Source organism: Tatumella ptyseos ATCC 33301 (assembly GCF_000735525.1).
GTDB classification, from domain to species: Bacteria; Pseudomonadota; Gammaproteobacteria; order Enterobacterales; family Enterobacteriaceae; genus Tatumella; species Tatumella ptyseos.
In genome coordinates this window covers 1-51296 of sequence record NZ_JMPR01000034.1, presented here as the reverse complement: position 1 = coordinate 51296, position 51296 = coordinate 1, and the positions used below count along the sequence as shown (strand labels likewise).

The following is a 51296-nucleotide window of genomic DNA, read 5'->3' as shown; positions in this document are numbered from 1 at the left end:
TGCTGAGCAGGAGCGAATCATGACCGGTCCGTAAAGGACACATGAATAAGTGAAGGTACCGCGCAGCGGCGGGCAGGCTTGTCGCAAGGCAGGGAGTGCAGAGGGCGCGGCCAGGCGCCCTTTGCCCGGTCGCCCACGGCGGATTACAGGCAGCAAGCCTTATTACAAAGCGAACGGAATATTCACCGTGCTGATAATAAAATCCTCCTCCCTCCCCTTTAACTTACAGCACGTTGCCATGCCGTCAGCCAATTCGCATAATGCGCTGGCCACCTCACCGTCGGTGTGCCGGGTTTTCCCATACCGAAACCATGTCCGCCGCGGGAATAACGAAATAACTCAACCGGCACATGTTCCCGCTGACAGGCAGCCTGCAGAATCAGGGTATTTTCAGGGTCAGACACCGGATCATCTTTCGCCTGCACCAGGAAAAATGGAGGTGACTGCGCTGTCACAAAATTCTGTACTGACCACTGTGCATCCTGCTGCAGAGAAGCCCCTGTACCGGCCAGGATACGGTGTGTTGAAGTATGCGTATAGGGAGGTTCAAGTGTGATCACCGGGTAAATTAATGCTGCCCGGTCAGCCTTTGCGGGCAGAGTATCAAGAGCATCTGTCGGAGGGTAACTGACAAAATTACTGCGGGTCACGGCTAATCCCAGTAAATGAGCACCGGCAGAAAACCCCAGTACACTCAGGTGCTTCTCCCGTTGCCTGATAATACGTAATGCCCGTTGCGCATCCTGCAAGGCCACCAGAGTACCCTCCCTCCAATTTTCATCAGGCAGGCGATACGTCAGTACATAGGCCCTAAAACCGCGGGCGGTAAGCCATGCCGCTGCGGGTAAAGCTTCTTTACGCATTTCTATCCGTTTATAACCCCCCCCGGCAGCAATCAGTACCGCATAACCATTGGGATTAGCCGGTAAATAAACACTCAGTACGGGGCGGGCAATATGGCTCAGCGCACCATCCCCGGAAACTTTTACCGGCCCGCCTGGGCCTCCTCCTCCCGGAGGTATCCCCGCCCACAGCGGTATCACTTCCGCTGGGGGTGACTGCACGGGGGCCGCCTCAGCCACTACACTCAGGCTTTGTCGGCCGCTGAACACTCCGGCGGCGACACACGCCAGGAAAGTACGACGATGCATCAATGGCCTCCTACAGTCAGAGAATTTTACCGGCAACAGACCGCGATATCCCCCCGAAGCACAACAGACAAATGACAGACGGTGTCCTGATGCCATGAACCATTACCGTTCCTCAGTCTCTGCCTCTTTTTATGCCCGCGGAAATACCCGGAATACGCTGAATTTCACACACGAAAAAGTTTCCTCCCCCTCTGCTGCAATGGGGTGTAAACCTGCTCCCGCAGCAGGATCGGGTGAAAACATCTGTATGTGCTCCCCCCGGCAGGATGTGAAATTAAGACAACCCCTCACAGACAGCCGACAGTAAAGAAAATATTGTGTCATCAGGTAGTTATGTCTCATTCCTTTGATTTAAATGCCGAAAATTTCACTTTCTGACACTAAAGGCACATTATTATGATGAACTATCTGCTTCCGGGGATCGCCATACTGCTGTTAATCATTGCCGGCGTACTGTTTGTCTCCTATCTGCGGGACAGGCGTAAAACCCGCTTCTCCCGCGGAAACAAACGTCGTTAAACGTTCGGTTATCACATCACTGGCCGTATCCTGCGATTTGCACAGGATACGGTCCTTCCTGTCGCCGGAGATTATTTCCCGTTGGGAGTTTCCGGCTGTAGTTCATAGGCTTTTTGTACCAGCGGATCCCGCTCAGCCTTATCCGTCACTTTACGATCCCATATTTCATCCATCTGGCGACGTGTATCTTCTGTGATCTCTTGCGGAACAACATTCCGGTAATGTGTTTCCTCACCGGTCACCACTTTTACAATCAGTTCAGATACCTGATGTGGCTGATACTGTTCATGCGGGAATGCAATTTGTGAATAGTCGAATACCGTATCTTCTTTATCTTCCGGCCACCAGTGTTGCCACGCTTCAAACATACGGTCATTGAACCCGGTCAGAATCGGGCCCGGGTTTACCGTCGCAACCTGCACACCAAATTCACGCAATTCTTTATGCAACGCTTCGGCAAAAGCTTCCAGCGCATGTTTACTGGCTGAATAAGCCCCGGCAAACGGATCTGTGGTGATCCCTGCGACCGATGAAACGAAAACAATTTTTCCCTCTTTCCGGTCGATAAACTGCCGTGCAAACTGCTGAGTCAGAAGAATGCTCCCGAAAACATTGACTTCAAACTGACGACGAAGCTGTTCTTCAGGCAGATCAACCACCGCCCCGCCTTCCGATATACCGGCATTATTAAGCAGAATATCGACCGGCCAACTGGCCGCGAGCAGACGATCATTCTCGTCAGTAATGTCCAGTTTCTCCACCCGTAAGTCCAGACCCTGCTGACGGGCAGTCTCTTTCAGAGGCTGAATTTGTGCAACAGTTTCAGTGGCAGCAATCACCTGATACCCGGCTTTGGCAAGCAATAATGCGCTTTCTTTACCGAATCCGCTGCCGGCACCGGTGATAAGTACAGTCTTCTGTAGCATGACATTTTCCTCTGCTGAATGTGATGGCTGACTCTTCAGTATAGAACACTCTTGTTTTCCGGCCTGGATAGCACAGTTTAGCTGCACCGTATCAGACGTTACTGCTGCCCGGCCGTGCCCCGGCCCCGGAGTTTATCTGCCTGTGAAATGGCCTGTAGCTGATGGTTTGCGTTATTAATCGCATTCAGCAGAGGGTAGATCCACAATACGGCCTGACAATAGCTCAGATGTCCGGGGGTAAGGGAACCGGCACGGGTTGCAGCAGCGCTGCCGGCAGTGGCTGGCACTGTGCCGGCACGTAAATCTTGCGTGTAACGGTACAACCGCTGAGCAATGTCATCAGGCACAGGAATATCACAGGTTTTCTGGCGACGGAGAACAGTCCGGAATTCATTAATATTTTCCTCACTTTGCGTACTTGCGCGTAAATTCGTTTGCAGAGCTTTTTCAGAAAGTTCGTTCAGTCGCTGCCACTGGTTATTCTGTATTCTGATAACCTGTGCCTGATACTGCTGTTCTTTCTCTGCCTGATGTTGTGCGGTGACAGCGCTTTTATAGCGGTAAGCAGTCACTGCGCTTATGACAACCGTCAGTAACCAGAAAATGCCGATCACAATGGCCAGAATGGATTTCATTTTCATCATTTATGCCTGCTGCAATGCGGTCAGTGCGGTCTGCAGGCGCTCTGCTCTGTCGGTAAGACCATTCCTGCCACCGTTGATGATTTCCGTTACTTTCACCAGATCCCCGGAACAAGCCAGACATCCCTGTGATGCGAAAAACCAGGCGGCGGAAAGTGCGGCGGGCGTATCGGTCGCCAGCAGGTCCGGGTGGCTGAGCAACGGCAAGCCAATACCGGAGGCACAGCGTAAATAATTCTCCCGACCGGTGATCTGAATCAGCCCCCTGCCGCGGTAAATCCAGCCTTCTGCCGGTGTCAGGTTGCCCAGCCGCTGTCCATATAATTGCTCTGCAATTTGTGGTTGCTGAGCAGAATGCGCTGCGGTGCGGCCCAGGGCCATAGCCTGCTGCGGGGTAAAATAAGATGAAAAGAGTTGTTGTAACGCCTCCGGGGTATAGTTAAAACATTCCGTCAGTGTGGTGAATCCTCCGGATTCATGGGCGGTCTGAGCAATAAACATGGCCTGATCGATGGGACGGATAATCGAAAAACGTTCCATCGCCCCGGTCACTGGCTCAAGCCAACGTGATGCCAGGTCCCCACTGATGCCGGCGGCAGCGGCAAATTGTTCTGTTTGCATTATCAAAAGACTCCTGCTTAATCGCGACCCTGAGGGGTCAGAAATAAGGTGAGTCCTGACAGTAAGTCGCCAGCCATCGGGCCACCAGCAGTGAGTGTTGTGCCCCGTGACAGCCAACAAAAGGGTGTGTATAACACGAAAAAACGCAGAGACAGGGCCGGGAACGGGCAGAGGATCAGTGCAGTGCTCAGTCTGTGGCGTAAGCAAGGGAGACAAAAAAGAGGTCGCAGCAATCACGCGGCGACCTCTCTGAAATTAACTTTCTCTGCCGGCAGTCTTCACCGCCGGTAACCTGGCCGGATTAGCTTAGCTATAGGCCTCTAAAGTCCGCTGGCACAGCTCTGAACGGACGCAATCCTGTTTATCGAAACGGATCAAGCCGACCAGCTCATCTTCCTCAAAGCGCTGTAATGCATCCGCCAGGCCGGATGTGACTCCCCGGGGTAAATCACACTGGGTAATATCGCCGTTGACGATAACAGTGACATTTTCGCCCAGGCGGGTCAGAAACATCTTCATCTGAGCCGCGGTGACGTTCTGGGCTTCATCAAGAATCACAAACGCATTCTCGAACGTCCGCCCGCGCATGTACGCAAAAGGTGCAATCTCAACTTTACCGATTTCCGGGCGCAGACAATATTGCATGAAGGACGCGCCCAGGCGTTTTACCAGCACATCATAAACCGGACGAAAATACGGGGCGAATTTCTCAGAAATATCACCAGGCAGGAAGCCCAGATCCTCATCGGCCTGCAGGACCGGCCGTGTAACAATGATCCTCTCGACATCTTTATTAGACAAGGCTTCTGCGGCTTTCGCTGCACTGATCCAGGTTTTACCGCACCCGGCTTCACCGGTGGCGAATATAAGCTGTTTGTGTTCAATGGCTGAAAGATAATTTGCCTGTGCCTCGTTACGTGCTGCAATCACAGAACGGTCACGACTATCACGGGCCATGCCAATCGAATCCATGCCACCCATTTGTACCAGCGAGGTCACCGATTCTTCTTCACGCTGACGATGACTGCGTGAATCATTACGGATCACACGGCGCGCTTCACGACGCGCTTTAATCACTGCTTTCTGTCTTCCCATGTTGGCACCTTACAGTTGGTTTCATTTTCCGGCCTGAATATCAGGCGCGTATACGTGAACGCTTTAGAGGTTTACAGGCTTCCTTCTGAGCCACGAACAGCCATTGAGAACAGTACCTCGTTAAAAAAACGTGTACCGGTAAAAGAGACATGAAGTAATGAAATTAAGCTGAGTAAGAAAAAGGATTTTTGAGTGTGCTGCCTCTTCACGTCTGGCGACGCGAGTGAAATGTTGCTGATGTAATAACGACAGTCACCATTCATACACACACTCCGGAGAAACTTCGTAATACTGAAACTCTCAATGAATAACTTGTACCAGCTCCCCGGGGAATGCAACAATATTTTTACTTAATTTCTGATTAGATATTTTTCATTCTGCCTGAACATCGATGCCATCGGATATCATTATCTTTTTATAACAAACAGATGCATTATTTATGGCTATTTTTCATACAACCCCAAATAGTGCTATGAAAAAAAACAGGGACCGAAGAATAACCGGCAGCTACAGTGGTTCTGTCTAACCGGTATACAAAGAGTGACTGGACCGGCAGAACAGAAAATTTTAAATCAACATGCCGATAACAAGAAAAAATATAGGCTGCCAGAAAGCACACTATATCTGCATGCCGGAGTGGTACTTCATGGGCTTTATCCCCCGGCTGACGTTGATATCACCGCAGATAATCACTCAATCATATTCCCTGCTCAACGTGCCACCGCTGATAAGAATATTCTGCGAGCCTCCCGCAGAGTGATAAACAGATGACAATGAGAAGATGACACCAGGAGCTGCCCCACCCCCTTTCATCACTCAGACACGAGAGTAACCACATAAGGATTTACAGGGGGCCGCTTGCAAAGCAAAGCCTGCGAGTTTTTCTCACAGGGTATCGGGAACGTCCTCTGTCATCGTCCTCCGGATACAGCCCCCGGACGGCTAATCGCGCCTCAGTCGCTAAGGAATTCCTGGCGTGCATTCTCAAAACGCTGTAACGCAGCTTCGGAAGGTTTTTTGCCGATAAAGCTGAATACGACGATAGCCAATAAGCCGGCGATAAAGCCCGGAATAATTTCGTACAGACCAAAGAAGTTATACTGTTTCCAGAAAATGACCGTTGAGGCCCCGACGATCATCCCCGCCAGAGCACCGTTCCGGCTCATTCGCTTCCAGCAAAGGCTCATCAGGATCACCGGGCCAAAGGCTGCACCAAATCCGGCCCAGGCATAACTCACCAGGCCCAGAACTTTATTATCAGGATCACGGGCCAGCAGGATCGCAATGACAGCCACCAGTAATACCATCAGTCGGCCAATCCAGACGCGTTCCTGTTGTCCGGCATTTTTGCGAAAGAATGCGCGATAGAAATCTTCGGTCAGAGCACTTGAGCAAACCAGTAACTGACAACTTAGTGTCGACATCACTGCCGCAAGAATAGCTGACAGCAAAACCCCGGCAATCCAGGGATTGAACAGAATTTTGGTCAGTTCAATAAAGATCCTTTCTCCGTTTTTATTCACCTCGCCCGCGAGTTCAGGATGATTATCAAAATAAGCAATGCCGAAGAAACCTACGGATACGGCGCCCGCCAGACACAGTATCATCCACGTCATGCCGATACGACGGGCGGCCACCATAGAGCGATGTGAATCTGCGGCCATAAACCGTGCCAGAATATGTGGCTGCCCGAAATAACCCAGTCCCCAGCCCAGCATAGATACAATGGCAATCACATCCATCCGGTTAACAATATCGGTAAAACCAGGGCCATGATGCTCAATTACCGTCATCGCTTGCGGAATACCGCCAACGGCAAAAATAACGATCAGCGGGGTCAGAAGAAGCGCGAAGATCATCAGGCTGGCCTGAACCGTATCGGTCCAGCTGACCGCCAGAAACCCACCCAGGAAGGTATAAATAATGGTCGCAGCAGCTCCGGCCCAGAGCGCGGTTTCATAGCTCATACCAAAGGTACTTTCAAAAAGCCGCGCACCCGCCACAATTCCGGAAGCACAATAGATAGTGAAAAAGACCAGAATGATCACCGCAGAGATAACCCGTAAGAGTTTACTGCGGTCTTCAAAGCGACTGGTGAAATAGTCGGGCAGAGTCAGCGCATTATTATGATGCTCGGTATGTACCCGAAGTCTGCCGGCAATAATTTTCCAGTTCAGCCAGGCACCGATGATAAGCCCGATGGCAATCCAGCTTTCCGAAATACCGGAAAGAAAAATCGCACCCGGTAGCCCCATCAGCAACCAGCCGCTCATATCCGAAGCACCTGCAGAAAGTGCCGTGACGAGGCTCCCTAAACTACGACCACCAAGGATATAGTCATCAAAGTTTTTCGTTGAACGCCAGGCAAAAAAGCCGATCAAAAGCATACCAAAGATATAAATAATAAATGTTACTAACAAAGGGGTACTGACTGTCATGTTTATCTCCATTTTCTATTATTATCAGGCTAATTCCTGCTGAATAGCACGTAAAAGTCATATGCAGGTCCATTACACGCACAGAAACCGTTCATTACGCCTGTTTTTTCTTCGCCCTGATTTTAACAGTGAAGTAACATTTAAAATCCCTTGATGCATCCTCTTTTTTTCAACAACCTGCGACGGATCATGTTTTCCACCCGTATTTTATGCATCCGGCATGCCACAGGGTGAATAATTATGGGGAAATATGTCGCAAATAATTCAAAATCTCTTTCCGGAGCTATGCCAGAGTTGCGCCGGGTAACACTTTTTAGTTTCATAAGTTTTTCATAGTTGCAACAGGTTGCAACATGGGTGATATTGAGGTGCAACCTTGCCTGTTAATCACTGACGGAGAACTGTATGGCAACGACCACCACGATGGGTGTTAAACTGGATGAAGAAACACGGGAACGTCTGAAAAAAGCCGCGAGTAAAATAGACCGGACGCCACACTGGCTGATCCGTCAGGCCATATTCAACCTGCTGGAAGCGATAGAATCCGGCCAGACCCCGTTCTTTTCTGAACTCTCCGGCACCGGTAATGAACCGGATAAAACCACGGAGAAAAACGAACCGGTGCAACCTTTCCTGGATTTTGCCGAACAGGTACTCCCTCAGTCAGTGATCCGTGCAGCGATCACTGCTGCATGGCGCAGGCCGGAAACCGATGCAGTCCCGATGATCCTGGAACAGGCACGCCTGACACCAGCGCTGTCAGAAAAAACCCATCAGCTGGCACATAAGCTCGCCGAAAACCTTCGCCAGCAAAAATCCAGCGGCGGCCGTGCCGGGATGGTTCAGGGGCTGTTGCAGGAGTTCTCTTTGTCTTCTCAGGAGGGTGTCGCACTGATGTGTCTCGCTGAGGCGCTATTAAGGATCCCCGATAAACCCACCCGGGATGCACTGATCCGCGACAAAATCAGCCACGGTAACTGGCAATCACATCTCGGGCGCAGCGCCTCGTTATTTGTCAATGCCGCTACCTGGGGGCTACTGGTCACCGGAAAACTGGTCGCTACCCATAACGAAGCCAGCCTGTCACGATCACTAAACCGTATTATCAGTAAAAGCGGTGAACCGGTGATCCGCAAAGGGGTGGATATGGCAATGCGTCTGATGGGTGAACAGTTCGTCACCGGTGAGACTATCTCTGAAGCTCTGGCTAATGCACGGCGTCTTGAAGATAAAGGCTTCCGTTACTCTTATGACATGCTGGGTGAAGCGGCTCTGACCCGTAAAGACGCCGAGGCTTATCTGCTTTCTTATCAGCAGGCGATCCATGCCATCGGTAAAGCCTCAAATGGCCGCGGGATTTATGAAGGTCCGGGAATTTCTATCAAGCTTTCAGCCCTGCACCCGCGTTACCAGCGCGCACAGTATGACCGTGTCATGGATGAGCTGTATCCGGTGCTGAAATCACTGACGTTGCTGGCCCGTGAATACGATATCGGTATTAATATTGATGCAGAAGAAGCTGACCGGCTGGAACTGTCACTCGATTTGCTGGAAAAACTCTGTTTCGAGCCCGCACTGGAAGGATGGAATGGCATTGGTTTCGTTATCCAGGCCTATCAGAAACGTTGCCCGTTTGTGGTGGATTCACTGATTGATCTTGCCCGTCGCAGCCACCGCCGACTGATGATCCGTCTGGTCAAAGGGGCATATTGGGATAGCGAAATTAAACGTGCTCAGACTGAGGGGCTGGAAGGTTATCCGGTCTATACCCGTAAAGTCTATACCGATGTCTCCTACCTGGCCTGTGCCCGCAAATTGCTGTCTGTCCCGAATCTGATTTACCCGCAATTCGCGACCCATAATGCCCAGAGTCTGGCGGCTATCTATCAGTTAGCCGGGAATAACTATTATCCCGGTCAGTATGAATTCCAGTGTTTGCATGGGATGGGCGAGCCGTTATACGAACAGGTCGTCGGTCCGTTGTCAGAAGGCAAACTGAATCGCCCCTGCCGTATTTATGCCCCGGTCGGAACACATGAAACACTGCTGGCCTATCTGGTACGCCGGTTACTGGAAAACGGGGCAAACACTTCGTTTGTTAACCGTATTGCCGATAAGAGCCTGTCGCTGGAGGATTTGATTATTGACCCGGTACTTGCTACCGATACGCTGGCCGCAGAAGAAGGTGTCGCAGGTCTGCCTCATCCGAAAATCCCGTTACCCCGGGATTTATACGGTGACACACGTAAGAACTCAGAAGGTCTGGATCTGGCGAACGAACACCGGCTGGCCTCGTTATCCAGTGCCTTACTCAACAGCGCCTCCCGCCACTGGCTGGCTGAGCCACTGATCGATGCGCCGCCGGGCTCCGGAGAACACCCTGTGCTGCCGGTCGTCAACCCGGCTGCCCCCCGGGATGTCGTAGGTAGCGTACGTGAGGCAACCTCACAGGAAGTTACTGCAGCGATTGCGGCCAGTACCCGGGCCTCCTCTATCTGGTTTGCCACTCCGCCGCAGGAAAGAGCGGCGATCCTGGAGGATGCTGCCGTCCGTATGGAAGGACAGATGCAAATCCTGATGGGACTGCTGATCCGTGAAGCCGGAAAGTCTTACCCGAACGCGATTGCCGAAATTCGCGAAGCGGTGGACTTCCTGCGCTATTACGCTGCTGCTGTACGCGAGAATTTTGATAATGAAACGCACCGCCCGCTGGGTACGGTGGTCTGTATCAGTCCGTGGAACTTCCCGCTGGCCATTTTTACCGGGCAGATCGCCGCCGCGCTCGCCGCCGGTAATGCTGTACTGGCAAAACCTGCCGAACAGACGCCATTGATTGCCATGGAGGCTGTGCGGATCCTGCACGAGGCCGGGGTTCCGCGCGGTGTACTGCAGTTATTACCGGGGGCCGGAGAGAGTGTCGGCGCACAACTGGTTGCAGATCAAGCGATCCGTGGGGTGATCTTCACCGGCTCTACTGCTGTGGCAGCATTGTTGCAACGTAATCTTGCCGGGCGTCTTGACCCGTCAGGTCAGCCGGTGCCACTGATTGCTGAAACCGGCGGAATGAATGCTATGGTAGTCGACTCTTCGGCACTGACAGAACAGGTGGTGCTTGATGTGGTAGCTTCCGCCTTCGACAGTGCCGGCCAGCGTTGCTCCGCACTGCGACTGCTGTGTCTTCAGGAGGATGTGGCTGACCATACCCTGACGATGCTGCGTGGCGCGATGGCAGAGTACCGGATCGGGAATCCGGAATATCTGTCCACGGATATCGGCCCGGTGATCGACGATGATGCCCGCAGGATGATTGAGGAGCACATCTCCGCGATGGCGGAGAAAGGCTTTAGCGTTTCGCGTATTACCCACCCGGAGGGCGAGAAAGCGGCCCGCCTGAGCCAGGGACATTTCGTTATCCCGGCCTTAATAGAAATCGATTCGCCTGCTGACCTGAAGCAGGAGATTTTCGGCCCGGTATTACATGTGGTGCGCTATCCCCGTAACGGCCTGGCGAAAGTGCTGGAAAGCATTAACAGTTCCGGCTACGGACTGACCTTTGGGGTTCACACCCGTATTGACGAGACTATCCACCAGGTCACTGGCGGGATCCATGCCGGTAACCTCTATGTTAACCGTAATATGGTGGGTGCCGTCGTTGGTGTGCAACCGTTCGGCGGTGAAGGCCTCTCCGGTACCGGTCCGAAAGCCGGCGGCCCTCTGTACCTGTACCGGTTACTATCCTCACGACCGAATGACGCCATAAAAGTGACGCTGTCACAGATACCCTCGCTGCTGCCTGATTCGGATATGACTCTGCCGGAACCGTTTGTCGCACTGAGCTCATACGCTCAGACCCTGGAAAACACACGTCTGACGGAACAGTGTCGCCGTTTTGCGGAAGAGAATCAGAGCCAGCGCGTCAAAATATTAACCGGTCCGACCGGAGAACGTAACAGCTATACCCTGCTCCCCCGGGAGCGGGTCTTGTGTCTGGCGGATACCTCTGAAGATGCACTGTGTCAGCTGGCTCTGGCCCTCTGTACCGGCTGCCGGGTTCTTTGGCCTGACGATGAAAATCACCGTCAGTGGCTTGGTTCTTTACCGGCAGAGGTACAGCGACAGGTGGACCTCAGTTCATCAGCAATCGATGATAATTATGACGCGGTCATTTTCCATGGAGATGCTGACCAGTTGAGTCTGCTATGTCGTCAGGTCGCGTTACGTAACGGCCCTATCGTATCAGTGCAGGGGTTTGCACGCGGAGAGACTTCTCTGTTAAGCGAACGGTTGCTGATTGAACGTTCGGTGAGCGTTAATACGGCGGCGGCCGGAGGTAACGCCAGCCTGATGACCATCGGCTGATGCCTGTCTGTGGCCCGGCAGATCGGGCCGCAGAACGGTAGTGGTTCTCCCGGCCAATCGTTTCAGGCGGCGTCACACGGTCATCCCTGCAAGGCTTATGTCTATTCGGCCCGCAGTGTTCATCTTGCCGTGGTGATGCCTGCAGAGAGATATCCGGACATAGCATGGGAACCCGGGATCTGCGCGGGGGTGTCACCGCGAAGCGTGAGAGGGGTGTCCGGGTGAACGTATTGGTTTAACTGACCTGCCATTGGGATCAGGCAGGTCACATCATTCAACCCGCCGTACTGCCATCCGCAAAGTGATTTTGCATGAGGGCTGGCTGAATATCCTGAATAACCTGTTGCTGCGGGTGATCCCTGGACTCGGACAAGGCTTTGCGGCACTCTTCGGTCGGCTGACTGACTTTTTTCAGCGTCAGGCCATCGTAGTGCATTACCCCGTTTTCCACCGTGACTGACATGACCCGTAACTGGCGATTAATATTCACCAGTTCATCATCAATCTGAGACAACTTTCCTGGCTTGGCAATGACCCGCTGCCACTGGCGGCAATCCAGGGTATCCCCTTGCGGACTGATGAGTAAAGAAGCCATCGCCTGAGGGCTGACCAGCGCTGATTGTGGTCCGTCACTCTGCCAGACTCCAGCCATCCCGGCCGGAGCCGGAACTTTAGCGGCCTGCGGGTAATTATCAATCTGCGCACAGCCAGCTAATGCCAGCAAAGGTAATAACATCCATCTTTTCATATACTTTCTCTGTTAACCCGTCACCGGAACCTGTTCCCCGGACATTATATAGAGTCCTCATGCTATTGCAGCCCCTGAGGAGCAAATATCCCGCAGTAAATCCCGCCAGGTTACCACAGTTTGCCCTGACATTAGTCTGCGGAGCAGATACAATTACGCTATGTTGGTTGATAAGAAGAATGCTATGAAAACGCCCGAACAGTATTATGTGATTGCCCGAGATATGTTTTTCTCGGCGCATCCTGATTTTAATCAGGCCCTGAACGAAATAACAGAAGAAGAAGCAAAACAAGCGGGTATGGAGCCTGAAGCTTATCGTGCACTACAGGCCGAACGTATATACGCCGCATTTCTGCGTCAGAAAAAACTGGATGGGATGATTTTTTCGATCCAGCTTGCCGAGCCGGATAAAGAAGTGGCTGCAACGGCGATTGAGAATTATCTGAAAAGTCATGCTGAGGCTCTGGGAATGAGCTGGGAAGAGTTCCTGATCAAAAATGAACTCTGAGTGATCAGCAGTATTAAAACACGGGGGGAATGCATTCCCCCTGTACTCTGTTGATTGTCTGTTAAAGGCGCTTCTGCTACTGTAAATATCAGTATAAAACTGACCGCCGGGGATTGAGCTGCATGGCAAATAACCGAAGTAAAAAATACGGAAAAATGGTACTGGTTTTGGTCTTCATCTGCCTGGGTCTGCTGATGTTGCGCTGGGCTGCCATGATTTGGGGATAACCCTGTGTCGTGCCATCCTGCCACCACCCCTCTGTCTGCTCCCCTTATAGCAACATAAATCGCCTGCGAATTTACAGATACAGGCAGCATGCTCTGCTGTATTTATTGATCCGCAGAATAATACACCCGTTGCTTGCCATCTCTTTGCAGTATTATTCTGCCAGATATTAGTCACCTGGCATAATTCAGCACATTTCAAGGCGTAAGCCTTTCCCCATATAGGTTATTCGCTCCTGACATGCCGGTGATATTTCCCACGCAATGGATAAACTTCAATTCCGGAAAATATGCCAGAAATATCCCCCGAACTGTAATGACACCTATTCCACTACATCCCCCGCCGCTACGCGTTTTCCGGAGAAAATTGCGCCCTGTTTGATGTAAAAATAACAGGATATAGCCCGTATGATATTCAAACGATATTCCTGGCTGCAATACTTTAGCAGGTGACAATAAGCAGAGGAATTTTACACGAAATTATTCATCGTGCCGCAGAGGATTTATATATTCCGTCACGCTGGCGGATATCATGTATTTCCCACAGAAAATAGAATATTTATCGGCATTATAGTCCATCGGTAATTAAATTTGATTTCCGCGCCAGGGATTGTTAGCGTAAAAAAGATCAGAACAACAGGAGCCACATGTGAATAAAAAAATAATTCTCCCTGCATTAATTTTCTCTCTATGCGGAACCGCAACTGCACAGGATCTTCCGGGTAAAGGCATTTCCGTTCAGGCGGTAAAAAGTCCGCTGGCAGAAGAGTCATTCCAGACTGAGTTAGCTAATCGCGCGCTAGCTAAACTAGGCTATGATGTTAAGCCCACTCAGGAAGTGGACTATAGTGTTGCTTATGCCTCTGTGGCCAGAGGTGATGCGACTTTCCTGACCGTCGACTGGGAGCCGTTGCAGTCTGATATGTATAACTCCGCCGGAGGAGACAAAAGCTTTTTCCGTGCAGGTCCTTATATTACCGGCGCAGCCCAGGGATATCTGATTGATAAGAAAACGGCAGAAAAATATCACATCACCGATATCTCGCAATTAAAAGATCCTAAAATTGCCCGCTTGTTTGATGATACCGGTGACGGTAAAGCCTCGCTGACCGGTTGTGAGGCAGGATGGTCTTGCGGCAAAGTGATTGATGCCCAGATCAAAGCCTATGGCCTGAGCAATACGGTAGAACAGGATCAGGGCAGCTATTCGGCGATGATTGCTAACGTTATTTCACGCTATAAAGCCGGGAAACCTATCCTGTATTATACCTGGACGCCATACTGGGTGAGTTATATTCTGAAACCTGGTAAAGATGTCGTCTGGCTGACAGTACCCTTCTCTGCCGCCCCTGCCGGCCAGCCAAATACAGATACCCGTCTGCCGAATGGCAAAAACTACGGATTCAATGTAAACGTTGAAAATATTCTGGTCAATAAAGCCTGGGCAGATAAAAATCCGGCTGCGAAGAAACTCTTCAGCCTGATGAAAATCCCCTTACAGGATATCAGTCAGCAGAATATGAGCATGCATAATGGTGAAAGTTCCAGTGCGGATGTGTCCGCGCAGGTTGATGGATGGATTAAAGCACACCAGACAGAGTTTAACTCCTGGATTGCTGCAGCAGAAAAAGCGGCTGATCATTAATCGGCACAGCTTAATGATGTAATACTGCCACCTCCTGTCGTGTATATTCACGGCAGGAGTTTCCTGAATTACCCCCTGTCTTTATCGTAAATATTAAGATCCGCCTGAATGGTTGAGCTGCTAAATGAACACACTCTATGTACTGATACTCCATGGATTTGTCTTCAGGAGGAACTCATGGGTTGCAGAAAGATAATGCCGGATGATCGCATTTCGACCACCGGAAGGGGCTTTATACTTAATCCGTAGAATAACTACCGGAAGAATTTGATAGTGAATGTTCAGGCAGTCATCCGTTAATACCTGAACAATTGCAGACAGTATTCCTGCTTCAGAAAAAAGAAATATAAGCCGTACACCGGTGTTAACCGGTCAAAGATTTTTCACCCCGTAAACAACAACAGGATTGTGTTAACTCTCTCAGGTGGTGTCTTTTCCACCAGAAAAAATTTAATTAACTCCGCCACTGCTTAACATCATTTCTGAAAGTTCAGTAAAATTATAATTGGTTATCACTGGCAAAGGCTGCCCTTCGATGAAAATTCTGGTTTTATTACCGAAACCTTCAATCTTAATCACTTTTAACTTGTTGATTATAAATGGCTTACCATGAACATCTTTAAGCTGTAACATATCTTCCCCAAAAAAAATAACAAATTTAAGATTCTTCTAATTTCGACATGGATAATAATTAAAAACTTGCTTTTAATAAAGACAGTTTATGCAAAAACCACTAATAAACACATTAGACAGGAAAGTAAGCTAAAAATCCTTCAAAAACAGGTCAATTATTATCTCATTACGGAAAATATCATTCCATCGTGTGATGATTTCTCTCATTTCCTGTATTTTCATCTGCGGGCAGAGAAGAATCGAAATAAAGTTCGACGGAATAATCTCCCGCCCGGCCGGGAAAGTATCATCAGAATCCACGAAATCTCCCTCTTTCTCAACCGCTCTTCTTCCCGCATCTCACCCATACCGTATCATTTAAGACCGCTGATATTTCTCCTTTCTGTCGCCTCATTCATAGCCCGGTGGCCGTGAACCCGATGCTGAAGTCGAAATATCCGGCGCAGTGATCAATTTATCCAGACTTTCAATGGTTTTAAATGTGCATGAACATTCTATATTCCGGCACTGGTAGTAGATTTCTTTTGCCGTTTCTGTCAGATAACGGCTGGTTCGCGTATGCGAATTATGCTGGCAAACGGGACAACGCATCATCATTATCTCCTTATTTATAAAGTAAAAAACCACCGGCATAGCGGTGGTTTCGGGGGTCGGGTTTCGTCTTACGAAGATGGGTGAATGCTGCGGGCTTTAAGTGATCGCCTGATTATCGTGTTACCGGCTTTTATGGCCTCTGTTGACTGTCCGGAATTCATCCCTGCCATCTTCTGTCATATGCCTCACCGCACCCACGGATTATTGCCGGCAGTCAGTCAGCCCCATCGCAAAGGTAATTTCGTCGCTGCCAGGAAGTCAGATCCGCTCTGACGGATCACATCAGGGGTTTGTAAGGGCACAATCAGTTTCATCCCCCGTTATTTCGTCAAGAGGACCCCTCCATCAGGCAGAGGTTAAAGGGGGAAGATTTGCAGAACAGGGAAATGGCAGAGATAAAAAAACCCCGCTGTCGCGGGGTGGATAATATTAGCAAACTGATGCACCCGGTAATTCGCTGAATTTGGGAGACATCCCCCGCTGATCCGCTCAGTATATTCTGGGTGTGATCGCCGGGCCCTTATATCTACCGTCAAATGAAGTTCGGGTCAACCTTAAATAATTCCAACTTATTGATTTGTTGAATTTAAAGACAATCCACGCCGGATAAATAATTCCTCTGATAACAAAGAGCTATAAAAGTATTATGCGACTTACCTTTATCAGCCTAAGCGTCCTCACCTTCAAATAATACCGGCAGACCAGGTATAAGCTTCTGCAACGATACTTGTAAAGCAGGATCAAAAGTCCGATTCAGGGCGTTCAGAAATTCGCTTTTCAGCGACGCAGGCAAAAGCCGTTGTTAAAGAGCAAATTCATCCGGTATGTGATCTTTCCAATCATTCCCGTCCGCAGGATCATCGGGTTCAGTGATGTCAGAGACGGCCGGCCAGGTTACAATGTGTCCGCATTGCATCACTCTGGCTCCCGGATAACTTTTATTTAAGTTTTCTTTAAATGTAAAGATGAAGGAATCTTAAGTCAAGATAATTTAAGATAACTTAATATGAAAAATGAAACCATCGGCATGCGTATCCGTAAGCGCAGAAAAGAGCTCCGACTCACTCAGGCCGCCCTCGGTAGCAAAATCGGGGTGAAAGGCGGTGCTATCTCGCAATGGGAGGATGATAAAACCAGTCCCAAAGGTGAGAACCTGATTGCGCTATCCCAGGCACTGGGCTGTGTGCCTGAATTTCTTCTTTATGGAGAAAATTCCGCCTCTAATGTCGAGCCTGCGCATGCTGATATCAGACATATTCCTGTGATCAGCTACGTACAGGCGGGAGAATGGACGCCTGAGTCGACGATAAGGAACCTGGAGGGTAATATAGAGTACTTGCAGACGAATCTGGACTTATCGTCTTCCGCATTCACCCTGATCATCAAAGGCTGCTCTATGGAGCCTGAATTCAGTGAAGGGGATGCGGTGGTTATTGACCCCAATGTTTTCCCGCTGCCGGGGGATTTTGTTGTCGCAAAAAACGGTGAAGACGAAGCCTTATTTAAAAAGTATCGCCCCCGCGGGATCATCGGTGGCAATGAAGTGTTTGAACTGGTTCCGCTGAATGATGATTATCCGATACTTCGTTCTGATTCCTCGGAAATCCGGATTGTCGGTACCATGATGGAACACCGGAAATACCGGCGACGGAGATAAAAATCCCGCAGTACTGACACGCCCGCCACCTGACGGGCTCTTTCCTTGATCTTAAGATCCCTGAACATCCCGCACACAAAAACCTTCCTTAACTTAAATAAATCATTGCTTTATTATTTAAGAGTACTTAACTTATTACCTGTTACGGGCTTTCGTACCCACTGAATAAACCGGGAACATTACGCCGCCGGGGCTTACTGCAGGCAGTACATCTGTAAGATTGGCGGGCTCAACTGCAATACGCGTCATCAGCTTCAGGAGGTCACAGTGACACGCAAAACTCCCTTCAACGGGTCTGCCGCAGGCAGGCGACGCCAACGCCGTGCGGCACTGCAAAGCGATGCCAGTAAAAGTACAGAGCTTTTGCATCGTCCGCTCCCTTCCCTGTCTATGAACCGGCAGACGCGCCCGCCAACTGAGCGTGCGATAACACCGGCCGGCTCTGCAGAATTGCAGCTATACCGGCAAAAACTGCTGGAGTATGCCAGGGTCTTTGGTCATGAGCGCTGTGCACTACCATCGGCATCAGCAGGAGAGTCAGTTGTCACCTGTCATGCACGACAGAAAAAGCAAAAGGTATCGATTCCTGCTTACTATGACTGAGGCGATGACAGGATCATCCCCTGCTCTCTGCCAGCCGCTGCCGCGTCCGGAGCTGTCCTGTAATACGCCTTAGCACGATACCTGGGTTATGACTTACGGGAAGTTACACCGGCATCAGCCACGGATCTCTGACGCGAGTCTGCTGCGGCTATGTTGCCGGAATGACGGACACACAACGGGTAACAGGCTGGAAAGTAGCAATGTTTTCCTGTTGATACATTTCAACAATCTGTGGATCATCATCAATCGCAAAAAGGATCTCGTATCCCTGCGCAATCAACTTGCGCAGAACATGGCGCTTATACTCTGCCGGGGGGCGGTGGTCATGATCCGCACGATAAATGATTTCAGGATACAATGCCCCGGAAACCCTTCCCTTCAGCCACTGATGGGTCTGCTGACTGAAGTTTTGCTGTCTGCTGGTGATAATAAAAACGGGAGTGCTACTGAGTAATGCGTTCAGCATTTCAAGACCTGCATTAATGGGCGCATCGTTCACACATTCTGCCACAAACGGGTGCCATGCCTCGTTACACTGCCGTCTGTCTGCCGGCGGCACCAGGTGTGCCCGATGGCTGCTATCGCAGATGACCCCATCAAGATCCATAAGAATAATTTTCAAATAAACTCCTGTTTAACATACCCGTACCGGGGGAGCATCATTGTTACATTGAAATAGTCATCAAGGTGGATAAATATAATATTGTTCCGTGACCGATTAAAAGTCTTTTATCAGCAGCGTCCGGGAGAGACTGTCGGGAACGCCCACAGCGTCAGTCACCTGCACTCTTGTAGAGCCATCCCCGACCATAGCGTTTAACCGGGAAAGGGGCCCGACAGACGGCAATTATTATATTCCCGGAACAGCAGGCTGATATTTTCAAAAGACGTTTCCCGGACATACTAAAGTACACACCATAGAGAACACCCCTCAAGGTGATTAATATACAGATATCCGTCCTGAATAAATAAAAAGCTCCTCAGCAGTTAAAAAATAAAATCCATCCCGTGCTGAAACTGACCAGCCAGGCAGACAGGAAGACCAGCCTCTCCGGACTGACTGCATCCGCGGGTCTCTTACTGAGCGAGCACTCCTGAGTCATTGCCCCGTAGAGCCCACGCCAATAGAATGTTGAACAACCTCCCATTCAGTCAGTTGACCTGGTTCTCACTATAATCACTGGTGATCGACTTCAGGGACTGATATCCTCTGTAAAAATAAGGCGTTATCAATATATAAAAGCCGGTGATGTCGCAGATTACCCCCTTATAATCAGATAACTGCCTTGCAGGTGACGTTATTATGACCATCAATTTGCGACAAATCTGGCAATAAATTTTGCGTTTTACATTTTAACACCGGATATTCTGTAACGACCTTCAGCGGAGAAGACAGATAGGATAAATATCAGTAATCTCTTAGCGTGTCATGAAACGATAATTGATCCAGGCAGGAAGAATCAGTATGTCAAGTGTTATCATTGACCCTTGTTACTTTACCCGACAGGGGTTGAGGGAATATCTGGTTTCGCATCGTATCGATAGCCAGTGCTATAGCGGAATAGACACGCCGCAACAATTCAGTGCTCTTTTTGAACAACAGGCACCCTCCTTCGTCTTTATTTCCGGTCAGTGTGTGGATAATTTTTGTCCGGAGAACCGGGAGGTGGAAGAGGTTATCGCCCGCCATCCGGATACCCTGTTCTTTATATTCCTGACGCTACCGAACGGGCACTTTAATGGTTATCTGTACCTGCGGGAAAATATTATTATCACCTCTAAATCGCTGGAGCGCGATAATCTTGATCGTCTGCTTCTCCCCCACCTGAATTGCGTAAAAAACAACCAGCGCAGACTGAGAAAGCAGGAAATTAAACCCGTTGCACTGAGCCGGGCAGAAACCGAGATGTTACGGATGTGGATGTCAGGCTGCGATACGCTGCAGATTTCAGATCGGATGCAGATAAAAGTGAAGACTATCTCGTCACACAAAGGGAATATTAAGAAGAAAATCAATACACGAAATAAGCTGGTGATCCATCAGTTGATAAAAATCAGCGAAACCCTGACAGACGGGCTAAACACCAGCTACTGAATGCAGGCCGGTGCCCGTCCGCAGGCACCGGTAATTAACCTGCAGGAGCCTGTATCGGCTGAACAAAAATACCTTCCTCTGTATTGTTTTCATTAAAAAACCAGATACCTCGCGGATATTCCTCCAGCGCCACCAGATACATTATCCCTTCATTGAACGTTTCTGCCGCCAGGATCTTCCCTGTCCGCGGTGAGCCGCCGGCCGTTTTAACACTGACCCACTCATCAACCTGCATTGTTTTCTCCTCTCTCAGCATAACCCCTGCCTTTTCCGGTGATCGGAAACAAAACAGGACAACCGGAAGGGTGTCCTGTTTGAGAATAGCACAATTATTCAGCGCCTTCCGGCGTCAGATTTTACAGCTTTCACAGTCGCCTTCATCTTCAGAACTGACAGGGATCGCGCTGGCTTTTTCCTGAGCTTTGGCTTCAGCGTCGGCCAGTTGTGCATCAATGTCAAATTCAAAAATATCGTCACTCATCATTATTCTCCTGTACTGATTGCTGAGCGCAGTTATACCTGCTTACCGGTGATTTTTCCAAACAGTTTTACCAGTAAAAGCACAATCGACCCAATGATAGCACCGACAATCAGGGGGGCCAGAATATCGCTCAGGAAAGTCTGCAGGAAGCCATCGGTATGACGGGTTATTCCGCTGATCACATGATGCAGCCGGGAGATACCATGGATAACAATCCCCCCGCCGACCAGAAACATTGCCAGCGTCCCGACGACTGACAGCACCTTCATCAACAGAGGGGCCAGGAACAGTAATCCCGCGCCCGTTTTACGGGCAACCACAGAGTGTTTCTTTTCCAGCCAGTATCCCAGGTCATCAATTTTGACAATCAACGCCACAATACCGTAGACCCCGACCGTCACCAGTATCGCAATCCCTGCCAGTATCAGGACCCGGTTCAGCAGGGGGGCTTCAGCAACAATCCCCAGAGTCAGCGCTACAATCTCAGCAGACAGGATAAAATCCGTCCGGATCGCTCCTTTGATTTTGTCTTTCTCATAACTGACCGCATCCTGCTGGCTCAGCGTTTCTAAACGTTTTTGGCGTTCTTCAGGGCTTTTACGTTGCTTATCTGCGGTGAGCCAGTGCAGGACTTTCTCTACCCCTTCATAACTCAGATAAGCACCTCCCAGCATGAGTAAGGGAGTAATCAGCCAGGCGGCAAATGCGGAGATCACCAGCGCCAGCGGAACCAGGATCACTTTATTAAGAAAGGAGCCTTTCGCAACGCCCCAGACGACCGGGAGCTCGCGGTTCGCTTTCACACCGGCCACCTGCTGAGCATTGAGCGACAGATCGTCCCCCAGTACCCCGGCGGTTTTTTTTGCCGCGACTTTACCCATCACGGAAATATCGTCCAGCAAGGTAGAAATATCATCAAGTAATGCAAGTAAACTGGTTCCGGCCAAGGGATGTTCCTTTATTATCTGCTATCGGTGAGGATCAATAGTGTATCGGTACCGGCCGTCAGGGTTATGTTGTTACTCAGAACTCAGGGCGATCGTGCCGGCAACAGGGACACAAATCGACTTCACTGACTGTCATATCGGCAATGCCTGTTGTCTGCCACTCAACCCTGACCGGCTGACCGGCAGGTAACTTATGATGGATATATTTGCTGACAGCGCTCTCCGTCAGGCCACTGATCTCCTCGGTGGCAATTAACTGTTCACCGACATAGATGCTGGCTGTGGCACGGGTGCTCACCATTCGCTCATCCTGTAATGCATAAAGTCGTCTGACTGTCAGTTTAATACTGGCCATCATTGAAGTCCTGAGAGTGAGTGTAGATTATCGTTCGCCACTTTACTCAATTGTTAAGGGGTCACGCAAACTCCGGCCGGCGATTTTATCGCCGGGTACGCATTTGTGATTTCGCCGGATGGCCGGAACCTGCGAGGATAATCCGCTCACTATAAGATGACCGGCAACGCACATCCGGCGGGCCATCGCTGTCTGAACGTATTGTCCGGTAATAACCGGCTGTCGGCGGCTGAAGCGGGAGGTACCTTGTAGTGCTACGTGAACTGCGGCTGGCTTTATGCCCCGGGCCGTTACCCGGGGCTGACGTGTTTTTCAGGACGGTTTTAAGCGGTCCATAAACTCCCGACGGATTTCCCCGCCCGGCTGTTGGTCGGGAAACAGTTCATCGCTCAGACGGGCCATATACTCCACCAGAAATGAGGCATGGTATTCTGCCAGCGCTTTGCCGGCCTCCGTATGCATGGTCGCCGGTAACCCCAGTAATTTAGTCTGGAAGTGATCCAGTGCCCAGCGGGTATCGTCCAGCGGGCGCTCACGGGCGAACGGATCCTGACTATCGAACAACGGGCGACCCAGAGCACCGGAGGTATAAAAGACCCGGGCCAGCCCGATGGCCCCCAGCGATTCCAGTCTGTCCGCGTCCTGAACAATTTCTGCTTCGAGGGACCGGGCCGGAATGCCGGCACTGAAACTGTGGGCTTCCACCGCATGACTGACGGCAGCATACAAGGACTGCGGGAAATCCGGAAAATCAGCAGCCAGTACTCTCAGGGTCTCACGCGCCGCGTAGCCGGAGGCCAGATGCCGTTCAGGATGATTTTTCGGTAAATTCACCACATCATGGAAATAGCAGGCCGTCAGTACCACCAGCGGGTCAGCGTCAGTGTCCTGCATAATTTTACGGGCACTGGCCCACACCCGTTGTAAATGAGCCAGATCATGGGCTTTGTCTTCATGATCCCAGTTAAGCCGAAACCATTGGTCAAACGCTGATTGCCAGTCACTTAATTTTTTCATCCTGCTGCTCCTCTGTCTGACCATTACACTCCTGTACTGCGTTAAGCATATGACAACTTTACCGTTTGAGCCTGCGCTTCTGTCACTTTTAATGTAACAATCACCCTCCTGCCAGCTATCCGTCCTGTGTTTCAGGCACCTTTGCGTTTTCCGGCCAGCGGATCTCACTTCCCCTTACGGGATAACGCCTTTTTGCAGGCCGTTATAACTTTATTTTATATTTTCTGCCTGAATCACAGGTAAAACTGTTTTCACCGGCCGCTTGTCGCGCTAGTCTCTTACCCCTGCATGCCATCCGGCCCCTGTGATCTCAGAAGGTCACGGTCAATGACATGCCTGTGTGATAATAAAAACTAATTTCTGGCAGGACAATTATGGACTCAACACTTACATCAGATACCCCGGGGGTTAATATCACTGCCCTGTCCCGGGCGAAGCGGGCAGCCTGGGGAAGTTTTGCCGGTGCCGTCGTCGACTGGTATGACTTCCTGTTATATGGCATCACTGCAGCTCTGGTGTTTAATCATGAATTTTTTCCACAGATAAGCCCCGCCATGGGAACGCTGGCGGCGTTTGCTACCTTTGGTGTGGGCTTTCTGTTCCGCCCGCTGGGAGGCATTATCTTCGGCCATTTCGGCGATCGCCTGGGCCGTAAGCGTATGCTGATGCTGACCGTGTGGATCATGGGATGCGCAACCGCAGCCATTGGCCTGCTCCCGACATTTGACCAGATAGGCTGGCTGGCTCCTGTGCTGCTGGTAGTATTGCGGGCCGTTCAGGGCTTTGCGGTCGGCGGTGAATGGGGCGGCGCGGCTCTGCTGTCTGTCGAAAGTGCCCCGGAAAAGAAAAAAGCCTTTTACAGCAGCGGAGTCCAGGTGGGTTACGGCGTCGGACTGCTACTGTCGACCGGGCTGGTGTCGCTGATAAACCACTTCACCACTGACCAGCAATTCCTGAGCTGGGGATGGCGTCTGCCGTTTATTTTCAGCGTATTGCTGGTGGCTATCGCGCTCTGGATACGCTGTGGGATGCATGAATCAGAAGAATTCGAAAAGGCGGCACAACAGCAGACGACGGTACCGGAATCCCCGGCCGGTCTGCCGGTGATCCAGGCGATGCTTCGTCACCCGGGAGCCTTCCTGCAGATCATCGCGCTCAGGTTGTGCGAATTACTGACCATGTATATTGTGACCACCTTTGCCCTGAGCTATTCCACCCAGAATCTGGGATTATCGCGCGAATTGTTCCTGAATATCGGTCTGCTGGTGGGGGCGGTCAGTTGCGTCACTATCCCCTGCTTTGCCTGGCTTGCCGATACCTATGGCAGAAGACGCATTTATATTGCCGGTGCGCTGATCGGTACCTTCAGTGCCATTCCGTTTTTTATGGCGTTAGAAAGCCGTTCTATGGCAGGAATTCTCTTCTTTTCGCTGATGCTGGCAAATATTGCCCACGATATGGTGGTTTGTGTTCAGCAGCCAATGTTTACCGAAATGTTTGGTGCCCGCTATCGTTACAGCGGTGCCGGTGTCGGATACCAGGTTGCCAGCGTGGTCGGCGGAGGCTTCACGCCATTTATCGCCGCGGCACTGGTGACCTGGTCAGACGGAGCCTGGCACAGCGTGGCGCTGTATCTGATGGCAGGATGTCTGATTTCCCTGCTGGTCGCTATTTTTATGAAACCCCGCCGCGCCTGACCCCGGCTGTGGTCCTGCTCTCCCGGGTGGTCTCGCCTGAGAGAGCAGCTCCTCACTTGCTGCTGTTTACGCCGATCACAGGTTGATCCTGTCAGATATATCCTTGCTGATGGTCCCCCTCTCAGGGCCACTGACATTCCTGCCCCGGACGACTACAGCCGCAGACTTTCCCCGTTTCCGTGACCGGGCGGTACAAATTTATTATCACGCCAGCGTCAAACGCTTGACATTCTTTTCAGAAGGTATAGCATTACCCCGAATTAAAGTTGTTATATTATAACATTACATTATAGCCACACTCTGAGGATGGGGATCCTGATGCATATCAACAGAAAATCAGCAACACACGCACTGACCGTACAGAACGCAACTCCGCGCGGCCTTTCTCCCCGAATCAAAGCCGCGGGAGTCCTGGCCGCAATGACGGCTCTGCTGAGTGTCAGCTCGTTAAGCCTGGCAGCAGAAAACTCGCCCTCCCATATCCATGCCATCGGTATCGAAAATCAGTATGCCGATATTATCAGTCAGATCGGCGGGAAATATGTGGAAGTGACGTCGCTGATTTCAGACCCGAATACCGACCCGCACGCTTTTGAAGCCAGCCCGGGCATCGCCCGCCAGATAGCTCATGCCACCCTGATTGTCGAAAACGGAGCCGGTTATGATGACTGGGCAGACAAACTGATTGCCGCATCACCCAATGCAAAGCGTAACGTGATCAATGTTCACTCCCTGCTGAAGTTACCTGAGAATACCGCCAACCCGCATTTATGGTACGATCCTCAGACCATGCCTGCGGTCGCCGATGCGATTGCCGACCAGCTGGCGAGTAAAATGCCGGAACATGCGGCAGAATTCCGGGAAAATGCCGGTAAATTCCGTCAGTCCATGGAACCGGTCAATGCAGCAATAACGGCCTTTAAGAACGATTTCCCTGACACGCCTGTGGCAGTGACTGAGCCGGTGGCGGACTATCTGCTGAAAGCCATGGGCGCGAAAATTCTCACCCCTGAAGCTCTGGAATACGGCATTATGAATGATATCGACCCCGCGCCACAGCTAGTCAGTGAACAGAATGAATTGCTGGCACAACGTAAGGTGCGGGTCTTTGTCTATAACCAGCAGGTGACAGACCCGGTCACCAGTCATTTCCTGGCGCTGGCGCGGAAAAATCATATTCCGGTGGCAGGGGTTTATGAAACCATGCCGGAACCCGGCTATCACTATCAGTCATGGATGCTGGCTGAAATCAGTGCATTACGTCACGCAGTGAGTGATCAGGTATCGACTGAATCGCTGATTGCCGGTAAACGGTGAAATGATGACCGAATCACCGGTGTTACGTGTCCGTCAGTTGGGGGTTAACTACCCCGGCCATCGGGTACTTCAGGATGTCAGTTTTGATATCGGCCACGGAGAATTCTGTGGCCTTATCGGGGCCAATGGCTGCGGAAAAACCACACTGTTTCGCGCCCTGCTGGGTTTACAGGATTTTTCAGCCGGGGAAATCACACTTAACGGCGGTAATGTCCGGCAGGGGCTGGCTGCGGTCGGTTATGTCCCACAGAAGAATATCCTGGATCCGGATATTCCGCTGACAGCCCGCGATGTCGTTGCGCTTGGTCTGGACGGTCACCGCCCGGGCTTTAGCTTACGCCCCCGCCGTTACCGGCAGCGTATCGATGAAATGCTGGATGCGGTGGATGCGCTGCCTTTTGCAGGCCAGCGTATCGGCCGTCTCTCCGGCGGGCAGCAACAGCGGGTGTTAATTGCGCATGCACTGATCCGTCGCCCGAACCTGCTGTTACTGGATGAGCCTCTGTCGAATCTGGACATGGCCGCAGCGGCTGAGATCGTCGGTCTGCTCAGACGACTGGCCCGTGAGCAACAGGTGTCTGTGCTGCTCTCTGCCCATGATATCAACCCGCTATTGCCTGCCATGGACCGGGTGGTGTATCTGGCTAACGGCCGGGCGGCCAGTGGCCCGACCGGCGAGGTTATCCGTACCGGCGTGCTGAGTCAGCTCTACGGCTATCATATCGATGTTATCCGGGTACACGGCCGTATTCTGGTGGTGGCCGGCGATCCCGGCATGGCTGAAACGGATGAATGTCAGCCACCACATGTTATTTCTGTTCCCTGAAGGACGACGCAGATGTTTTCCTTATTTATCAGTCACGGATTTTTCAGCAGTGCTCCTGTACAGACTGCACTGACCGTTGGCGGGGGAGCCGCCATCGTCTGCGGGGTCACCGGCGTATTTGCGTTAATGCGCGGCCATGCCTTTGCCGGGCATGCCTTATCTGACATCAGTAGTGCCGGCGGCGCGGCCTCCTTCTTACTCGGCATAAATGCGCTGACCGGTTTTATTCTGATGGCTCTGGCAGGGGCTGCAGGTATCGAGCTGAGTGCGACACGCCGCCAACGGGAACGAAGCCTTTCCACCGGTATTGTTCTCGGTGCCGGGCTGGGCTGTTCGGCGCTGTTTCTCTGGTTTGCCGTCAAAAAACAGAATGCTTCCGGCGCAACGCTATCGGTGATGTTCGGCTCCATTTGGACATTACCGGCATCGGTTATCCCCTGGATACTGCTGACTGCAGGATGTGCGCTACTGCTGCTGTCGCTTATCTGGCGACCGGTATTACTGTGTGCCATTGACCCCGATCTGGCGAGGATCCGCGGCATCAATGTCAGACTGATCGGCGTATTGCAATTGTCAGCGCTGGCGCTGGCGGTTGCCTTATCGTCGATGACCGTCGGAGCCATTTTATCCACGGCTTTACTGATTGGTCCGGCCGCGATCGCTCTTAAATTTGCCCGCTCACCGCTGTCGGCCGTCGTACTTTCCGCTATTACCGGGCTGTCAGCCGTCTGGCTGGGCGTATGGCTGGCGTATGAAAGCTTCTATTGGCCTCACAGTCAGGGCTGGCCGGTCAGCTTCTTTATCGTCAGTCTCATTTTTATTGCCTGGGGGTTCAGCGGCATTCTCGCCCGGGCCATTGTGCCGCAAGCCGGTTCGGACCGGCAGCGATTCAGGAAGAGAAAACATGTTTAGCGGTTTTATGTTTACCAGCTGGACAGCGGCGACGCTGGTCGCCATTGTCTGCGGCATGGTCGGATTTTTTGTCATCCTGCGCGGTGCATCTTTTACCGCCCATGCCCTGCCGATGGGTGCCTTCCCCGGAGCCGCTGCTGCGGTATTACTGGGTATTAATCCTTTTTATGGCGTTCTGCTTTTTGCCTCGATCGGCGCTCTGGGGATCAATGTCTTCAGCCGCCAGCACCGTCATGAAGTCGCGACCGCGCTTTGCCTGGTGACGTTACTGGGGGCAGGCACTCTCCTGCTTAGTCTGAGCGGGCGTTATTCACGGGCAGTCTATTCACTGTTATTTGGCGATTTACTGGGCATCAGTCGTTCGCAACTGATCCCGCTGGTCATTTCAGCCGTCATTACCGTATTACTGGTCGCTCTGTTATTCCGTCGTTTACTGCTCAGTTCATTTTCCGCAGAGCTGGCGGCGGTTCGCGGTATTCCGCTGCGCAGTACCGAATTGGGGTTTCTCACGTTGCTGGCATTGACCACCAGCATCGCGGTACCGGTTGTCGGATCGTTACTGGTGTTCAGCCTGATGATTGCACCCCCGGCAATTGCACGCTCACTGAGCCGCCGCCCGTTCCCCGCATTACTGCTGTCGGTAGCCGTCGCTCTGACCATCGTATGGAGTGCGATAGCTCTCTCCTGGTTTACTGACTGGCCGCCCGGTTTTTTTGTCGGTACGCTGGGTGCATTACTGTACCTCGCTGAACGGATATATTCGGGGCGACGTCAGACAACACACACCCTGCCGCCACAGGAGGCGTCACCCGCCGGCCGGTGATCCGCCTGCCGGGCCAGGGCTCTGGCCTGTCTCTCCCGTTTCATCACGGACAGGATGGCTGACACCAGATTCATTCAATACGAATAATCTCCGGATACTTTTCCGTGGCTGACTCATGGAATATATCGTCCAGCCAGCGGGGGATTTCATCTTCCGTCAGGGTGTCCGGAATAACACACTCCCGCAGCCTTGAATATTTACGCTCTGTCATATCGATACGAAACACCTGCCAGCGATTCTGTTCACGGCGCACACCGATATATCGTCCGAAGACACTATAAATCAGCATTTTTCCTCCGTACTCCGTCATACTCAATAGCCGCCGGTATCGCTGTCTGAAGACAATGAAAATTCCGCGAGGTAGTGGAAAGAAATAAGATTTTTTATTACCTCCGCACAGATCTTAGGTAACATTGTCAGCTTATCGACGAAGAGGCAATAACAATGAAAGTAAAAAAAATATTACTGTGGACCGGGCTGATTGTGATTGGCGGCGTGGTGGGATTCTCTGTGAATAATGCCACGGTTGCCCGATATAATATTATTAACTCCACATGCTCGGTACTGAATGTTGCCGTGGATAACCATATGCTGGCACCTGAGCAGGTACGTACGCTGGGTCAGTTAACCGCCCAAAAACTGCAGGGTTCACTGGTAATGAATGCTTTCCGGCTGGATCAGCAGCAAATCAATGCCGCGGCTGTGGGCTCGAATTGTTCGCAGTTTATGGCGGGTATCAGCGAAAAATCCGGCTGACCTTCGTTATGACGGGCTTTACCGGGTGTAACCGCCGCGCCCCCGGTAAGGCCCGCCCTCAGTCGCCGCTCTGCCCTGCCTGACGGTGAGAGTTCCCCCTGTGCCGCACCGTGGTAAAGGCAGCCAGCCGGAGACACCGTTGATCGGGCGTACCTTGCCCCCTCATACACCCCTATCGTCCGGCATCTCAACACCGTTGTCTGTCCCTCACCGTTCTGGTTAACCTGAGGGTGCGTGATCCCCTGTTTACTTCCGGCGTCAGCACTGATATTAAAAGCTATCAGCAACCCGCCCGGTATCAACTGATCAGCCTGTACACAGCAGAAATCTCTGCTACATGACGGTGATACCGCGCCAGAAAGGAGCCGGCAGATGTTAATACCCCCCCGGGCCGAAAACGGGACCGGTGAATTTTCGTTCTCTGACAGCACGACCACCCTGGGTCCGGTCAGCTATATACACTGCCTGGCACTCAGACAACGGGTGCTCTGGCCGGATAAACCTCTGTCCTTTTCCCGCGTGCCGGGGGATGACTCTGCCCGCCATTTCGGGATCACCCGTGCAGGGACCCTCATCTGCTGCCTGTCTGTTTTTCGTCAGCAGGAACATTGCTGGCAGATACGTAAATTTGCCACCCTGCCGGAATGGCAACACCAGGGTGCCGGCAGTGCGTTACTGAACCGGGTGATCGCACTGCTGATACAGGAAGGCGCTCGGCGCTTTGAACTGGATGCCAGACTGAGTGCTGCAGATTTCTACCGGAAACGGGGATTTTCGCCCTGCTCTGCACCGTTCGAAAAAAAAGGGCTGCGCTATATCCATATGGCACAACAGGTGGACGGTAACCCTGCCCCTGAAGATTTATCCCTGTAACGGGTCTCTGCCTGCCGGGGAAGTCATTCATTATGGCCTGACAATGCAGGCGTGACAGTGTACCCTGTGTGGCCAGGCACGCAATACGGACGCAGCAGGCGGTGAACAAAGGTTCCGCCGGAAATATTGCGGACAGCCGCGGTCCGGCAATCAGTGAAAAAACGGATCTGACACTTCAGGAGACAAAAATTATGTTCAGTCATGTGGTCGTGGGTTCTGATGATCTTCAGCTATCTAAAAAATTTTATGATGCTATTTTTCGTTTTACCGGGATTGATGATGCCGGTATTGACGCCCTTAATCGTCCCTTTTACCGGAAGGGAGGCCAGCGGTTTATCGTAACCTTGCCGATAAACGGTCAACCGGCAACCCCGGCCAATGGCGGGACGATCGGGTTCCTGCTAAGCAGTGCAGAAGATGTACAGGCCTGGCACCAGGCAGGCGTTAAATCCGGCGGAAAATCGGCCGAAAGTGCACCCCACCTGCGTAAAGATGGTAAATTTATCGCTTATTTGCGGGACCCGTACGGTAATAAACTTTGTGCCTACGCTCAGCAAGCCCTCTGAGCCAGGGACGTGCAGGTTCGCCAGAGGCCGCGCAGTGGACACTGCGCCGTCTCTGAAAGTCCTCACTGGTAAATTACGCCTGTGCACATCTCCTGACCGGTGAGTCGTCGCATCACCGGTACGGTTAGCCTGATCCGGGCGACCGCTCTCCTTTAACTGGTGACAACTATCCACGGTAAACCGTGCAGGGACATCCTCCCCCCACTGGCCTACCGGCAAGCCTGCGCCGTGCTGCACAGTAAAAACACAAATGGACTGTTCTACGGCCTCTCTGGTGAAATCTTCGGCATACGGACGCAAAGGGGGCGAAAGTGCTTTGACAAGCCCCTCTTGGCCCGTTAATATTCGCCCCGTCTTCACGACAATTCCTCTGTAGTTCAGTCGGTAGAACGGCGGACTGTTAATCCGTATGTCACTGGTTCGAGTCCAGTCAGAGGAGCCAAATTTCGATTCTTACGCTTCCTTATGAGTCTTTATTTAGTTATGATTCAATAAGTTAGCGCAAAAATCTTTCCCGATGCGTATCTGTTTTTCCCTCCGCATCCGGTTAATTTGGTGGTCAGATCTGGGGTCAGTTTAGTTCGATTCTGGAGTGACCCCCAAATGTCTTTAAACGATTCAAAAATCCGCAATTTAAAACCCTCTTCTAAACCCGTAAAACTGTCTGATTCACACGGTCTGTATCTGCTGGTCAATCCCGGCGGTTCACGTATCTGGTATCTCAAGTATCGCTTCAACGGCAAAGAGTCCCGTGTCAGTCTGGGTGCCTATCCGCTGATTTCTCTCGCGGAGGCACGGCAACAGCGCGATGGTGTCCGCAAGCTGCTGGCGCAGAATATCAATCCGGCGCAGCAGCGCATCACGGAGAAAGCTGCCGTATCCCCGGAAAAATGTTTTAAAGCCGTGGCGCTGGCATGGCACAAGACCAACAAAAAATGGTCGGCGGATTATGCAGAGCGCATTCTTGCCAGTATGAACAACCATATTTTTCCGTCGATTGGTCATCTGCCTGTAACCTCACTGAAAACGCAACACTTCACCGCGTTGCTGAAAGTTATCGAGGAAAAAGGCTTTCTGGAAGTCGCGTCCCGTACCCGGCAGCAGCTCTGCAACATCATGCGTTACGCCGTTCAGCAGGGGCTCATTGAAAACAATCCGGCGCTGCATCTGGAAGGCGTCACCGCACCGCCGGTTAAAAATCATTATCCCGCCCTGCCGCTGGAGCGCCTGCCCGAATTGTTTGAGCGTATTGGCGATTATCAGCAGGGACGGCAGTTGACAAGGCTGGCGGTGGTGCTGACTCTCCACCTGTTTATCCGCTCCAGCGAACTACGCTTTGCCCGCTGGGGCGAAATTGATTTCAGAAACAAAATCTGGACTATTCCCGCCACCCGCGAAGCGATTGAGAAAGTCCGGTTTTCTGGCCGTGGTGCAAAAATGCGTACCCCGCATATCGTGCCGCTTTCCCGGCAGGCGATTGCCATTCTGAAGCAGATTCAGGAGATATCCGGTCATCAGGAACTGGTGTTCCCCGGCGACCATAACCCATACAAGCCGATGAGTGAAAACACCGTCAACCGGGCGCTGCGTCTGATGGGGTACGACACAAAAACAGAAGTATGTGGACATGGTTTCCGGGCAATGGCCTGTAGCGCACTGGTGGAGTCTGAACTCTGGTCCCGGGACGCCGTTGAGCGACAGATGAGCCATCAGGAGCGCAACAGCGTGCGGGCGGAGTATATCCACCGCGCTGAACACCTCGACGCCCGTAAAGCCATGATGCAGTGGTGGTCGGATTATCTGGATTCGAGCAGCAAAGGGTACATTGCGCCGTATATTTATGCGCGGCAGCATAAGGCAGCCTGAGCCAGTCATTGCGTAATTTTTTGATAATGGAAAAGCAGATCCTGATTGAATACGGATCTGCTTTTTGCATTGAAAGGATTTACCTTAAATTTTTTGGTTATTAATCGGAAAGCGTACAAAATTATTCTGGGTAGAATAATTTTGTACCAAAACCTATCAATACTTTATAAATCAATTGTTAAATATCGAGAATTACTTACGGTAAATAATTTCTTGCAATCGCTGCCAGGCAGCCTGCGCCAGATATTGCCGGATATATATCTATCTCCGCCAGTTACAGCCTTTTAAGCCCTTTGGCCCTTTCCGGTCTGGCGCTGTTACCCTTAGTCGCCCCTTATCCTTTCCGGCCTTTTTCTTTTGACTGGCGCAATCATCAGTAGAAGCTGATTAATAGACCATACCGTTCGGAAGTACGGTTATTGAGAGGAAACCGTACAAAAAATTTCTACGTAGAAATTTTTTCGGTGGATAACGATGGATAAAGGGCATTTTATAATATGATGGCTATCAAAAATATTTTATTAACACTTAATCAATTGATTTATAACAGATAATAAAAATTTAATAGTCGGTGATTATTAATCATGTCAGCATTGATAGAAAAGCATACAAAAAATTTTGCCCACAAAATTTTTTGTACGAAAACCGATTAATAACCTGAGATTGATAGAAAAATACCCAAAATTATTTGAGGGCAAATAATTTTGGGCAAAAACCGATGAATAACAGATATATTGCAAGCCTGAGGCTATCAGTCAGCACCTGCCTTTCGCCCGTACACCTGCGCCACATACCGTCCGCGCCCGTCGCCGTGCCCCAAATCCATTGCCGTCATTGCCAGCGCCTCTTTCCCGCTGAATCCCTGCGCCAGATAATGACGAATGGCATCCTGTGCCCAGGCATAGCGCAGTGAGTGCGGGGAATATACGCCAGTTAAGCCAAGACCCGACGCCTGGCTGTGCCAGTATTTCATCGCGCTTTTCAGGTCGGGCTTATCAATCAGCCTGTCATAATGATTTTCTGCCACAGTCAGCGCCGTATCCAGCGCTTTTTTAATTACGCCTGCATCAAGAATTATCGTCTCGCGGGGTCGTCCGCCTTTGGTGCCGAACACCACGGTTAAGCGGGATTCCCCGCGCTCAAGCGCCTGCTTCCACGTTTTCAGCGACTGCGCACTCTGTACCGCCTCCTGCGAGCGCAGGCCCATCAGCCTTGCCAGCTCCATCGCCGCCGCCAGCCCCGCATCTTTCGTGCGGGCCGTTTCCAGCGCCTGACGGTAATTCTCCGGCGGGATGGCCCGCCTTGTGCCATTGCGCGATGCGCCTGCAAGACCCAGCGCCCGGTTGCTTATCCGGTCGCCGTCAGCCAGTTTTACCCGCCCGGCCTGCCGCAGAATACAGCGCACCGCCGCCATCTCGTTTTGCAGGGAGCGCTTTGAGATGCCCTGCGCCAGCCGCTCCCGGACATAGCCCTCAATATGCCGTGCCTTAAGGTGCTCCACCCGGCGTATCTGAATATTCTGCGCCATCACCAGACGCTCACAAAACCGCTGCGCCAGCGCGATGCGGTCGTGAACCGTCTTGTGACTGCCACCCGCCTGCCTCGCCCACCGCGTCATTTCCCGCTCCAGCATTCCCATATATTCCCCCTTTCATGATTGCCGCAAATTTGTCACCCAAAAACCCAGAACTGATACAGCTTCCCCGGCGCGTAGGCCATAGCCCCTGATTTTTTAGTCGGGGCTGCGAACGGTATCTGAGCGCCGGGGCGACGGCTGTTGAGGTGTGATGGGGCATCGGTTGTGCTTTCAAAGCAGCCGCCCGCTTGCGCGGGTTATCCCCCGGATCGTCCAGATCCCCCTCTGATACCGGTTCATGTTCTCCTTGTGGTTAAGAAATGGCCTGAAAAGGCGCGTCAGAATCCCGTTATGGGCTGGTGCAGTTGATTTCTCTGGTGCAGATCGAAAGGGTTGCGTGCGTCACTCTCCCGCTCCGCGCGGGCAGAGTGACGCACTGGTCTGGTACAGTGCTAAAAAATAGATATCTGGTGCAGCTTTACGGCCACGCGGCAGCAAATGCCTTCGGCAAATGCAGGCCGCAGGCCGGGAGAATCTCCGGCAGGGTGCAGACAGGGCCAGCATTCTGGCGCAGTAAAAGCGGTATCGTGTATAAACTCCGGCCTCCGTCGCGGTGGTCCGCGACCCGGTGTTTGCAGAGGTTTGCACCGGTAAAGGGTTCAACCGTCCTGACGAATCAGGCGCTTCTTTCAGGTTGTGAAGCGTGGGTCTGCCCGCAGGCAGGTGTTGCGGGGGAAAAGATATGCCCGTACCGCTGGCGCGGAAAGGAGAAACTGTTTCTGGCTGTAAAAGAATTTTTTGATCACTTGCCGTTATAAAAAATGAGGGCGCTCTGTGTGACAGCGCCCTCGTTCAGGTTACATAAAAAGCATCAGTTCAAAATAGCTTCCAGCCGGGCCAGCACTTCATTCACGATACTGTCAGGTATCTGTTCCAGCCGTTTGCCGTTGCGGGCAGCCATATCAATTGTTCTGGGCTGGTCACAGCGGATAATACCCGCTGTTTTTGTTCCCGCCCCGTCCAGTGAAACGGCAAAACCAGCTGCGCGGGCAAAGTTTCCGCCGCTGGTCACGGGGACAACAACGGGTAGCCGGGTCAGCTTATTGAAGGAAGCCGGTGAAACGATGAGTACCGGACGTTTTCCACTTTGTTCATGACCTGCAACAGGATCAAGTGAAACGAGCCAGATTTCCCCTCTGTCCATTTACAGGATCTCCTTGCCCACCGCTGGTGCATCAATCCATTCCCGATCCTCTTCGCTCATTTCGGCGTGCGGATCGCACTGCGCCAGCAGTTCATCAAGCGAATAACGAGGCCGTTTTTGCGGTTCAATAATCAGGCAGCCATTATCAATGGTCATGCCTACTTCGCTGTCCGTCGACAGCGCCAGCGTTTTCAGCACGGCGGGAGGGACTGCCAGCATGACAGAGCCGCCGACTTTTTTCAGGCGAGTGGTATACATAGAAAACCTCCGAATATTATATTTAAATATAACATCAACAGCTGGCCGTGTACATTTTTCAGTCAGATTCATTGTAATCTCCTTGGTATAACGAAGCGTGAAGAAAGCCTTACCCCTTCCAGAGATGGAGCCGGCAGTTTTCAAAGGCGACATTGCCGGTAAAAGGCGACCGTCCTGATACATCAGGTGCTTCTCTAAGGTCATGAAGCATTTTGTGCAGGCGGGAGCTTACTTCACGGTAAAGTCTGAAGATTAGAGATAACTATTTTTGCGGTTCAAAGGATTATTTCGAATCAGATAAACAAAATGCGGCGCAGCTTCCGTATCAAATCTGCGCCGGGGAGATATCAGCGATAGCGCGAAAGCGAGATTTGCTCTGGCGCGATGCCCTGCGCTTTAGCTATCAGCTTTTCAACTTTGCGCCAGTGGCGGATAAGCGCGTTTACCAGCGAGGAGGTGCCAGTCCAGCCTTGCGGGAAACCGCCGCCATTGAGGCTCTCTGCTTTTTCAGCGCGGAAATAATATCCGTGCCGTGCCAGCCCGGTTGCCATCATGCCACCACGTCCTCAATAAACTTCACGCCCTCAGCCGTGCGCACCCAGCGTGGGGCTTTCATTTCTGCGGCAAAGTATTCCAGCAGTTCGGTCAGCAGCCAGCGCAGTTGTTCCTCCTCCTGCGGCGAATACATACGGCACAGCAGGAGCTGCGTCAGAGCTGAACAGTAGTCGCAGAGCGTATCCGTGTCGGGCGCGAAACGGGGGAAAGACGTGGGCAGCGTATCGACGGTCAGGCTGTCTTTCAGGTGCGGAGGGATTGGGTCGCGCAGACCCGGCTTCAATAGCGTGAGCACAGCAGCAAGCCGTCCGCAGAGCGCCATTCTCAGCGCCGGGTCGAGGCATTCCGCCTGCGCTTCAGCGAGCTTTTCGCAGTGATCGGCTAAAACGGTGAAATCGGTGTCAGCGTTAAAGGGAACGGAAAGTAACGGGTGAATCTGGGTGGGGATCGTAGCCATAGAGGCGGCCTCCTGTAACGGGTTTAAAACCCACCACCAGAGGTTCCAATCTCATGGTGGTGGACTGAACGGGGTTGGAACTACCGGCGTTACAGGCAACCGGCGCACCTTACGGTGCCCCCGCCCAGCCCACCATTGAGGTATAGCCGAGCGCACGACATAAAAAAGACGCGGGCGCGTCGTATGTCGCCTGTAACATTTCGGGGTTCCAATCCCGGCACCTGATTTTGCAGGTACGAGTAAAAGGTACCGCTTTCTATCGAAAACAGCAATAGGAAGTGGTGGAATACAGATCGCAGATTGTTATAAATATAGCATTGGTCGCGAAAGTATCATCTTCACCAATTTTTCGGAGGGAGTCCGTTGAATATTACAGAACAACAGATTGTAAAGCTGGGGCCGCCAGTAGGGAAAGCAGATGCTTATTTACCACTGGAGCTTATGGAACAGAAAACGTTTGAACTATTTTGTTGTGAGCTCATCAAAAAACGGCTGAAAATCGAAGACGGCGAGATAGTTGATGCCATGACGATTGGCCTTTCCGGCCAATCACAATTTGGGGCGGATATTTTTACGCATCGTCAGCACGGCAATCAGGACATTTATTCGTTATACGAAGTGAAACGTTATAAAAAATTAACAAAAAGTCAATATATTTCCACTGTCGAGCGCTTTAATGAACATCGGGAAAAATGGCAGGTGAATATCAATGAGTTTTACATTTTCCTCAGTGAGAAAGCGTCAGCGAAGTTAATTGCGGAATACAAAAAACAAGAGGCTCTTTTTAAGGATCAGAATATAGTACATCGCCTACTTGATACGGAATTGATCCACGACTGGCTGAAAAATCCTTATTGTCCAGATCTGTTGTATCGCTTTTGTCACGAGAGCTGGGTGGCTCTGTTTTATGGCGAACGAGCACTGTTAAATATCAAAAACTATGGTGTGTGGGACTATAACGAATCTTCTGCCTGGCGAAATTACACACATCCATATGAACACATTACTGGTGATACCTATACGCTTCAGAATGATCATGTGTTTATTCAGGCGTTTTTACCTAACCTGAAAGGGAACCCCCTTTCCTGTTTTATTGATTTTCGAAATGGCCGCTATAGCCATGTATTGCTGACAATGAGTCCGAGTAACCTGCTAAATTCAGCCTTCGAAGGGGTCGGTAGCCCACCGGAGGCGGGAGTCAGACCATGGGTTTTAAAAGAATCTCATGGCGAGAATTATTATTGCGACATTGGAAACTGTCGTCTTCTGCTTACCCTAAATGAAACCCGCTCGCTCTGTGAGGCTTTTGACAAATTCTGGAAATGCTACAAACAGCGTATGGAAAAAATTGATCGGATTTGCCGGACTGTTGATTTTTCAAACAGTACGCCACTCGGCGATAATATTCATCTCATCACCATTCCTTTCTGGCTATGGGGTCGCATCGACATCTTTTGTCAACATCATGACTATCTGGATACCGAAGGCGAGTGGTCGATATTTAACCCTGTGCGTGAGCGTATTATGGTTTTCACTCGGCATAAAGATGAGATTATGAATGAAGGGCATCACGTCACGCTATTAGCCAGCCGCGATCCCAATTGTCATCGCCTGACTAATCATCGCGTAGCGCTAATCTGGCAACCTCCCAGTCGCTATAATCTTGATAATAGGGAAGAGGACGCCATCGGACCTCGTAATTACTGGGATGCACTGACAACATATCGCTGGCTGATGGAGAAATTAATCCCTGTGGCAGATAGCTGGTACTGTGCTAATTACTTCCCAGAACGCAGAGGCTGGCAACGCCTGCCATTTCGCTCCCCCCGCCATATTCCCTATACATCCGATGATATTTATTCAAACTACCAACCGGAAAGTAATATCTCTGTTGAACAGATAGACAGCAAACAGAGTTTGCTAACGTTGCTGACTGAACTACAGGATTTTTTTAATATCTATACTCGCCGGGTATACTTTAAGGCTAATGAGTTTGAGCAACTTTGCGACGCTTTTCTCTATTTGTTAAACAAGACTACCGTCAATTACTGGGGTTATATCCGTAGTAGCGTCGGCGCTTCGCAGGAAGACCATGAGTCCGTGGTAACAGCATTGCAAAAGTATCGGATGGAAAGTCCGGTTCATGAAAAAAATTCGTCCCTGTATGATTATCTGCTTCGTGGCATGATGGCGCTCTTTCGCGATGGTGACTGCCATATTAACGAAGTGGAAGCGATGAAGGTTGCAATGTTGCTGCGCCCCTTTGTGGATAGGGTGTCAGAAGGACGTTTTTTGCGGCGCTGTCAGAGGCGGTTATAAACTATCCTGCCAATACGCTTTATCCATAGCCACTCTGCCATGGTTTCGTGTTGCTCGATTAGGCTTTCCGCAACGGCTGGTTTTCTGGATTAGGGTAGCAAACGATGCTAACTATCCTTCTCAGAGTTTTTTATCGCTTTGTTTTACTAATAAACCATCCGTAAAATAATCCGTAAGAACAGGTAGAATAGTGCTAAAGCACAGCATTCATTATATGAAGGTGAAACTTGTCTGACATCAATCTGAACGGTCCCGCAAATGGCGGTGGAGCAGCAACCAGTAGTGGTATTTTATTTCAGCAGCAGTTGGGGGCTCACTTTGCCGCTCAGCTCCTGTCTGGTAGCAGACTGGATGCACGATTAGGACTGGGCGAGGCATCTCCCGTCTGGTTGCGCTTTGAAACCGAAGCGCCCGTTGACGATATACTGGTGGCTACATCCGTAAGTGGTTTTATCGCCATTCAGGCGAAAACAACGCTGTCGCTTTCAGATGATGAAAAAAAGCCTTTTTATCGGACTGTGGAACAGTTTGTCCGACAGTGGCTAACCTGCCGGGATGGCAATGGCTCTCTGGATTGGAATCGACCTCTCGATCCGGATAAAGACCGTCTGGTATTAGCCGTCAGTACCAAAGCTTCGGCTTCAATTCGCGACGTTCTTCCTGCTGCCTTATCTCTTTTTTCTCAGCACGGCAGCGGAGCGATGAATCAAAAGCAGGTACAGGCGTATAACATTTTTGAACGCTGTATTTCCACAGCCTGGAATAGCATAACCTCCGCGCCCCTACCGCCTCACCTTGTATCTGAACTTTGCCGCCTGGTTATTGTTTTGGTGATTGATGTTGAAAACATGGCTTTACTCGCCTGTTCACGGCTTACTCAGATCCTTGCTAAAGGCACACAGGCAACGGCAGCATTAAGTGTTCTTACCGAAATTTGCGGAAAAATGATGTCCAGCCGTGATGGCGGCGATCTGTCAACTTTTCGCAACGAGCTAGCAGGGAAAGGGATCGAACTCGCAGCACCTCCTCGCTACAAGGATGATATTGCCCGACTTCAACAGCATTCTCAGGAGATTGCTGCTTCCCTTAATCAATATGAGGCCATTGAAAGTCAGTCAGGCCAGCCCGTTACCCTCCGCAGGGAGTGTCAGAATGAAGTTGAGCAAGCCGTACAGTCAGGTTCGCTATTAATTATTGGTGAACCCGGAGCGGGTAAAAGCGGAGTGCTGAATGCACTGGCCCGCAGCCTACGCGAACGGGGAGATGATGTACTGGAACTGGCCGTTGATCGCTATTCCGTTGAGTCACTCGGGCACCTAACCCATGAACTCAGGCTTGAACATAGTTTGACCGACGTGCTTCAGGCGTGGGATGGTTCATATCAGAGCTGGCTGATTATAGATGCGCTGGATGCCACCAGAGGGGGCAAGGGAGAGGCCGTTTTTCGCCCACTCATTGAGCAAGTGTTAGCTTGGGGTGGCAGATGGCGAGTGGTTGCTTCTATACGCAGCTTTGATCTGCGCATGGGGGTAAAACTTCGTGATTTGTTTAAAGGTACCCCTCCTGTTGCTAAACGTGCTGATACTCTGTTCTCTTCAGTTCGCCACATCGTTATCCCACGTTGGTCAGATGATGAATTTCTCCAACTACTGGAAAAATCTCCATCTCTGGCTACGTCCCTTGAGGGCGCTTCTAAAAAACTGCGGGATCTAGCGAAAGTCCCGTTTAATACCAGACTACTGGCAGAACTGGTTTCCCAAGAGACGGGTGTCAGGTTGACGGATATTTCGTCTCAGTCAGAACTCTTAAAACTGTACTGGCAACGTCGCGTTGAGGCTCATGGGCTTAAGGCCACACGAAATATAAAAACATTAGTGGATGCCATGATTAATGCGCGTTCACTCAGTGTTTCATCCCTGCTTGCGGACACGGATGCCGACATGATCGATACACTCTGCCGCGAAGGGGTGTTGATTCGGGAACAAAATGACCGTCGGATACAGTTTCGCCATCACCTTTTGTTTGACTACGCTGCGGCCCAGACATCATTCGATCCAGAAACGCTAATTGCGGGGACATTACGTTTCCACAAACAACAGGCACTGGGGCTAATGCTATCCCCGGCGCTCGGTTTTGTACTTCAGGAAATCTGGAGTTATGACAATAACCATTACCGTTTCTGGCAGGCAGTGAGTTATCTGGTCAACGACAAAGATGGCGATCCTATCATTCGTAGTTCGGCGGGTCGGATTGCGGCAGATTATCCCACTGCTCAACATGACCTGCTCTGGCTTGCTGAACGAGTGGCTGCCGATGATGAGAAGATGATAACCACGCTCAGTCATATCTGCGGAGCGCTGGCAATACGTTTTGAAGATGAAAAAGAGGTTGTAGCTCTTCCATGGGTATATCTGGTAGCAGCGCTGACGCCCCAGGTACATAAGGTCGCAGAAACATTACGCTTTCTGTTGTACCCGCTTATCAAGCGAGTTACCGATAAACCCTTATGCAATATGCTGGGGACAGCCAGTCGCGCTGTGTTTTCCTACGCCCTTGCGCTGAGTGAACCAGATTATTTTGTCAGAAGCGCTATTCTTCTCGTTACAGATACTATCAATACCGATGTGCAGGCATCCTGCCATTTACTGGAGCAGCTTATTTCTTCCGAACGTCTCCAACGCTTTGGTTCAGAAGAGATCCCCGTGCTCTGTTACAACATTAAGAAAATCGGAGATTGTGCGCCTGAGTTTGTAGTTAACGTATTCGAGTTTGTCTATACCCATGATGTCACAGAAGAACGGGAAACAACGCTGGGAAACAGCCGAATCCTGCCTCTGAGGTCAAATGCCCGACAAGATTATGAATCGGCTCGTTATTCACTTGGAGAATATTTCTCCCGTTTTCTCGAACAATATCCTAGTCTAGCTGTGGATGCCGCAGTGCGCGCAATAAGCGGGTATGTTGCTCGACGTCATCCCTTAGATACACCTGTGATGCATGTGCCCGTTCTTGGGCATGATATTTACCTTAAGGCCGATCGCAGCTATATCTGGGCGCACGATCCTGATGGTAAACATGCTCATGACGGAGAGGTACTGGTTAAAAAATTATTTCAGCGCTTGCAAAGCGCGCCCGAACCCGACGCGCTCGTTCTGGCAAGACTTATCTGTGAAAAAGCTTCGCTGGCAATTTTCTGGGCCAGAATCTTTCTGGCTGCAAATAGACGCAATGATGGCCTGATTGATTTTCTCTGGCCTGTTGCTGCACAAGAAGCATTTATCCAAAATGAAGATACCCGTAAAGACGCTATCGATCTGGTCGCTATGGGAATTACGCATCGTTCAGAGCATGAGCGGCGAGAACTGGAAAATTCCGCCTTTCAGTATGACCTCTCTGATTATGTTTACCCTGAGAAAGCAAAAACCAGTTTGTTGTACCGCCTTTTCAGTACAATTGGTTCAGAGAATCTTCAGACTGTACAAGCCAGAAATTTCCTGAAGAACACCCCAAGGGATGGTGAAACAGCTGGTAATAAGAGGCTTTTCAACATTTCCCCCGTTACAGTCAGCACCGATATACCTTACGATTTTATCGATGGTCTGGATCGGAACGAACCGGACAACATCACTCTTATCAACGCGGTCAAAACCGCTAAAACTGCGTTGGGTTTAACAACGAATAACACGCTTTCATCCGAATTATCGCTGGAGGATGTTTTTAGCATTCTCGAACCGCTTCATGAGCAGCTCAATCTGGAACACGCCCATACCTATGTGCGTACAACCGCTGAGGATGTCATTGTCCGGGCCTGCGCTGCTGCTGTTGAACAGAAATTGCTGCCTCCGCTAGACGACGATCGGGCTGATAAACTGACATCTCATTTTTTAGATTTAGTACATCTCGCTTCCTGTGCAACTGATCCAATCCTGAATGAAGATACAGAAGAAAACTTTGAAGATAGTGTTAGCTGGGGCTCACCTGTACCGAGGATTGATGCTGCACAGATTATTCTCGATGTTGTTCCATTACGCCCCGATCTGTATGAGCGACTGAAACCAGATATTGAAAGAATGTTGATTGATCCTCATCCGGCCGTTCGATTACAGGCATCAGTACGGCTGCTACGGCTGTGGGATGTCGATCGGGATAGCGTATGGCGTTACCTGAGTGAACGGCTGGAGCAGGAAACCAATACCGGTGTAATAGAGCATACGGTTGGGGATGGAATAAGAAATCTGTTACATACCGAGCCAACCCGTTCTTTCTGCCTTATTCAGAAGCTATTGGGGCGTTTTAATGACCATCCCGAACGCCAGAAACGTATTCGTACTCTGGTCAGCGGCGATTTGGCAATTCTCTGGGGAGTCCATGAAGTCAGAGAATCGTACCATATTCTCCAGGGCTGGATTACCGAACCCACCGTTTATCATGATGAGCTTAATCAAGTCCTGTTTACATTAAGAGAAGGATTTGTTTTTGGCCTTGCCAGACAAAGTAAACTGAAGGATACAGAAGTCAGGCATCGGGCGCTGGATATGGCCTATAGCATTATTGATGCTGCTGGTAAAAAACTGGAACAATACTCCCCCCATACTGACCTGACAGAGGCCGAAAGGGAAAACGTAAAACACTGCTTTGCGATTATAGACAGGGCATGTCTACAACTTCGTTTCGCTTGTGAAGGGAAGCATAATTCTGACAAGACATCATTAGAATATGAAGAACTTAAGCAATTTCTGAACGAAACTGAATTACACATGCGCCGTATTGGTGATTGCAGCTCGCCACATACTGTTTATTATCTTCTGGAGTTGCTTGAAACGCTTGTTCCTGTCGATCCTGCCAAATGTTTCGATCTGATGGCTCATGCGTTAAGTCATGCAGAAAAATCCGGTTTCCAGAACGAAACGCTGGGAATGGAACAATTGGTAAAAATGATGGGCGTGTTTCTTGCCGATCATAAAACCATCTTTGAAGATGAGAACAGACGAGCTCGTTTGATAGAGAGTCTGGATATTTTTCTGGCAGCCGGTTGGCCCGCAGCCAGACGCCTGCTTTACCGGCTGCCGGAATTGATTCAGTGAACGAACATCAATTGCGTAATCAGTTTCGTGGAGATCTATCCACATTAATTGAGGATATGACACAGTCTCTTGAAAATGAGGATCTTGATCCCTATTCGAAAGAGAGCAAGAAAACGCTGCTTGAACATCATACGCGCATCCTGTTCTTCGATCGTCTATTGACAATTCTGGGTTGGCGTCTGGGTGCAAAAGGTAATGTGGCGGAAGAAGCCAGAATAAAGGCCGAAACGACACGCTTTATGGATTACCTTGGCTTAAAGGAAGAAACAAAAGCACCTTTAATGATTTTTGAAGCAAAAGCCTGGGATAAACCTTTTGTTTCCGCCCGTAATCCCGAAACGAGAGCCACGGACGACGATCTTATTGCCGCCGCAATCCGCCATATTCTGGATGATAAGCCTGAAGATGAATCACCTGTTACAAAACAATGGCATGACTATCTGAAACAGATCATGGGTTACGTGTGTACCATGAAAAAGGAATACGAGCATAACCCCCCTTGTGCTGTTCTCTCCAGTGGGCAATGGACGGTAGTATTTACAAACCCTGTTCTAACGTTTGTTGATGGCAGAGTAAGTACAAGCGATATTAAAGTTTTCAAGCTGGAAACATACAAAAGCGATGTCGATGCTTTGTTTAATCTTTTACACTGTTCAGTACTGGCACAAGAAATTCCGTTTCCTTTGCGCCCTGCGCAAATAAAAGAATATGTTGATATTAATTCATTGAACTCTGCATTTTATGGCCTACACGTTCATTACGAAGAAACAGGCAGCCGACTTTTTAGAGTAAAACCACAAGTATTGATTTATCCGGTACTCATTCTGCAACGCCATGATGGCGTTTTAGCTGTTGTAGCAAACAAAGGGGAGCATTACACGGGGAGCATTACACGCTCGAATACACCCAAAATTGCGCTACAGATGCAGGCGATCTCACGACGCATTTAGATTCTATTACAGCTTGCTTTCAGGAACTTCATACTACCTGCGAAGAAGAGTTAGGCCGCAGACTAACGGTTTCCTCTGTTGAAGATTTTCCGGGCTTTCCATCAGCATCTTCGACTACAAATAATTTCCCTTTGATGGTCAAAAACATAAAAAACTATCATACTGAATGGTTGGTAGTTACAGGGACCGAAAATCATTATCTTCGTAATAGCCCATTGATAGATTCATGCCGTTTTCATTCATGGGAACAATGCCATTCTGAGAATTGTGCCATTGAGATTTCCGCTATTAGTATTCGCTCTACCGATCTTAAAGTTATCTTTACCGATAAGGAAATACATCATTGCGCTCATCAAGTTGTGTACGATCGTAGAAACAGCAAATGTCATATTTTACAAATTGATGAAAGAGTCTGTTGTCAGACATGTCACTACCTCAACTTATGCTGGTCACCGACGGAACAAGAAAAGTTGCCCTGTGGTAAATAATATGCGCGCTTTATTATTCAAAGCTAAGATTCTGGCTGTTGTTTCTCTCGTATTCACTACGCCTTTCTAAAGCCACCCATGTTATTAATTTATTTTTTGCTTCTTCAACTGCTGAGTTAGTGATTTCATCACCTGCAATGACAAAATCGTCAAGTAATGGTAAGTATGACTCCAAAATATTTGCCAATGACCCAGACCATGAACTGGGGAAAAAACGCCCAATAAAGCACGATATTATTTTAGATTTATTTGAAGAAAATTCCAGGATCTTGATGGCTGTTTCAGATATATATCTATCACCATCCTTGTGTGATTCAATTAACTTACATCCATCAGCAACAAATTCCAGACGGGATTCAGGATGTTTATCTTTATTGCACCATTCAATAAGAATTTTAGCCGAGACTGACTCCAGAGCACCGCCTTGTTCTCTTTCTATCAAAGATGCTGAAGTGAGTTCGCTTGCAATGCCATACAGTCCATCTTCATCAGGCTTACATATTATATCTAATGACAATGCTGGGTAATGTTTAAAGAACGTTCTTATTGCGTTTTTTAGCGTTTCATCAAAACGATACCAGCAACTTGATATAGTAGACATCATTCTATTCAATATATCAGCAATGAAACTTTCTGAATTTTTATCAGTTAAGAAAAAATGGAGCATTTCACAAACGTCATGAGACATCATGGCGTCATCCCGGTCAACTTTCCCCCAGTCCATGCACGATAAAAAATTACCTATGGATATCACCAGTTCAAGCTTATATTTTGGGTCATGTTTTTTTGCATTATGAACTATAATAAATAAAATATTTAAAGCTGAAATAGTGCCAGCATTGTCTTGCTTTAAACATAACTTACGAAGTATTATCTCAATTTGTGCTACAGTGAAATAATTATCAGCCCCCACATTTACAAGATATGAAAATTGGTACGATGGACACTCACCCAATTCTAATATATAGCATAAACGTTTAAATGCATTTGCATTAAGAAATGTCACTCCTTGAATTTCAACAAATCGTTTGTTCCATACTGAATCATAGACGGCGCTGTCTAGAAATCCCTCAACTTCAAACATAGCCCGAGCTTTCCAGTTATTAATAATCCCTTTTAATAGGCTTAAGTTAACCTGCCCATTATTGTCATTGGCTAAATAAACTCTTATTTCCTGTAATATCCAATCAACATCACAGCCAGACTTTCCAATTCCTAGCCCAAAATCATATAAACCGCTTTTATTATGTTCGCATAATTCGGGCAGTAGCTGTTTTAAGATAGCCTTATCCTCAGCTAACCTTAAACCTAAAAGCTCTGTGTTCTTGGTACATAAAATTCGTTTTTCTTCATAGGAAAGGTTGTTCATTCCCTCTTCAAGGTGTTCGACCATCCCCCCTCTGGCGATAATTCTGGCTCTGACTTCAGATATAAGGTCATCAGGCCTGAGAATCATCTCGAATTTTTTCAGATTTTCTAACGATTCATCAGACCATGTATTGTTCCCATTTTTTAATAACACTTTTGATAGTAGCCACGCTTCCGGCCAACCATCAATTATTCGAAATTTTTCTGCCAGATGGATTAGCATAGTTTCAATTTTGGATACACCCCATACGACACGTAAAGATTTGCTGATCTCCTCTCTAACTCTTTTTCCGTCAACGGAAATTTGCTCGCCAATTGAGAGCGCCCGTTCAAACCAAGTACAAAACCATAATACAAAATCTTTTTCAGACTTAGGGGACCAACCGTAATCTCGACTTCTGGCGCCAAAACTGAAACTGTAATGAGCATTAAAGCCCTGCGTTTTTAGACCGGTGATCAACAAATCGATACCCAACTCATACTCAGCTTTATTGGTACTACTCAGAAAATTATTCACAACACCTAGGCGTTCAATCGGTCCAACTTCTGTTCCTGATAAATGACAGAAAAAAAGTGATGATATTATTTCTCTTATTTCTTTCTTTTTTTTCTCGTTTAACTCAGAGAGGTAAAGCTTTTTTAGTATCAAAACAGCATCATTAAAATATAGAGTTTCATACGCAATAGACTTGGCCAAACGTGCAAAATATTCTCTGGAACTGTCCTCATGAGTCTCTGAAGTTGACTCATCACACAGCCGGGAAATTACATCAAGGGTGACAGACGGATTAACTGGAGCCAAATTCGCAACCATCTGTTCCTCATAAGACCCGAGTTTTGAAAAATCACCAAGATAGCCAGAAGCTGACAGCATCTTTTCCGCTATTTTCACGGCTTCCTGACAATTATGCAGAAATGAAAGTCGTCGGGTAAACGATCGTGCAATACGCTTACTGCCCTGTTCTATGAATACCTGAATCAAATGTTCAGCAGGAACCGTTTCCAAAACCCGCACTACCAATCTATTCGCCACGGCATGAGGTAAAAGCGCTCGCCATTCCGCCCGCGATTGTAATAAACCTCTACGTTTCAGTTCAACCATGTGTCTTGAAAACGTTAACGGACTTACCTCGGCCAGTCCTGCCAACTTAGCCAGTTCGCCGTTATTTGATAAATCCTCGCCATCAAATGAATACAGAATACTGGCAGCTTCAGCACATCTCAGCAAGCTATCATCATGGTCATTCTTTTGCCGAAAAAGTCTTTCGAATAGTTCCCTTTCTCGTAGCTGGGATAAGTCGTTTCCAGATTCAACAGTAGATGCCAAAGCAAAAGCAACACGAGCATTACCATCAGAAAAATCAACAATCCGTTCGATATCATTAGTTGAGAGCTGAGGAAATTTTTTCTTTAAAAGACTAAAAATAACCTCCGGTGTCGTACCTTCCAGTCTATAGCATGATGTTTTTTCTGGTATATCGTCCTGAATGTCATATTCAATTGTAATAAGTTTAATATTGACCGTTTTGTTCTTGAGATAACCAGTAAGCTTGTTATGTGTCACAATACCGCAGTTATCCACTATAACAATGGTACCAGAATCGATACCCACTAATTGTTCCAGCATAATTTGTGGCGCTGGATTTGGCTCATCCCCTAAATCGGTATAAACGACATGATCTCTGTGGGGACAAACTGTATCCGGACATACTCTCGTATCAAAAAGCGCCTGAACAAGCCTTGTTTTACCCACGCCCGATAATCCAACGATTCGAATCGAGGCAGTTCCATAGCTGCCCAATTGATTACGCAATGTCGAAATCGTTTCGGAAACATTACTACCTTCATCTTTATCAGGCATAAATACGCGGGTTTTATCATCAAGCAAATATTCAGCTTCAACGTTTTCTTCGTCATACGCCCACGGCCCATAAGGACGCCATCCACGCAGCGGCTGATTGATACAGTATCGCAGCCATGTCATTACCGACGGATGTTCTTCAACCCAATCAGCGACTCGGCGGCTATCATAAAAATCAAACGTAACAGATGAGATAAACCCATGCTGTGCTAAACATTCCTGAATTGCGTTTCTACGCGTTCGCAATCCTTCATCCGAAATATCATCTTTCGTTGAGACAATGACATAAGCACCTGAAACCTGACTAATTTCATGGAAAATAGCGCGAATATCTCCACAAGGCGCCATTTCTTTCGTAATTTTTGCTGGAGGAAACTTTTCGGCTTTAACCTGAAATATGGTCTGACTTGCTTTGATAAAATTAGGAGAAATTAACGTGGTCGCACAATCAACCCTGACATCAACACCACCATCTTTAGCCCGTTGATCACCACCCCAAGTAACACAGGAATCAGGAAGTGATTGCTTTCGGAGCTCAGCACGACACAGCCTTGCTATCAATTCACGAGCTATTTTGTCATCAAGTGATTTTATAATTGTTTGATCTATCTGAAATACGCTAGGCATAGCTCGCTCACTTGCTTCATATTTAAGTATGATAGCTATAGTACTCGACTTGATTACATGAAGGAAAAGTTAGACCAATAATTGGTGGTCAACTTGGTGGTCTTGACAAACTAAAATTTTTGTTTTAGCTTGATAAACAATCATTTAATGACAAAGGCGATCCCAGTCAGAGGAGCCAAATTTCAGAAACCCGCTTAAGGAAACTTAGGCGGGTTTTTTGCTTTTCTGCCTCTCTGCGAATCCTATCACTCATGCTTTCTGGCACATCTGTCTTCGTCATTTTATTCAGGGCACATACGGTACCGGAACTGCCTGCTTACACCATGCCTGAATCACGTTATCACCCAGCCACAAAATGATGGCATCAATGTTAATAAGAGCTTGATTGTAGTTTCGCCGGTTGGTGATATTGAACTTCTGCTTTGCCAGGGGCCGACCTGTATTCCTGCATGATGTGTGATCTAATCCTTCAGATCAGCAGAAGTTCGATTTATTCAACAATATCTCATTAAGCCAAAAGTCTTACTTCTCTTTCAGCAAAAGAAAATAATAAACTTACCGCCACCTGCTTTTTTTAATAGTGCCTACTTACCCGATAAAATCCGTAAGAACATAGCAGATTTTCATTTATCACAATAATAACCTCCCGAATTTAATGGGTAGCAGTAAATTCACCCCGACCATAAATTAAAACTTCTTAATTAAATCAACAAACTCATTAACTTTAGATAAAAATGGTGAGTGCCCGGAATCCAAATCATAAATATCGCAACCATTTTCCAACGCCATAATTGTCTGGAATCCTGGGGTTATTGCCATGTCTCTCATACATCGAATAAATATCCTGGTTGTTTTTTTTGAATTATCACTTGCCAGTTTTACTTTAGTGGTGTAATGGGAAAAGTTCTGTGGTTTGATATTTTCCCGGCAAAATGCATAATCATCTTCTGACACATCATTGTAAAATGCAGGCCGTATAATTTTCTCATCAACAGTGACTAGTGTTTTAGCATCGTTAAATATCAGCCCGAACTTAACGATCCCAACATCATTTAACGCAAGATCTAAACACGACTGATTATCTTTTGGGATAAAACCACTTACATATATAATCTTACTTATTTTGTTGACAAAGTATTCAGATACTTGAGTGGCGTACATCCCTCCCATTGAGTGAGCAACAAGAATAACATCGCCAGTCATTTTTTCTATTTTTTCCTTCAGAAGATTAATGCTTCCCTCAAAGCTCATATCGTCATCCGGATTTTTTGATGAATGAATATCAAAAAATAAAACATTATATTCATCGTCTGAAAAATAAGGTTCAATTTTTTTCCAGCACCATCCACCATGCCATGCGCCATGTATAAATATTATATTCTTCATAGTTCACACCAAGCCTAATTAAATTAGTTAATAAGAGTTCCACCCAGGATGTCAATGAATCACCCCGGGTGGACTCCGCCTTGAAATTTCCTATTGAAATCGTAATTTGTTTATTGCCTGTTAAACCTGTCTCATCATCAAAACACTGGATAACTTATTCCTGCATGTCATTTAGAATGAACCTCATCGATTTTCTTTTACTCACAACACACCAGGCAGAATTTCAGACAAATAATAACTTACAATTATAGATATGGATGCAAAGGATCT

General features: G+C 49.3%; 43 protein-coding genes, 1 tRNA gene and 1 pseudogene. 22 read left to right on the top strand and 23 right to left on the bottom strand.

The window, feature by feature from the left end:
• Positions 1–218: 218 nt before the first annotated feature.
• Positions 219–1151 carry an alpha/beta hydrolase gene (locus tag GTPT_RS09830; protein ID WP_029991576.1) on the bottom strand — a complete coding sequence of 311 codons (933 nt, stop codon included), beginning with the start codon at positions 1149–1151 and terminating at the stop codon, positions 219–221.
• 396 nt (positions 1152–1547) lie between these two features.
• On the opposite strand from GTPT_RS09830, the gene GTPT_RS17930 reads away from it, so the two are divergent.
• Entirely contained in the window at positions 1548–1670 is a 123-nt protein-coding gene (locus GTPT_RS17930; RefSeq protein ID WP_256360145.1) for a hypothetical protein, read from the top strand.
• Between the two features lie 71 nt (positions 1671–1741).
• On the opposite strand, the gene GTPT_RS09825 is transcribed toward GTPT_RS17930, so the two are convergent.
• The 5 genes from GTPT_RS09825 to putP all read right to left on the bottom strand — a co-directional run bounded on the left by GTPT_RS09825 (position 1742) and on the right by putP (position 7391).
• Complete coding sequence (locus tag GTPT_RS09825; protein ID WP_029991574.1) at positions 1742–2596, bottom strand: SDR family oxidoreductase; 855 nt, start codon at positions 2594–2596, stop codon at positions 1742–1744.
• A gap of 98 nt (positions 2597–2694) precedes the next feature.
• Complete coding sequence (locus GTPT_RS09820) at positions 2695–3240, bottom strand: hypothetical protein (RefSeq protein ID WP_051170941.1); 546 nt, start codon at positions 3238–3240, stop codon at positions 2695–2697.
• Positions 3241–3858 (bottom strand): glycoside hydrolase family 19 protein, encoded by a 618-nt coding sequence (locus GTPT_RS09815; protein WP_025902090.1) that lies wholly within the window; start codon positions 3856–3858, stop codon positions 3241–3243.
• Between the two features lie 306 nt (positions 3859–4164).
• Entirely contained in the window at positions 4165–4953 is a 789-nt protein-coding gene (phoH, locus tag GTPT_RS09810; RefSeq protein WP_025902089.1) for a phosphate starvation-inducible protein PhoH, read from the bottom strand.
• 953 nt (positions 4954–5906) lie between these two features.
• Complete coding sequence (gene putP, locus GTPT_RS09795) at positions 5907–7391, bottom strand: sodium/proline symporter PutP (RefSeq protein ID WP_029991569.1); 1485 nt, start codon at positions 7389–7391, stop codon at positions 5907–5909.
• Between the two features lie 405 nt (positions 7392–7796).
• On the opposite strand from putP, the gene putA reads away from it, so the two are divergent.
• Positions 7797–11750: a trifunctional transcriptional regulator/proline dehydrogenase/L-glutamate gamma-semialdehyde dehydrogenase gene (putA, locus tag GTPT_RS09790; RefSeq protein ID WP_029991567.1), complete on the top strand. Its 3954-nt coding sequence runs from the start codon at positions 7797–7799 to the stop codon at positions 11748–11750.
• Positions 11751–12024: 274 nt separating this feature from the next.
• Here the strand turns inward: putA and yedD are convergent, their stop codons facing one another.
• Positions 12025–12498, bottom strand: coding sequence for a lipoprotein YedD (yedD, locus tag GTPT_RS09785; RefSeq protein WP_025902085.1), 474 nt, complete (start codon positions 12496–12498; stop codon positions 12025–12027).
• Between the two features lie 184 nt (positions 12499–12682).
• Here yedD and GTPT_RS09780 point away from each other — a divergent pair, with 184 nt between their 5' ends.
• The 3 genes from GTPT_RS09780 to proX all read left to right on the top strand — a co-directional run bounded on the left by GTPT_RS09780 (position 12683) and on the right by proX (position 14875).
• On the top strand, positions 12683–13006 hold the full coding sequence (locus GTPT_RS09780; protein ID WP_025902084.1) for a DUF6388 family protein: 324 nt from the start codon (positions 12683–12685) through the stop codon (positions 13004–13006).
• 122 nt (positions 13007–13128) lie between these two features.
• Positions 13129–13233: a small membrane protein YniD gene (yniD, locus tag GTPT_RS17825; protein ID WP_235501106.1), complete on the top strand. Its 105-nt coding sequence runs from the start codon at positions 13129–13131 to the stop codon at positions 13231–13233.
• A 646-nt stretch (positions 13234–13879) separates the two neighbouring features.
• Entirely contained in the window at positions 13880–14875 is a 996-nt protein-coding gene (gene proX, locus GTPT_RS09775; RefSeq protein ID WP_025902083.1) for a glycine betaine/L-proline ABC transporter substrate-binding protein ProX, read from the top strand.
• Positions 14876–15325: 450 nt separating this feature from the next.
• Here proX and GTPT_RS09770 read toward each other — a convergent pair whose 3' ends face one another.
• Both GTPT_RS09770 and GTPT_RS09765 read right to left on the bottom strand, forming a co-directional pair.
• On the bottom strand, positions 15326–15508 hold the full coding sequence (locus GTPT_RS09770; protein WP_025902082.1) for a hypothetical protein: 183 nt from the start codon (positions 15506–15508) through the stop codon (positions 15326–15328).
• A gap of 390 nt (positions 15509–15898) precedes the next feature.
• Complete coding sequence (locus GTPT_RS09765) at positions 15899–16102, bottom strand: ogr/Delta-like zinc finger family protein (RefSeq protein ID WP_025902080.1); 204 nt, start codon at positions 16100–16102, stop codon at positions 15899–15901.
• Between the two features lie 84 nt (positions 16103–16186).
• On the opposite strand from GTPT_RS09765, the gene GTPT_RS09760 reads away from it, so the two are divergent.
• From GTPT_RS09760 to GTPT_RS16740, 3 genes are all read left to right on the top strand, one after another.
• On the top strand, positions 16187–16375 hold the full coding sequence (locus GTPT_RS09760) for a hypothetical protein (protein ID WP_029991565.1): 189 nt from the start codon (positions 16187–16189) through the stop codon (positions 16373–16375).
• 733 nt (positions 16376–17108) lie between these two features.
• Positions 17109–17759, top strand: a complete 651-nt coding sequence (locus tag GTPT_RS09755) for a LexA family protein (RefSeq protein ID WP_025902079.1) — start codon at positions 17109–17111, stop codon at positions 17757–17759.
• Positions 17760–18026: 267 nt separating this feature from the next.
• Positions 18027–18362 carry a transcriptional antitermination N peptide gene (locus GTPT_RS16740; RefSeq protein ID WP_025902078.1) on the top strand — a complete coding sequence of 112 codons (336 nt, stop codon included), beginning with the start codon at positions 18027–18029 and terminating at the stop codon, positions 18360–18362.
• Between the two features lie 148 nt (positions 18363–18510).
• On the opposite strand, the gene GTPT_RS09745 is transcribed toward GTPT_RS16740, so the two are convergent.
• A complete protein-coding gene (locus tag GTPT_RS09745; protein ID WP_025902077.1) occupies positions 18511–18984 on the bottom strand; it encodes a phosphatase domain-containing protein in 474 nt (157 codons plus the stop codon).
• 843 nt (positions 18985–19827) lie between these two features.
• Here GTPT_RS09745 and rcsA point away from each other — a divergent pair.
• The gene (gene rcsA / locus GTPT_RS09740; RefSeq protein WP_025902076.1) at positions 19828–20457 is read left to right on the top strand and encodes a transcriptional regulator RcsA; all 630 of its coding nucleotides are present in this window, start codon (positions 19828–19830) and stop codon (positions 20455–20457) included.
• Positions 20458–20491: 34 nt separating this feature from the next.
• On the opposite strand, the gene dsrB is transcribed toward rcsA, so the two are convergent.
• The 5 genes from dsrB to GTPT_RS09720 form a co-directional block, all read right to left on the bottom strand.
• Positions 20492–20692 (bottom strand): protein DsrB, encoded by a 201-nt coding sequence (gene dsrB / locus GTPT_RS09735; RefSeq protein WP_029991562.1) that lies wholly within the window; start codon positions 20690–20692, stop codon positions 20492–20494.
• A gap of 114 nt (positions 20693–20806) precedes the next feature.
• The gene (locus GTPT_RS17925; protein ID WP_256360146.1) at positions 20807–20941 is read right to left on the bottom strand and encodes a hypothetical protein; all 135 of its coding nucleotides are present in this window, start codon (positions 20939–20941) and stop codon (positions 20807–20809) included.
• A 29-nt stretch (positions 20942–20970) separates the two neighbouring features.
• Positions 20971–21885: a DUF808 family protein gene (locus GTPT_RS09730; protein WP_029991561.1), complete on the bottom strand. Its 915-nt coding sequence runs from the start codon at positions 21883–21885 to the stop codon at positions 20971–20973.
• Positions 21886–21961: 76 nt separating this feature from the next.
• On the bottom strand, positions 21962–22240 hold the full coding sequence (locus tag GTPT_RS09725) for a hypothetical protein (RefSeq protein ID WP_025902073.1): 279 nt from the start codon (positions 22238–22240) through the stop codon (positions 21962–21964).
• A 312-nt stretch (positions 22241–22552) separates the two neighbouring features.
• Positions 22553–23257, bottom strand: a complete 705-nt coding sequence (locus tag GTPT_RS09720; RefSeq protein WP_029991560.1) for a phosphohydrolase — start codon at positions 23255–23257, stop codon at positions 22553–22555.
• A gap of 374 nt (positions 23258–23631) precedes the next feature.
• Here GTPT_RS09720 and shiA point away from each other — a divergent pair, with 374 nt between their 5' ends.
• From shiA to GTPT_RS09695, 5 genes are all read left to right on the top strand, one after another.
• Complete coding sequence (gene shiA / locus GTPT_RS09715) at positions 23632–24954, top strand: shikimate transporter (RefSeq protein ID WP_025902071.1); 1323 nt, start codon at positions 23632–23634, stop codon at positions 24952–24954.
• 318 nt (positions 24955–25272) lie between these two features.
• On the top strand, positions 25273–26271 hold the full coding sequence (locus tag GTPT_RS09710; protein ID WP_081671491.1) for a metal ABC transporter solute-binding protein, Zn/Mn family: 999 nt from the start codon (positions 25273–25275) through the stop codon (positions 26269–26271).
• Position 26272: 1 nt separating this feature from the next.
• Entirely contained in the window at positions 26273–27097 is an 825-nt protein-coding gene (locus tag GTPT_RS09705) for a metal ABC transporter ATP-binding protein (RefSeq protein WP_029991557.1), read from the top strand.
• 12 nt (positions 27098–27109) lie between these two features.
• A complete protein-coding gene (locus GTPT_RS09700; protein ID WP_051170939.1) occupies positions 27110–28009 on the top strand; it encodes a metal ABC transporter permease in 900 nt (299 codons plus the stop codon).
• Complete coding sequence (locus GTPT_RS09695) at positions 28002–28832, top strand: metal ABC transporter permease (RefSeq protein ID WP_025902067.1); 831 nt, start codon at positions 28002–28004, stop codon at positions 28830–28832. Before GTPT_RS09700 ends, GTPT_RS09695 begins: the two co-directional genes overlap by 8 nt.
• A 70-nt stretch (positions 28833–28902) precedes the next feature.
• On the opposite strand, the gene GTPT_RS09690 is transcribed toward GTPT_RS09695, so the two are convergent.
• Entirely contained in the window at positions 28903–29121 is a 219-nt protein-coding gene (locus GTPT_RS09690; RefSeq protein ID WP_025902066.1) for a DUF7661 family protein, read from the bottom strand.
• Between the two features lie 155 nt (positions 29122–29276).
• Between GTPT_RS09690 and GTPT_RS09685 the strand changes: the two genes are divergently transcribed.
• The 5 genes from GTPT_RS09685 (at position 29277) to GTPT_RS09665 (ending at position 32893) form a co-directional block, all read left to right on the top strand.
• Complete coding sequence (locus tag GTPT_RS09685; protein WP_025902065.1) at positions 29277–29588, top strand: hypothetical protein; 312 nt, start codon at positions 29277–29279, stop codon at positions 29586–29588.
• 372 nt (positions 29589–29960) lie between these two features.
• Positions 29961–30461 (top strand): GNAT family N-acetyltransferase, encoded by a 501-nt coding sequence (locus tag GTPT_RS09680; RefSeq protein WP_051170936.1) that lies wholly within the window; start codon positions 29961–29963, stop codon positions 30459–30461.
• Positions 30462–30562: 101 nt separating this feature from the next.
• On the top strand, positions 30563–31027 hold the full coding sequence (locus GTPT_RS09675; protein WP_241964820.1) for a VOC family protein: 465 nt from the start codon (positions 30563–30565) through the stop codon (positions 31025–31027).
• 366 nt (positions 31028–31393) lie between these two features.
• Positions 31394–31469, top strand: a tRNA-Asn gene (locus GTPT_RS09670).
• Between the two features lie 161 nt (positions 31470–31630).
• Positions 31631–32893 carry a tyrosine-type recombinase/integrase gene (locus GTPT_RS09665; RefSeq protein ID WP_029991549.1) on the top strand — a complete coding sequence of 421 codons (1263 nt, stop codon included), beginning with the start codon at positions 31631–31633 and terminating at the stop codon, positions 32891–32893.
• Positions 32894–33644: 751 nt separating this feature from the next.
• On the opposite strand, the gene GTPT_RS09660 is transcribed toward GTPT_RS09665, so the two are convergent.
• The 5 genes and pseudogenes from GTPT_RS09660 to GTPT_RS09635 all read right to left on the bottom strand — a co-directional run bounded on the left by GTPT_RS09660 (position 33645) and on the right by GTPT_RS09635 (position 36943).
• A complete protein-coding gene (locus tag GTPT_RS09660) occupies positions 33645–34532 on the bottom strand; it encodes an integrase domain-containing protein (protein WP_029991548.1) in 888 nt (295 codons plus the stop codon).
• A gap of 808 nt (positions 34533–35340) precedes the next feature.
• Positions 35341–35673, bottom strand: coding sequence for a type II toxin-antitoxin system PemK/MazF family toxin (locus GTPT_RS09650; protein WP_029991547.1), 333 nt, complete (start codon positions 35671–35673; stop codon positions 35341–35343).
• Positions 35674–35931: an AbrB/MazE/SpoVT family DNA-binding domain-containing protein gene (locus GTPT_RS09645; protein ID WP_029991546.1), complete on the bottom strand. Its 258-nt coding sequence runs from the start codon at positions 35929–35931 to the stop codon at positions 35674–35676.
• A gap of 347 nt (positions 35932–36278) precedes the next feature.
• Positions 36279–36454 (bottom strand): annotated as a pseudogene (locus GTPT_RS09640) (helix-turn-helix domain-containing protein).
• 27 nt (positions 36455–36481) lie between these two features.
• A complete protein-coding gene (locus tag GTPT_RS09635; RefSeq protein WP_029991545.1) occupies positions 36482–36943 on the bottom strand; it encodes a hypothetical protein in 462 nt (153 codons plus the stop codon).
• A 363-nt stretch (positions 36944–37306) separates the two neighbouring features.
• On the opposite strand from GTPT_RS09635, the gene GTPT_RS09630 reads away from it, so the two are divergent.
• The 3 genes from GTPT_RS09630 (at position 37307) to GTPT_RS17820 (ending at position 45296) form a co-directional block, all read left to right on the top strand.
• Positions 37307–39262 carry a hypothetical protein gene (locus GTPT_RS09630; RefSeq protein WP_029991543.1) on the top strand — a complete coding sequence of 652 codons (1956 nt, stop codon included), beginning with the start codon at positions 37307–37309 and terminating at the stop codon, positions 39260–39262.
• 227 nt (positions 39263–39489) lie between these two features.
• Positions 39490–44346, top strand: coding sequence for an NACHT domain-containing protein (locus tag GTPT_RS09625; protein ID WP_029991532.1), 4857 nt, complete (start codon positions 39490–39492; stop codon positions 44344–44346).
• The gene (locus GTPT_RS17820) at positions 44343–45296 is read left to right on the top strand and encodes a hypothetical protein (RefSeq protein ID WP_244875091.1); all 954 of its coding nucleotides are present in this window, start codon (positions 44343–44345) and stop codon (positions 45294–45296) included. The genes GTPT_RS09625 and GTPT_RS17820 overlap by 4 nt, the downstream gene beginning before the upstream one ends.
• Before the next feature lie 501 nt (positions 45297–45797).
• Here the strand turns inward: GTPT_RS17820 and GTPT_RS09615 are convergent.
• Both GTPT_RS09615 and GTPT_RS09610 read right to left on the bottom strand, forming a co-directional pair.
• Complete coding sequence (locus tag GTPT_RS09615) at positions 45798–49640, bottom strand: hypothetical protein (protein WP_029991530.1); 3843 nt, start codon at positions 49638–49640, stop codon at positions 45798–45800.
• A gap of 687 nt (positions 49641–50327) precedes the next feature.
• A complete protein-coding gene (locus GTPT_RS09610) occupies positions 50328–51026 on the bottom strand; it encodes an alpha/beta fold hydrolase (RefSeq protein WP_071780152.1) in 699 nt (232 codons plus the stop codon).
• Positions 51027–51296 lie beyond the last annotated feature (270 nt).

Excerpts from the sequence above, each read along its gene's own strand:
- GTPT_RS09830 (WP_029991576.1), bottom strand. The coding sequence starts at position 1,151 with ATGCATCGTCGTACTTTCCTGGCGTGTGTCGCCGCCGGAGTGTTCAGC.
- GTPT_RS17930 (WP_256360145.1), top strand. The coding sequence starts at position 1,548 with ATGATGAACTATCTGCTTCCGGGGATCGCCATACTGCTGTTAATCATT.
- GTPT_RS09825 (WP_029991574.1), bottom strand. The coding sequence starts at position 2,596 with ATGCTACAGAAGACTGTACTTATCACCGGTGCCGGCAGCGGATTCGGT.
- GTPT_RS09820 (WP_051170941.1), bottom strand. The coding sequence starts at position 3,240 with ATGATGAAAATGAAATCCATTCTGGCCATTGTGATCGGCATTTTCTGG.
- GTPT_RS09815 (WP_025902090.1), bottom strand. The coding sequence starts at position 3,858 with ATGCAAACAGAACAATTTGCCGCTGCCGCCGGCATCAGTGGGGACCTG.
- phoH (WP_025902089.1), bottom strand. The coding sequence starts at position 4,953 with ATGGGAAGACAGAAAGCAGTGATTAAAGCGCGTCGTGAAGCGCGCCGT.
- putP (WP_029991569.1), bottom strand. The coding sequence starts at position 7,391 with ATGACAGTCAGTACCCCTTTGTTAGTAACATTTATTATTTATATCTTT.
- putA (WP_029991567.1), top strand. The coding sequence starts at position 7,797 with ATGGCAACGACCACCACGATGGGTGTTAAACTGGATGAAGAAACACGG.
- yedD (WP_025902085.1), bottom strand. The coding sequence starts at position 12,498 with ATGAAAAGATGGATGTTATTACCTTTGCTGGCATTAGCTGGCTGTGCG.
- GTPT_RS09780 (WP_025902084.1), top strand. The coding sequence starts at position 12,683 with ATGAAAACGCCCGAACAGTATTATGTGATTGCCCGAGATATGTTTTTC.
- yniD (WP_235501106.1), top strand. The coding sequence starts at position 13,129 with ATGGCAAATAACCGAAGTAAAAAATACGGAAAAATGGTACTGGTTTTG.
- GTPT_RS09770 (WP_025902082.1), bottom strand. The coding sequence starts at position 15,508 with ATGTTACAGCTTAAAGATGTTCATGGTAAGCCATTTATAATCAACAAG.
- GTPT_RS09765 (WP_025902080.1), bottom strand. The coding sequence starts at position 16,102 with ATGATGCGTTGTCCCGTTTGCCAGCATAATTCGCATACGCGAACCAGC.
- GTPT_RS09760 (WP_029991565.1), top strand. The coding sequence starts at position 16,187 with ATGCTGCGGGCTTTAAGTGATCGCCTGATTATCGTGTTACCGGCTTTT.
- GTPT_RS09755 (WP_025902079.1), top strand. The coding sequence starts at position 17,109 with ATGAAAAATGAAACCATCGGCATGCGTATCCGTAAGCGCAGAAAAGAG.
- rcsA (WP_025902076.1), top strand. The coding sequence starts at position 19,828 with ATGTCAAGTGTTATCATTGACCCTTGTTACTTTACCCGACAGGGGTTG.
- dsrB (WP_029991562.1), bottom strand. The coding sequence starts at position 20,692 with ATGCAGGTTGATGAGTGGGTCAGTGTTAAAACGGCCGGCGGCTCACCG.
- GTPT_RS17925 (WP_256360146.1), bottom strand. The coding sequence starts at position 20,941 with ATGATGAGTGACGATATTTTTGAATTTGACATTGATGCACAACTGGCC.
- GTPT_RS09725 (WP_025902073.1), bottom strand. The coding sequence starts at position 22,240 with ATGGCCAGTATTAAACTGACAGTCAGACGACTTTATGCATTACAGGAT.
- GTPT_RS09720 (WP_029991560.1), bottom strand. The coding sequence starts at position 23,257 with ATGAAAAAATTAAGTGACTGGCAATCAGCGTTTGACCAATGGTTTCGG.
- shiA (WP_025902071.1), top strand. The coding sequence starts at position 23,632 with ATGGACTCAACACTTACATCAGATACCCCGGGGGTTAATATCACTGCC.
- GTPT_RS09710 (WP_081671491.1), top strand. The coding sequence starts at position 25,273 with ATGCATATCAACAGAAAATCAGCAACACACGCACTGACCGTACAGAAC.
- GTPT_RS09705 (WP_029991557.1), top strand. The coding sequence starts at position 26,273 with ATGATGACCGAATCACCGGTGTTACGTGTCCGTCAGTTGGGGGTTAAC.
- GTPT_RS09700 (WP_051170939.1), top strand. The coding sequence starts at position 27,110 with ATGTTTTCCTTATTTATCAGTCACGGATTTTTCAGCAGTGCTCCTGTA.
- GTPT_RS09695 (WP_025902067.1), top strand. The coding sequence starts at position 28,002 with ATGTTTAGCGGTTTTATGTTTACCAGCTGGACAGCGGCGACGCTGGTC.
- GTPT_RS09690 (WP_025902066.1), bottom strand. The coding sequence starts at position 29,121 with ATGCTGATTTATAGTGTCTTCGGACGATATATCGGTGTGCGCCGTGAA.
- GTPT_RS09685 (WP_025902065.1), top strand. The coding sequence starts at position 29,277 with ATGAAAGTAAAAAAAATATTACTGTGGACCGGGCTGATTGTGATTGGC.
- GTPT_RS09680 (WP_051170936.1), top strand. The coding sequence starts at position 29,961 with ATGTTAATACCCCCCCGGGCCGAAAACGGGACCGGTGAATTTTCGTTC.
- GTPT_RS09665 (WP_029991549.1), top strand. The coding sequence starts at position 31,631 with ATGTCTTTAAACGATTCAAAAATCCGCAATTTAAAACCCTCTTCTAAA.
- GTPT_RS09660 (WP_029991548.1), bottom strand. The coding sequence starts at position 34,532 with ATGGGAATGCTGGAGCGGGAAATGACGCGGTGGGCGAGGCAGGCGGGT.
- GTPT_RS09650 (WP_029991547.1), bottom strand. The coding sequence starts at position 35,673 with ATGGACAGAGGGGAAATCTGGCTCGTTTCACTTGATCCTGTTGCAGGT.
- GTPT_RS09645 (WP_029991546.1), bottom strand. The coding sequence starts at position 35,931 with ATGTATACCACTCGCCTGAAAAAAGTCGGCGGCTCTGTCATGCTGGCA.
- GTPT_RS09635 (WP_029991545.1), bottom strand. The coding sequence starts at position 36,943 with ATGGCTACGATCCCCACCCAGATTCACCCGTTACTTTCCGTTCCCTTT.
- GTPT_RS09615 (WP_029991530.1), bottom strand. The coding sequence starts at position 49,640 with ATGCCTAGCGTATTTCAGATAGATCAAACAATTATAAAATCACTTGAT.
- GTPT_RS09610 (WP_071780152.1), bottom strand. The coding sequence starts at position 51,026 with ATGAAGAATATAATATTTATACATGGCGCATGGCATGGTGGATGGTGC.